The 57,671-nt window shown below is 63.1% G+C and carries 47 protein-coding genes (2 of these 47 cut by a window edge); 25 read left to right on the top strand and 22 right to left on the bottom strand.

Annotated elements, in window-relative coordinates; genetic code table 11:
- Positions 1-567, bottom strand: partial view of a 23S rRNA (cytidine(2498)-2'-O)-methyltransferase RlmM gene (rlmM, locus tag SB765_RS25990; protein ID WP_016500765.1) — the 5' portion only. Its footprint begins 498 nt before the window's first position; only the first 567 of its 1,065 coding nucleotides appear in the window; the start codon lies at positions 565-567; its stop codon lies off the left edge, out of view.
- Between the two features lie 224 nt (positions 568-791).
- Between rlmM and acnA the strand changes: the two genes are divergently transcribed.
- Together acnA and SB765_RS25980 are read left to right on the top strand one after the other, a co-directional pair.
- Positions 792-3,533 (top strand): aconitate hydratase AcnA, encoded by a 2,742-nt coding sequence (acnA, locus tag SB765_RS25985; RefSeq protein WP_410932148.1) that lies wholly within the window; start codon positions 792-794, stop codon positions 3,531-3,533.
- 164 nt (positions 3,534-3,697) lie between these two features.
- Complete coding sequence (locus tag SB765_RS25980) at positions 3,698-5,263, top strand: PAS domain-containing methyl-accepting chemotaxis protein (protein ID WP_341798030.1); 1,566 nt, start codon at positions 3,698-3,700, stop codon at positions 5,261-5,263.
- Between the two features lie 219 nt (positions 5,264-5,482).
- Here the strand turns inward: SB765_RS25980 and SB765_RS25975 are convergent, their stop codons facing one another.
- The 5 genes from SB765_RS25975 to SB765_RS25955 form a co-directional block, all read right to left on the bottom strand.
- Positions 5,483-6,367, bottom strand: a complete 885-nt coding sequence (locus tag SB765_RS25975) for a pseudouridine synthase (RefSeq protein ID WP_341798029.1) — start codon at positions 6,365-6,367, stop codon at positions 5,483-5,485.
- A gap of 51 nt (positions 6,368-6,418) precedes the next feature.
- Positions 6,419-6,727 carry a transcriptional regulator gene (locus SB765_RS25970; protein WP_258655900.1) on the bottom strand — a complete coding sequence of 103 codons (309 nt, stop codon included), beginning with the start codon at positions 6,725-6,727 and terminating at the stop codon, positions 6,419-6,421.
- A 65-nt stretch (positions 6,728-6,792) separates the two neighbouring features.
- Complete coding sequence (locus tag SB765_RS25965) at positions 6,793-7,224, bottom strand: D-Ala-D-Ala carboxypeptidase family metallohydrolase (RefSeq protein ID WP_410932147.1); 432 nt, start codon at positions 7,222-7,224, stop codon at positions 6,793-6,795.
- A 109-nt stretch (positions 7,225-7,333) separates the two neighbouring features.
- Positions 7,334-7,573 carry a glutaredoxin family protein gene (locus SB765_RS25960; protein ID WP_019473185.1) on the bottom strand — a complete coding sequence of 80 codons (240 nt, stop codon included), beginning with the start codon at positions 7,571-7,573 and terminating at the stop codon, positions 7,334-7,336.
- A 72-nt stretch (positions 7,574-7,645) separates the two neighbouring features.
- Positions 7,646-8,854, bottom strand: coding sequence for an ammonium transporter (locus SB765_RS25955; protein ID WP_341798027.1), 1,209 nt, complete (start codon positions 8,852-8,854; stop codon positions 7,646-7,648).
- Positions 8,855-9,167: 313 nt separating this feature from the next.
- Between SB765_RS25955 and SB765_RS25950 the strand changes: the two genes are divergently transcribed.
- The 8 genes from SB765_RS25950 (at position 9,168) to dacB (ending at position 18,245) form a co-directional block, all read left to right on the top strand.
- Positions 9,168-9,482, top strand: coding sequence for a YqjD family protein (locus SB765_RS25950; protein ID WP_016500773.1), 315 nt, complete (start codon positions 9,168-9,170; stop codon positions 9,480-9,482).
- A 9-nt stretch (positions 9,483-9,491) separates the two neighbouring features.
- Positions 9,492-9,866 (top strand): phage holin family protein, encoded by a 375-nt coding sequence (locus tag SB765_RS25945; RefSeq protein WP_016500774.1) that lies wholly within the window; start codon positions 9,492-9,494, stop codon positions 9,864-9,866.
- Positions 9,863-10,192: a hypothetical protein gene (locus SB765_RS25940; RefSeq protein WP_016500775.1), complete on the top strand. Its 330-nt coding sequence runs from the start codon at positions 9,863-9,865 to the stop codon at positions 10,190-10,192. The genes SB765_RS25945 and SB765_RS25940 overlap by 4 nt, the downstream gene beginning before the upstream one ends.
- 147 nt (positions 10,193-10,339) lie before the next feature.
- Positions 10,340-11,671, top strand: coding sequence for a deoxyguanosinetriphosphate triphosphohydrolase (locus tag SB765_RS25935; RefSeq protein ID WP_059395422.1), 1,332 nt, complete (start codon positions 10,340-10,342; stop codon positions 11,669-11,671).
- A 285-nt stretch (positions 11,672-11,956) separates the two neighbouring features.
- The gene (locus tag SB765_RS25930; protein WP_016500777.1) at positions 11,957-12,574 is read left to right on the top strand and encodes a response regulator transcription factor; all 618 of its coding nucleotides are present in this window, start codon (positions 11,957-11,959) and stop codon (positions 12,572-12,574) included.
- Between the two features lie 8 nt (positions 12,575-12,582).
- Positions 12,583-16,215 carry an ATP-binding protein gene (locus tag SB765_RS25925; protein ID WP_410932146.1) on the top strand — a complete coding sequence of 1,211 codons (3,633 nt, stop codon included), beginning with the start codon at positions 12,583-12,585 and terminating at the stop codon, positions 16,213-16,215.
- Positions 16,216-16,256: 41 nt separating this feature from the next.
- Positions 16,257-16,601 carry a YggL family protein gene (locus SB765_RS25920; RefSeq protein ID WP_016500779.1) on the top strand — a complete coding sequence of 115 codons (345 nt, stop codon included), beginning with the start codon at positions 16,257-16,259 and terminating at the stop codon, positions 16,599-16,601.
- 186 nt (positions 16,602-16,787) lie between these two features.
- Positions 16,788-18,245: a D-alanyl-D-alanine carboxypeptidase/D-alanyl-D-alanine-endopeptidase gene (gene dacB / locus SB765_RS25915; protein ID WP_016500780.1), complete on the top strand. Its 1,458-nt coding sequence runs from the start codon at positions 16,788-16,790 to the stop codon at positions 18,243-18,245.
- 128 nt (positions 18,246-18,373) lie between these two features.
- Here dacB and SB765_RS25910 read toward each other — a convergent pair whose 3' ends face one another.
- Complete coding sequence (locus SB765_RS25910) at positions 18,374-20,767, bottom strand: diguanylate cyclase (protein ID WP_410932145.1); 2,394 nt, start codon at positions 20,765-20,767, stop codon at positions 18,374-18,376.
- 94 nt (positions 20,768-20,861) lie between these two features.
- Positions 20,862-23,054, bottom strand: a complete 2,193-nt coding sequence (gene rlmKL / locus SB765_RS25905; RefSeq protein ID WP_016500782.1) for a bifunctional 23S rRNA (guanine(2069)-N(7))-methyltransferase RlmK/23S rRNA (guanine(2445)-N(2))-methyltransferase RlmL — start codon at positions 23,052-23,054, stop codon at positions 20,862-20,864.
- Positions 23,055-23,615: 561 nt separating this feature from the next.
- Here rlmKL and rmf point away from each other — a divergent pair.
- Positions 23,616-23,831, top strand: a complete 216-nt coding sequence (gene rmf / locus SB765_RS25900) for a ribosome modulation factor (protein WP_003248687.1) — start codon at positions 23,616-23,618, stop codon at positions 23,829-23,831.
- 96 nt (positions 23,832-23,927) lie between these two features.
- On the opposite strand, the gene SB765_RS25895 is transcribed toward rmf, so the two are convergent.
- Positions 23,928-24,953: a quinone-dependent dihydroorotate dehydrogenase gene (locus SB765_RS25895; protein WP_016500784.1), complete on the bottom strand. Its 1,026-nt coding sequence runs from the start codon at positions 24,951-24,953 to the stop codon at positions 23,928-23,930.
- A gap of 145 nt (positions 24,954-25,098) precedes the next feature.
- Between SB765_RS25895 and SB765_RS25890 the strand changes: the two genes are divergently transcribed.
- The 5 genes from SB765_RS25890 (at position 25,099) to cobA (ending at position 30,988) form a co-directional block, all read left to right on the top strand.
- Complete coding sequence (locus SB765_RS25890) at positions 25,099-26,313, top strand: CmpA/NrtA family ABC transporter substrate-binding protein (RefSeq protein ID WP_410932144.1); 1,215 nt, start codon at positions 25,099-25,101, stop codon at positions 26,311-26,313.
- A 10-nt stretch (positions 26,314-26,323) separates the two neighbouring features.
- Entirely contained in the window at positions 26,324-26,899 is a 576-nt protein-coding gene (locus tag SB765_RS25885) for an ANTAR domain-containing response regulator (protein ID WP_016500786.1), read from the top strand.
- A gap of 428 nt (positions 26,900-27,327) precedes the next feature.
- Positions 27,328-28,539 carry a nitrate/nitrite transporter gene (locus SB765_RS25880; RefSeq protein ID WP_410912590.1) on the top strand — a complete coding sequence of 404 codons (1,212 nt, stop codon included), beginning with the start codon at positions 27,328-27,330 and terminating at the stop codon, positions 28,537-28,539.
- A gap of 9 nt (positions 28,540-28,548) precedes the next feature.
- Entirely contained in the window at positions 28,549-30,219 is a 1,671-nt protein-coding gene (locus SB765_RS25875) for a bifunctional protein-serine/threonine kinase/phosphatase (protein WP_341798021.1), read from the top strand.
- 28 nt (positions 30,220-30,247) lie between these two features.
- On the top strand, positions 30,248-30,988 hold the full coding sequence (cobA, locus tag SB765_RS25870; protein ID WP_341798020.1) for a uroporphyrinogen-III C-methyltransferase: 741 nt from the start codon (positions 30,248-30,250) through the stop codon (positions 30,986-30,988).
- A gap of 190 nt (positions 30,989-31,178) precedes the next feature.
- Here cobA and SB765_RS25865 read toward each other — a convergent pair whose 3' ends face one another.
- The 8 genes from SB765_RS25865 to ppsA all read right to left on the bottom strand — a co-directional run bounded on the left by SB765_RS25865 (position 31,179) and on the right by ppsA (position 39,396).
- On the bottom strand, positions 31,179-32,213 hold the full coding sequence (locus SB765_RS25865; protein WP_016500790.1) for an OmpA family protein: 1,035 nt from the start codon (positions 32,211-32,213) through the stop codon (positions 31,179-31,181).
- Positions 32,214-32,324: 111 nt separating this feature from the next.
- A complete protein-coding gene (gene sigX / locus SB765_RS25860; RefSeq protein WP_016500791.1) occupies positions 32,325-32,891 on the bottom strand; it encodes an RNA polymerase sigma factor SigX in 567 nt (188 codons plus the stop codon).
- Positions 32,892-33,004: 113 nt separating this feature from the next.
- Positions 33,005-33,829: a mechanosensitive ion channel family protein gene (locus tag SB765_RS25855; protein ID WP_016500792.1), complete on the bottom strand. Its 825-nt coding sequence runs from the start codon at positions 33,827-33,829 to the stop codon at positions 33,005-33,007.
- A gap of 2 nt (positions 33,830-33,831) precedes the next feature.
- Positions 33,832-34,104, bottom strand: coding sequence for a hypothetical protein (locus SB765_RS25850; protein ID WP_014591816.1), 273 nt, complete (start codon positions 34,102-34,104; stop codon positions 33,832-33,834).
- A gap of 87 nt (positions 34,105-34,191) precedes the next feature.
- A complete protein-coding gene (locus tag SB765_RS25845) occupies positions 34,192-35,187 on the bottom strand; it encodes a zinc transporter ZntB (protein ID WP_016500793.1) in 996 nt (331 codons plus the stop codon).
- A 27-nt stretch (positions 35,188-35,214) separates the two neighbouring features.
- Positions 35,215-35,706 (bottom strand): ribonuclease E activity regulator RraA, encoded by a 492-nt coding sequence (rraA, locus tag SB765_RS25840; protein WP_021785500.1) that lies wholly within the window; start codon positions 35,704-35,706, stop codon positions 35,215-35,217.
- 219 nt (positions 35,707-35,925) lie between these two features.
- A complete protein-coding gene (locus tag SB765_RS25835) occupies positions 35,926-36,918 on the bottom strand; it encodes an alpha/beta fold hydrolase (RefSeq protein WP_410912586.1) in 993 nt (330 codons plus the stop codon).
- A gap of 102 nt (positions 36,919-37,020) precedes the next feature.
- Positions 37,021-39,396, bottom strand: coding sequence for a phosphoenolpyruvate synthase (gene ppsA / locus SB765_RS25830; protein ID WP_341798018.1), 2,376 nt, complete (start codon positions 39,394-39,396; stop codon positions 37,021-37,023).
- A gap of 179 nt (positions 39,397-39,575) precedes the next feature.
- Here ppsA and SB765_RS25825 point away from each other — a divergent pair, with 179 nt between their 5' ends.
- Positions 39,576-40,394: a pyruvate, water dikinase regulatory protein gene (locus SB765_RS25825; protein WP_012271263.1), complete on the top strand. Its 819-nt coding sequence runs from the start codon at positions 39,576-39,578 to the stop codon at positions 40,392-40,394.
- Positions 40,395-40,614: 220 nt separating this feature from the next.
- Here SB765_RS25825 and SB765_RS25820 read toward each other — a convergent pair whose 3' ends face one another.
- A complete protein-coding gene (locus tag SB765_RS25820) occupies positions 40,615-45,480 on the bottom strand; it encodes an NAD-glutamate dehydrogenase (RefSeq protein WP_341798017.1) in 4,866 nt (1,621 codons plus the stop codon).
- Positions 45,481-45,753: 273 nt separating this feature from the next.
- Between SB765_RS25820 and SB765_RS25815 the strand changes: the two genes are divergently transcribed.
- On the top strand, positions 45,754-46,107 hold the full coding sequence (locus SB765_RS25815) for a hypothetical protein (RefSeq protein ID WP_016500798.1): 354 nt from the start codon (positions 45,754-45,756) through the stop codon (positions 46,105-46,107).
- 127 nt (positions 46,108-46,234) lie between these two features.
- On the opposite strand, the gene SB765_RS25810 is transcribed toward SB765_RS25815, so the two are convergent.
- A complete protein-coding gene (locus tag SB765_RS25810) occupies positions 46,235-47,140 on the bottom strand; it encodes a LysR family transcriptional regulator (RefSeq protein ID WP_341798016.1) in 906 nt (301 codons plus the stop codon).
- Between the two features lie 123 nt (positions 47,141-47,263).
- On the opposite strand from SB765_RS25810, the gene lysA reads away from it, so the two are divergent.
- From lysA to SB765_RS25790, 4 genes are all read left to right on the top strand, one after another.
- On the top strand, positions 47,264-48,496 hold the full coding sequence (gene lysA / locus SB765_RS25805; protein WP_410932143.1) for a diaminopimelate decarboxylase: 1,233 nt from the start codon (positions 47,264-47,266) through the stop codon (positions 48,494-48,496).
- A 250-nt stretch (positions 48,497-48,746) separates the two neighbouring features.
- The gene (locus tag SB765_RS25800; protein WP_341798015.1) at positions 48,747-49,247 is read left to right on the top strand and encodes a sigma-70 family RNA polymerase sigma factor; all 501 of its coding nucleotides are present in this window, start codon (positions 48,747-48,749) and stop codon (positions 49,245-49,247) included.
- A 5-nt stretch (positions 49,248-49,252) separates the two neighbouring features.
- A complete protein-coding gene (locus SB765_RS25795) occupies positions 49,253-50,188 on the top strand; it encodes a FecR domain-containing protein (RefSeq protein ID WP_410932142.1) in 936 nt (311 codons plus the stop codon).
- 110 nt (positions 50,189-50,298) lie between these two features.
- Positions 50,299-52,785, top strand: coding sequence for a TonB-dependent siderophore receptor (locus SB765_RS25790; RefSeq protein ID WP_410932141.1), 2,487 nt, complete (start codon positions 50,299-50,301; stop codon positions 52,783-52,785).
- A 232-nt stretch (positions 52,786-53,017) separates the two neighbouring features.
- Here SB765_RS25790 and SB765_RS25785 read toward each other — a convergent pair whose 3' ends face one another.
- Entirely contained in the window at positions 53,018-53,944 is a 927-nt protein-coding gene (locus tag SB765_RS25785) for a LysR substrate-binding domain-containing protein (RefSeq protein ID WP_341798012.1), read from the bottom strand.
- 267 nt (positions 53,945-54,211) lie between these two features.
- Between SB765_RS25785 and SB765_RS25780 the strand changes: the two genes are divergently transcribed.
- Complete coding sequence (locus tag SB765_RS25780) at positions 54,212-54,655, top strand: acetyltransferase (RefSeq protein WP_341798011.1); 444 nt, start codon at positions 54,212-54,214, stop codon at positions 54,653-54,655.
- Positions 54,656-54,741: 86 nt separating this feature from the next.
- Here the strand turns inward: SB765_RS25780 and SB765_RS25775 are convergent, their stop codons facing one another.
- On the bottom strand, positions 54,742-55,014 hold the full coding sequence (locus SB765_RS25775) for a DUF3077 domain-containing protein (RefSeq protein WP_019472880.1): 273 nt from the start codon (positions 55,012-55,014) through the stop codon (positions 54,742-54,744).
- 4 nt (positions 55,015-55,018) lie between these two features.
- Complete coding sequence (locus SB765_RS25770) at positions 55,019-55,276, bottom strand: hypothetical protein (RefSeq protein WP_341798010.1); 258 nt, start codon at positions 55,274-55,276, stop codon at positions 55,019-55,021.
- Positions 55,277-55,801: 525 nt separating this feature from the next.
- Here SB765_RS25770 and SB765_RS25765 point away from each other — a divergent pair.
- Both SB765_RS25765 and SB765_RS25760 read left to right on the top strand, forming a co-directional pair.
- Entirely contained in the window at positions 55,802-56,512 is a 711-nt protein-coding gene (locus tag SB765_RS25765) for an AraC family transcriptional regulator (RefSeq protein ID WP_341798009.1), read from the top strand.
- A gap of 103 nt (positions 56,513-56,615) precedes the next feature.
- Positions 56,616-57,671: the 5' portion of an efflux transporter outer membrane subunit gene (locus SB765_RS25760; RefSeq protein WP_410932140.1), read on the top strand. Its footprint extends 360 nt past the window's final position; the window shows 1,056 of its 1,416 coding nt (coding positions 1-1,056); it begins with the start codon at positions 56,616-56,618; the stop codon falls past the right edge of the window.

The raw sequence follows: 57,671 nt of genomic DNA, 5'->3' as shown, positions 1-57,671 counted from the left end.
TTCTTCCAGCTTGAGGGTCGAGCGGCTGGGTGCCTCGCGGGGGAATTTCAGGCGCGGAATGCCCATGGGCCACAGGGCACTGTTGTTGGCCGGCGCAACACCGGCGAACACCCGCCGGCCGCTGATGAAGGTGAGCAGCAGGCGTGGGCGGCTGGCGTCGTCAACCAGGCGGCCGGCCTTCTCCAGCGCCTTGCGCAGCGGCACTTCGAACTTGCGGCAAAAGGTAGACAATTCCTTGCCTTCGTTACTGTCCAGCACTTCCAGCCACAGGCTGCCGAACACAGGCAAGTCGGCCAGCTCCGCCAGCAGCACACTGATGCGGTCAGTTTCCGGCAGTTCGACATAACCGCCCCGGGCCCACTGGCGCGGGAAAATCAGCTCGTTGAAACGCAGCGCCCCCATCAGCCGCTCGGCGCCGCCTTCTTCGGTACAGACAAACTCGGCGCTGGCACTGTGCGGCTTGCCTTTGGCATAGCCAGCAATACCCAGACGGGCGGCATGTTCGCTGATTTCGGCGCACACCTCGCCCTCGAAACCGGGCCGGCAATGCATGAACAGGGTATTCATCTCTCACTCCACTACGGCTGGCGCGCAACAGGCGCCGGCAGGGCGGCGATAATAAAGGAAGTTCGGAACCTGCGACACGCCCCGCCGGTCCAGAAAAGGGTCAGGGGCCGCAAACCGGTCTAACCTGACCACTCAGCCAGGTCCGTACCGTGCGGATCGAAACAGAGCGGTGACACCGGCAGACCTTGAGTATTTGCCGGGCACCGGCGCAGAAGGAGTTGGCAATGCCCTCGCTCGACAGCCTGAACACCCTCAAGACCCTCCAGGTCGGCAACCAGACCTATCACTATTTCAGCCTTACCGAGGCCGCCCGCCAGTTGGGCGACCTGCAACGCCTACCCATGTCGCTGAAGGTGCTGCTGGAAAACCTGCTGCGCTGGGAGGACGGCCACACCGTCACCGGCGATGACTTGCGCGCCATTGCCCAATGGTTAAGCGAGCGGCGCTCCGACCGCGAGATCCAATACCGCCCGGCGCGCGTGCTGATGCAGGACTTCACCGGCGTGCCGGCCGTGGTCGACCTGGCCGCCATGCGCGCAGCCATGGCCAAGGCCGGCGGCGACCCGCAGCGGATCAACCCCTTGTCACCGGTAGACCTGGTGATCGACCACTCGGTAATGGTCGACCATTACGGCACGCCGCAGGCCTTCGGCGAGAACGTGGATATCGAAATGCAGCGCAATGGCGAGCGCTATGCCTTCCTGCGCTGGGGCCAGAGCGCCTTCGACAACTTCCGCGTAGTGCCGCCGGGCACCGGCATCTGCCACCAGGTCAACCTGGAATACCTGGGCCGCACGGTGTGGACCCGTGAAGCCGATGGCCGCACCTACGCCTTCCCCGACACCCTGGTCGGTACCGACTCGCACACCACCATGATCAATGGCCTGGGCGTGCTCGGCTGGGGTGTCGGTGGCATCGAGGCAGAGGCGGCCATGCTCGGCCAACCCGTGTCGATGCTGATTCCCGAGGTGATCGGCTTCAAACTGACCGGCAAGCTGCGCGAGGGCATCACCGCCACCGACCTGGTGCTGACGGTAACGCAGATGCTGCGCAAGAAAGGTGTGGTGGGCAAGTTCGTCGAGTTCTATGGCGACGGCCTGGCCGAGCTGCCGCTGGCAGACCGTGCGACCATCGCCAACATGGCACCGGAGTATGGCGCCACCTGTGGCTTCTTCCCGGTTGACGAGGTTACCCTGGACTACCTGCGCCTGTCGGGCCGACCGGACGCGACTGTGCAACTGGTCGAGCAGTACTGCAAGGCCCAGGGCCTGTGGCGCCTGCCGGGGCAGGAGCCGTTGTTCAGCGACAGCCTGGAACTGGACATGCACGAGGTCGAAGCAAGCCTGGCCGGGCCCAAGCGGCCGCAGGACCGCGTGGCGCTGGGCCAGGTCAGCCAGGCCTTTGACCATTTCATCGAACTGCAGCCCAAGCCGCTGGCCAAGGAAGTCGGCCGCCTGGAAAGCGAGGGCGGCGGCGGTGTAGCGGTGGGCAACGCCGACCAGGCTGGCGAGATCGACTACAGCCATGGAGGCCAGACTCACACCCTGCGCGATGGCGCGGTGGTGATTGCCGCAATCACCTCCTGCACCAACACTTCCAACCCCAGTGTGATGATGGCGGCCGGGCTGGTGGCGAAAAAGGCCCTGGAAAAAGGCTTGCAACGCAAACCCTGGGTCAAGAGCTCGCTGGCGCCGGGCTCCAAGGTCGTCACCGACTACTTCGAGGCAGCGGGGCTCACCCCTTACCTCGATCAACTGGGCTTCGACCTGGTCGGCTATGGCTGCACCACCTGCATCGGCAACTCCGGCCCGCTGGACGAAGCGATCGAGAAAGCCATCGGCAGCGCCGACCTCACCGTGGCCTCGGTGCTGTCGGGCAACCGCAACTTCGAAGGCCGCGTGCACCCGCTGGTCAAGACCAACTGGCTGGCCTCGCCGCCGCTGGTGGTGGCCTACGCCCTGGCGGGCAGCGTGCGGGTAGACCTGACCCGCGATTCACTGGGTACGGGCAAGGATGGGCAGCCGGTGTACCTGCGCGATATCTGGCCCACCCAACAGGAAATCGCCGACGCAGTGGCCAAGGTCGATACGGCGATGTTCCACAAGGAATACGCCGAAGTGTTTACCGGCGATGAGCAGTGGCAGGCGATCGAGGTACCACAGGCTGCCACCTACGTGTGGCAGGCTGATTCTACCTATATCCAGCATCCGCCGTTCTTCGACGACATCGGCGGACCGCCGCCACACCTTGCCGACATCCACGGTGCGCGGGTACTGGCGCTGCTGGGCGACTCGGTGACCACCGACCATATCTCCCCTGCCGGCAACATCAAGGCCGACAGCCCTGCCGGGCGCTATCTGCGCGAGAAGGGCGTGGAGCCCCGCGACTTCAACTCCTATGGCTCGCGGCGTGGCAACCATGAAGTGATGATGCGCGGTACCTTTGCCAACATCCGTATCCGCAACGAAATGCTGGGGGGTGAGGAAGGTGGCAATACCCTTCACGTGCCAAGCGGCGAGAAGTTGTCGATCTACGATGCGGCCATGCGCTACCAGCAGGAAGGCACCCCGCTGGTGGTGATCGCCGGCCAGGAATATGGCACCGGCTCCAGCCGCGACTGGGCGGCCAAGGGCACCAACCTGCTGGGGGTCAAGGCGGTGCTGGCGGAAAGCTTCGAGCGCATTCACCGCTCCAACCTGGTGGGCATGGGCGTGCTGCCGCTGCAGTTCAAGGCCGGCCACGACCGCAAGCAGCTGGTGCTGACCGGCAAGGAGCGGATCGACGTGCTGGGCTTGAGCGGTGCACAGATCCGCCCAGGCATGAGCCTGCCGTTGCGCATTACCCGCGAAGATGGGCAGCAGGAACAGATCGAGGTGCTGTGCCGGATCGATACCTTGAATGAGGTGGAGTACTTCAAAGCCGGCGGAATTCTGCACTACGTGTTGCGACAGATGATCGCCGGCTGAGGCTGGGAGGTACGGCTGGAGATAGACCGAGCGCCGCGCGGGTGGCGCTCGATTCTCAGGCGCCATAGCGGCAACGACAACCCCAACCCAGCCACATTAAATAATCATTCAATAAAACCAGTGGCTTGCCGATACCTGTCCAAAGCCCTGCGGACTATCACCCCATGCGTAACAACCAGCCGATTACCCAGAGAGAACGGACTTTCCCTGCCCAGCAGCGGTTGATCTCCACCACCAACGCCAAGGGCGTGATCACGTACTGTAACGATGCCTTCATCGACATCAGTGGTTTCACCCGCGAAGAGTTGACCGGCGCGCCGCATAACCTGGTACGCCACCCCGACGTGCCGCCTGCCGTGTTTGCCCATATGTGGCAAACCCTGAAGCAGGGCCAGCCGTGGATGGGCATCGTCAAGAACCGCTGCAAGTCCGGCGACCACTACTGGGTCAACGCCTACGTCACACCGATTTACGACAATAACCAGGTTGTCGGTTTCGAGTCGGTGCGGGTCAAGCCAACCGCTGAGCAGATTCGCCGCGCCGAAGCACTGTACCAGCGCATCAACCAGGGTAAGCCAGCGGTACCTCGCAGGGACAAGTGGCTGCCGGTGCTGCAGGACTGGTTGCCTTTCATCCTGATCAGCCAGGTGGGCTTCCTGATCGGCAACTGGCTGGGCCATTCCTGGGGCTTTGCCCTGGCTGCCGCGCTATCCGTACCCCTGGGCCTGCTGGGCTTGAGCTGGCAGCAGCGCGGCCTCAAGCGCCTATTGCGCCTGGCCGAACAGACCACCTCCGACCCGCTGATCGCGCAGATGTTCACCGATAGCCGTGGCGTACAGGCGCGCCTGGAAATGGCCATGCTCAGCCAGGATGCCCGCATGAAAACCTGCCTGACCCGCCTGCAGGACAGTGCCGAACACCTCAGCGACCAGGCGCGCCAGTCCGACGCCCTGGCGCACAAGAGTTCCTCGGGGCTGGAGCGCCAGCGGGTGGAGACCGAGCAGGTCGCCGCCGCCGTCAACCAGATGGCCGCCACCACACAGGAAGTGGCCAACCACGTTCAGCGCACCGCCGATGCCACCCAGGAAGCCAACCGCCTGACCAGCCAGGGCCGGCAGATTGCCGGGGAGACCCGCGAGGCCATCGAGCGCCTGTCGGCAGCGGTGGGCGAAACCGGCCAGACGGTCACCCAACTGGCCAAGGACAGCGACGAGATTGGTGGCGTGGTCGATGTGATCAAGGGCATTGCCGACCAGACCAACCTGCTGGCACTGAATGCGGCCATCGAAGCGGCGCGTGCCGGTGAAATGGGCCGTGGCTTTGCCGTGGTGGCTGACGAAGTACGCCAGTTGGCCCAGCGTACTGCCGAGTCCACCGGGCAGATCCACGGCCTGATTGCCAAGCTGCAACAAACCGCCAGCAACGCCGTGCTGACCATGGAAACCGGCCACCGCCAGGCGCAGGAAGGCGTCGACCGTGTGATGCAGGCTGACGAGGCACTGGTGGGGATCAGCGAAGCGGTGGCCAACATCACCGACATGGCCACCCAGATTGCCGCCGCTACCGAAGAGCAGACTGCAGTGGCCGACGAAATCAGCCGCAACATCAGCACCATTGCCGAACTGGCCGACCAAACCGCCGAACAGGCGCAGCATTCGGCACTGCTGAGCGAGGAGCTGACCAGCACGGCGGGTAGCCAGTATTCACTGGTGGAGCGGTTCAACCGCTAATGCTCGCGACCCGGCACTCCACCGCTGTGGGTGGCACCGGCTCAGCCGGTGTTCGCGGCTGAAGCCGTTCCCACAGGAACCTAGTGACCTTGGAGCCTGCGACGTACCTGTGGGAGCGGGCATGCCCGCGAAGAAACCAACGCGGTGGATGGCACCGGCCCGGCCGGTGTTCGCGGGCATGCCCGCTCCCACAAGGGCCGCGTATGCCTGCGGTCTGTGTTACCAGTCCAGACGCAGGCGGCTCTCGAAATAGCGCTCTTCGCCGCTCAACGGGTCCTCGAAACGCAAGCTCTGCGCCAGCAGTTTCAGCGGCCGCTGGTAGTCATCCGCTGCATCAAGCAGCTGCGGATAGAACGGGTCATTGCAGATCCCCGCCCCCAAGGCTGCCATGTGCACGCGCAGCTGATGGGTCTTGCCGGTCACTGGCGACAGCCCATAGCGCCACAGCTCACCGTTCTTCTCCAGCACCTCGGCCAGGGTTTCGCTGTTGGCCTCCCCTGCTACTTCGTGCATTCGGAAAAACGGCTCACCATGCACCAGGCGGCTTTTGTGCACCAGTGGAAATGCATGCTGCGGCATAGCCGCCGCAATGGCCTGGTAGCGCTTGTCGATGCGCCGTTCAGGGAACAGGCGCTGGTAGGCGCTGCGGCTGTGCGGGTTGGCAGAAAACAGCACAAGCCCGGCGGTGTGCCGGTCAATGCGGTGCAGCGGCACCAGGTGCGGGTTATCCAGGCGACGGATCAGGCGGCGCAGCAAGGTCTGCTCAACGTACTCACCGGTTGGCGTCACCGGCAGGAAATGCGGTTTGTCTGCCACCACCAGGTGTTCGTCCGCGTGCAGTACCACCTCCTGCACCGGGATCGGCCGCTCGTTCGGCACTTCGCGGAAGTAGTGCAAACGCATGCCACGCTTGTAGGGTAACTCGGCGGCAACCGCCCGGCCCTCGGCATCCAGCACCCTGCCACGGGCAAAACGGTCGAGCCACTGGGCGCGGTCGATGGCCTTGAAATGGTCGCACAGGCAATCGAGCACCGTCGCCCAGTTACCGGGGGGCAGGCACACCGTACTGGCTTGCTGGCGGGCGGGGTCGAAGGGCGCGGTCATGGCAGGGCTCGAAACGTTCACGGCCGCGCATTATCGCCCAAGCCCGCGCCCTCAACCAGCCTGGACTATCGCCTCGCTGCGTTCCTTCAGCCAGCGCAGCACCTGCACCGGCTCCCAACGGCTGGGGTCGTAAAGGGCATAGAGCAACCCTTGGTAACCCACCACATCCAGCCCGCGGTGGTAACCGGCACGCTGGAACAAGGCCTCGATTTCGGCGAAGCAGGTATTGAAGTGCACTTTACCGAACGGCGTGCGGTCGTCGGTCACCAGGCCTTCGAGGCGCAGTTCCAGAACGGCGTCAGCCACCCGATCCACGGGCATGCGGTTGACGCTGTACTTGAGTTGCTCGACGTTGAGCATGGCTTTACCTCGATACTGTATTTATATACAGCATACGAACATCCCCTTGCCGCCGTCAATGCGCTTCATTGCAGCCCCGCCAGGCAGCCACTTCCTTTGCGCATGGTCAAAACCTGCCGACGCGGCGTGCCCCGGGCCACCGACAGATGCACCCACCTGTCGAACTCCAGGATGAGTTGATCGAACGGCACGGCGCTTTCGCTGATCCTGCGTACGGTTTCCCGAGGGCTGACTTCAATTACCGTGAAGTCCGCCGCCAGGCCTTGTACATGCTGGCTGTTCGTGGCACCGCCGATCAACCGGTTGACCCTCTCGGTGCGAAAACCGCTGCTGATGATGATTGGCGCGCCGAACAGTGCGCGCACCTGCTCCAGCGCACCACACAACAACTGCAGGTTGGCCCTGGCTTCAGGGGGCGGGGTGTTATCGAATCCGTCCCTGGCGGCGAGCTGGGAAACGGTCATTTCATCGAACGTGAAATGTGGGGTGATCAACATGGCGAACTATTCCGATGATGAGGGAGGTAACGGCGCCAGAGTGCGCCGGCACCTGATCATCAGCTCGCGTCACAGATCATGGAGCAGGGTTGCGACTCCTCTGCGGCCTTCATTGCCCAAGGAACGCCACCACCTGTTCGGCATCGAACGGCCAGTGCAGCTCGGCGGCATTGTCGCAGCGTCGCAACACCGGAATGATCAGGCCGTAACGCTCGAACAAGGGCTCGCTCTCGGCAATGTCGACCAGCTCCACCAGCAGGCCATGATCGACGAAAGGCATCAGCACAGCTTCGGCCACTTCACACAGGTGGCAGCCGAGGGTGCCGAACAGTTGGCATTCAGGCAGCATGGGCAGGTCCCGGTTTGGCATGCAGAGAAACCTATTCTAGGTCTGTCGCGCCCGTCATGCACCTGACCTGGCTCAATCCTGGCTGGTGGCGCCGATACGGTGCAGCGACAAGTCCGCGCCCTGGAACTCCTGCTCATGGCTCAAGCGCAGCCCATGCAGCGCGCGGATTGCGCCATAGACGGCAAAGCCGCCGACCAATGCCACCACCACGCCCATCAGGCTGCCCAGCAACTGGCTGATCAGGCTGACACCGCCCATGCCCCCCAGTGCCGCCTGGCCAAAGACGCCGCAGGCAATGCCACCCCACACGCCGCACAGGCCATGCAGTGGCCACACGCCCAGCACGTCGTCGATCTTCCAGCGGTTCTGCGCTGCGGTGAAGGTCCAGACGAACAACGCGCCGGCCACCAGGCCGGTGGCCAGTGCGCCAATCGGGTGCATCAGGTCGGAGCCGGCGCAGATCGCTACCAGGCCGGCCAACGGCCCGTTGTGCAGAAAGCCTGGGTCGTTGCGCCCGGCCAGCAAGGCCGACAGGGTGCCACCGACCATGGCCATGAGCGAGTTGATCGCTACCAGCCCGCTCACCCCCTGCAACGTCTGGGCACTCATCACGTTGAAGCCGAACCAGCCGATGATCAGAATCCACGAGCCCAACGCCAGGAAGGGAATGCTCGACGGCGCAAACGCCACCAACCGGCCCTCGCGGTAACGTCCACGGCGCGCGCCCAGTAGCAGCACCGCCGCCAGGGCCAGCCAGCCGCCCATGGCATGCACCACCACCGACCCTGCAAAATCGTGGAAAGGCGCGCCGAAACGGGCCTGCAACCAGGTTTGCAGCCCCAGGTTGCCATTCCACACCACGCCCTCGAAGAACGGGTAGACAAACGCCACGATCAACGCCGTGGCACACAGTTGCGGCGCAAAGCGCGCCCGCTCGGCGATGCCCCCGGAGATGATCGCCGGGATCGCCGCAGCGAAGGTCAGCAGAAAGAAGCACTTGACCAGCGCATAGCCATGGTCGACCGCCAGCGCCGCTGCCGGCTGGAAGAAATTGACGCCATAGGCTATCCAGTAACCGATGAAGAAATACACCAGTGCCGAAATGGCAAAGTCGCTGAGGATCTTCGACAAGGCGTTGACCTGGTTCTTGTGGCGCACCGTGCCCACTTCGAGGAACGCGAAGCCGGCATGCATGGCCAGCACCAGAATGGCGCCCATGAGAATGAACAGGGTATTGGAACCGTGGACCAGGGAGTCCATCGCGCTGTGCATGTTTTCCATGAAATAGGCAGACCTGCTGAAAAAGGCACCAGGACAGTTCAAGAACCTGCATCCCTGCACCGAATCGGTGCCAGCCCCCTGCCCTGTTTCGGTGACCGGGTCGGAGCCTGCGTGGTATTTTCTTGGGTTTGTCGAGGATTGGGTTAAGGTTTATCGGTACCCGCTGCGCTAGCGCCCTGAATCGGCGCAACAGCTGCCAGCGACGCCCCGCAACGTGGCAATGCCTTAGCAAGGCCCATACCAGCACCGGCACTTGAACCTTCCGCGCGTGCTATTACTCGAATTACCATCACTCATCGACAGGGAGAGGCCCATGGCCAGCAAATCGGCAAAGACTGCACAAGAGATTCTGATGGCTGACTTCCAGGCTTTGGTACGCGACACCGAGCGGCTGCTGGCAGACACTGCCAACCTGGCCGGCGACCAGGCCGACGAATTGCGCGAACAGATTCACGACCGCCTGACCCAGGCTCGCGAAACCCTGCAACTGACCCAGGACTCTGTCCGCGAACGCGGCCAAGCCGCGCTGGGCAGCGCCGAGCAGTACGTGCAGGAAAACCCGTGGCAGGCAATCGGCATCGCGGCCGGTGTCGGCCTGTTGATCGGCCTGCTGGCCAACCGGCGCTAAGGGGTTCCCATGGAGAATGACGCCAACGGCGCCAGCGCCTCGGGCAAGCGCCTGGGCGCCGCAGCGCTGGGGCTGCTGCACAGCCATATCGAACTGTTCGGCATCGAGTTGCAGGAGCAAAAGGGCCGCACCTTGAGCCTGCTGCTGTTCGCAGGCCTCGCCCTGGTGTTTGCCCTGTTGCTGCTGACGGCCCTTTCCGGGTTGCTGCTGGTGCTGCTGTGGGACAGTTATCGCCTGGCCGGCATCATCGGCCTGTGCGTGTTCTATGGCCTTGCCGCGCTGTACTGCGGCTTGCGCCTGAAGGCTGCGGTGTTCGACGAATCGTCGCCCTTCGGGGCCACCCTTGACGAACTCGCCAAGGACCGGGAGCGCCTGTTGCCATGAGCCTGCCACAACTGCCAAACACCCGTAACCCGCGCGAACTGCGCAAAGCACTGCTGCGCCTGCGCATGGAGATGCACCGCCAGGAAATTCGCCATGAGTCCGGCCAACTGATGGAACCGCTGCGCCGCGTGCGCGGCATGGGCAGCTCGCTGCATGAAGGGCTGGGGATCAAGCATGCGCCTTTGTGGGGGATTGGCGCTGTGGTGGCGCTGGGTTTCCTCACCGGCAAGGGCGTGCGCAGCGGTAACCTGGCGCGGCTGGTGCGCCTGGGCAGCAGCCTGCTGCCGCTGGTGCGCCTGTACCTGCAAGGCAACCGCCGCCCCTGAACACTGCACGTTCCTTTGCAGGAGCGGCCTTGTGCTGCGAAGAGACCGGCCCGGCGACACACGTGTATCGATCAAACGGGCCTCTTCGCAGCACAAGGCTGCTCCTACAGGATATGCTGCTTCCTTCGATCCACAGGAGAATGCGCCTTGGACTGGCACACCCTGCTCACCCGTGAACGCCTGGGCAAAGCCCTCTACAGCGCCGATGAACTCGGGCGCAGCCCTTTCCACAAAGACCATGACCGCATCATCTTCTCCGGCGCCTTTCGCCGCCTCGGGCGCAAGACCCAAGTGCACCCGGTTACCAGCAACGACCATATCCATACGCGTCTCACCCACTCGCTGGAAGTCAGCTGCGTAGGTCGCTCGCTCGGCATGCGCGTCGGCGAAACCCTGCGCGACAACCTGCCCGACTGGTGCGCCCCCAGCGACCTGGGGATGATCGTGCAGTCAGCCTGCCTGGCCCACGACATCGGCAACCCGCCATTCGGCCACTCCGGCGAGGACGCCATCCGCCACTGGTTCCAGCAGGCCGCCGGGCGTGGGTGGCTGGATGACATGAGCGACGACGAGCGGGCTGATTTCCTGAATTTCGAGGGCAATGCCCAAGGCTTTCGCGTACTCACCCAGCTGGAGTACCACCAGTTCGACGGCGGTACGCGGCTGACCTACGCCACCCTCGGCACTTACCTCAAGTACCCCTGGAGCGCGCGCCACGCCGACGCCCTGGGCTACAAGAAGCACAAGTTCGGCAGCTACCAGAGCGAACTGCCCCTGCTCGAGCAGATCACCCGCAAGCTCGGCATGCCGCAACTGGAAGAGCAACGCTGGGCGCGCCACCCGCTGGTGTACCTGATGGAGGCCGCCGATGACATCTGCTATGCGCTGATCGACCTGGAAGACGGCCTGGAAATGGAGTTGCTGGAATACGCCGAAGTCGAAACGCTGCTGCTTGACCTGGTCGGCGAAGACCTGCCAGAAACTTACCGCCAGCTCGGCCCACGCGATTCCCGCCGGCGCAAGCTGGCGATTCTGCGTGGCAAGGCCATCGAGCACCTGACCAACGCCGCCGCCCACGCGTTCGTCGAGCAGCAGCAGGCATTGCTGGCCGGGCACCTGGCGGGCGACCTGGTCGAGCACATGCACGGCCCGGCCAAGCGCTGCGTGCTGCAGGCCAAGGACATGGCGCGCAACAAGATCTTCCAGGACAAGCGCAAGACCCTGCACGAAATCGGCGCCTACACCACCCTGGAGATTCTGCTCAACACCTTTTGTGGCGCAGCGCTCGAACAGCACGGCGGGCGCACCCCCTCGTTCAAGAGCCGCCGGGTGCTGGACCTGATCGGCAACAATGCCCCGGATCCGCATGCCTCGCTGCACAGCGCCTTCCTGCGCATGATCGACTTCATCGCCGGGATGACCGACAGCTATGCCAGCGAAATGGCCCGGGAAATGACCGGGCGCTCCAGCCCCACCTGAATCACGCCGGTGCAGCCACGGCCCCTCAGCCAGTGCTGCACCGCGTACTGCAGGAAACTTCCTACATATACTGGCAGCAAGTTAAACAGTACGAATAAAAGCCCATGAAAAGTTACCAAAGACGCTTTGACATTGGGTCAAACACAAAAATTTCGTAGCCCGTTTTGTTTTATCTTGTAAGCCATTTCCCATAAGGAGCGAATCGCCCTCCCTCGCATGCCCGATGACTTCCAACTGCGATAAGGTGCCGGTTGTCCCCCTCAATCGCCCGCAGGGAAGTTGAACATGCATTCCATATTTATTGTCGACGATCATCCTGTCATCCGCCTGGCCGTCCGTATGTTGCTGGAAAACCAGAATTACAAGATCGTCGGCGAGTCGGACAATGGCGTGGACGCCATGCAGATGATTCGTGAAGCCGCGCCCGACCTGGTCATCCTCGACATCAGCATCCCCAAGCTAGACGGGCTGGAGGTACTTTCCCGCTTCCAGGCCATGGCCCTGCCATTGAAGGTTCTGGTATTGACCGCCCAGTCTCCCGCATTGTTTGCCGTGCGTTGCATGCACTCCGGCGCCGCAGGCTATGTGTGCAAGCAGGAAGACCTGAGCGAACTGCTCAGTGCTATCAAGGCGGTACTGGCCGGCTACAACTATTTCCCCAGCCAGGCAATAAAACACAACCAGACAACCGATACCGAGCTGCAACTTTTCCGCCAGGTAAATGACCGCGAACTGATGGTACTGCAACTCTTCGCCCAAGGCCGCAGCAACAAGGAAATTGCCAAGGGCATGTTCCTCAGCAGCAAGACTGTCAGCACCTACAAGAAGCGCCTCATGCACAAACTTCAGGTCAGTACACTGGTTGACCTGATCGAAATAGCCAAACGCAACGCGCTGGTCTGAGGGTGGTCATGCCGCACCCTATTGCTCGCCTGCTGCTCGCCCTGCTCCTGTTCAGCGGCGTAGCGCAGGCCACCTATCAAGGGGCTTCGTCCTATACTTTACTGGCTCGGTCATCGGCCAAGCCGACCCAACCCATACTCACGGCCGAACAACGGCAATGGCTCGAAGGCCGTCAGGAACTGGTACTGGGCACGTCGGCGCCAGACTACCCGCCGTTCGACATCACCAGTGGCGGCCGCGACTATCAGGGCCTCACCGCCGAGTACGCGAGCCTGATCGGCACAGCCCTGCAGTTACCCGTACGGGTGCTGCGCTTCCCCAGTCGGCAGGCGGCGGTGGAGGCGCTCAGGCATGGTGATATCGACCTGCTTGGCAGCGCCAATGGCTACGAAGCGGCCAGCGACGGCCTGGCGCTGTCGCAACCGTATGCCATTGACCAGCCGGTGCTGGTAACACGCGAAGACGAAAGCCGGGCGCTCGACATGGACCTGGCCGGCCTGCGCCTGGGCATGCTTTACCATTACCTGCCCAAGCAGGAGGTACACAGCACCTACCCCATGGCCGAGCTGCTGGCCTTTGGCTCCTCCAGCCAGGCCTTGAACGCCGTGGCGTTCGGGCAGGCCGACGTGTACATCGGCGATACCATCTCCACCCACTATCTGCTTAACCGCGGCCACCTGCCGCGTCTGCGCATGGCCAATTTCGGCAAGCACGAGGCCATTGGCTTCGGCTTTGCCTTGCGCCAGCAGGACACGCTGCTGCTGGAGGTGGTGAACGCCACACTGGACAGCCAGCCCCCCGCCCTGCGCGCCAGCATCTTCAAACGCTGGAGCGCCGGCAGCGACCTGCTGCTGACCGAGCGCAAGCTGCAACTGACAGACGCCGAGGAACAATGGCTGCAAGATCACCCGGTGATGCGCGTGACGATCGATGATACGGCTGCGCCGCTATCGTATTTCGATGGCTCGGGGCATTTTCGCGGCATCACTGCCGACCTGCTGGAGTTCATCAGCCTGCGCACCGGCTTGCGTTTTGAAGTGCAGCGTACCAGCGGCATCGCCGACATGATCGCCCGCCTCAAAGATGGCCGCGCAGATGTGATTGCCGCACTGGCCACCGGCGCGGTGACCGACGATGACCTGCAAGTCAGTCGGCCCTACCTGGAGAGCGCCTTCGTGCTGGTAGGCCGCAAGGACGATATGGCCCTGAACACCCTGGAGCAGTTGCAGGGGCATCGCGTGGCGATTACCCGCTACAGCGCCATGAACGCGAAGCTCTCACGGCACTATCCGACAATCGGCTGGGTCGAGACCGAAAGCGGGTTCTATTCCATGGCATTGCTCAACAGCGGGGCGGTGGACGCAGTGATCACCACGTTGCTCGACGCAAACCATGCCTTGGCCAACAACCCCGGGCTGGTCATCCGCACCACGGTGGGCAGCGAGCCCGCCAACTTCGCCATGGCCACAAGCACTCCGTCACAGGCGATGATGTCGATCCTCGACAAGGCGTTGCTGAGCATTTCGCCAGAAGAGCTGGGGGTAATCAACAACCGCTGGCGCGGCTTCGGGCAGCACGACGATGGCAACGGCAACGGCTACAGCCAGCTTGCGCTACAGGTGGTGCTGGGCATGGTCGCGCTGCTGTTGCTGGCCTTGCTCTGGAACGCCCGCCTGCGCCTGCAGATCCGCCAGCGCCAACGCGCCGAACGAGCACTGAGCGACCAACTGGCGTTCATGCGCGCCCTGCTCAACGGTACCCCCCACCCCATGTACGTACGTGACCGCGAGGCCTGCCTGCAAAGCTGCAATTACAGCTATCTGGAAGCCGTGCAAGCCCGCTCCGACGAAGTCATCGGCAAACAGCTGGACGGCAGCCTGTTTGCCGACGAAGAGCAAACCCGGCAGATCCAGGCCGACTACCTGAAAGTCATGGCCGCAGGCTCGCCGTTGATCATGGACCGGCCACTGCGGATCAAGGGCCGCGAAATGACCATCTATCACTGGATACTGCCGTACCGCGACTCGCTGGGAGAGGTGCAGGGCATCATCGGCGGCTGGATCGACATCAGCGAGCGCCGCCAGTTGGTCATGGAACTGCGTCAGGCCAAGCAGCAGGCCGACGATGCCAACCGCGCCAAGAGCACCTTCCTGGCCACCATCAGCCATGAAATCCGCACCCCGATGAATGCCGTCATCGGCATGCTCGAACTGGCAGTCAAGCGCGCCGACCAGGGCCGGGTAGACCGCAGCGCACTGCAGCTGGCCCACCATTCAGCCAAGGACCTGCTGGGCCTGATCGGCGATATTCTCGACATCGCGCGCATCGAGTCTGGCCACTTGTCCCTGGCCCCGGAGGCCGTCGACCTTGCAGCACTGGTCGAATCGGTAGGGCGTATTTTCGAGGGGCAGGCGCGCCAGAAAGGCCTTGCTCTGGAGGTAAAGATTGCACCCGCCGCGCGCTGCCACGCACTGCTCGATCCCCTGCGTTTCAAACAGGTGTTGTCCAACCTGGTGAGCAATGCCATCAAGTTCACCGAGCATGGCCAGGTCCGTATCAGCGTCAGTCTGCAGGATGACGGCAACACCACGCCCGCAGTGCTGGAACTGGAAGTGCGCGACAGTGGCATCGGCATCCATGCCGACGACCTGCAACGCCTGTTCAATCCGTTCATCCAGGCCAACCCGCACAGCCAGGGCGCCCGTGCCGGTACCGGACTGGGCCTGGCCATCTGCCGCAGCCTGTGCGAAATGATGGGCGGCAGCCTGACCATCAAGAGCCTGGAAGATGTTGGCACCCAGGTGCGCCTGAAGATGCCGCTGCAGCGGATTGACGCCGCCCCACCCCCAGCGTCGCTCCTCGAGCACCTCGATGTGCCTGACCCGCAGCTGAACGTACTGGTGATCGACGACCACCCGGCCAATCTGCAACTGATGGCGCAGCAGCTCGGCTACCTGGGCCTGCCGCACGCCAGCGCCCGCGATGGCCGCGAAGGCCTGGCGGCCTGGCGCGCAGGCGACTTCGATGTGCTGGTGCTCGACTGCAACATGCCGCACATGAACGGATACCAACTGGCGACCGCCGTCCGTGCCGAAGAACGCCATGGCAAGCGGCTGCGCTGCACCATTCTCGGCTATACCGCCAACGCGCAGCCAGAGGTGCGCCGCCGGTGCCTGAGCGCCGGTATGGACGACTGCCTGCTCAAGCCGATCAGCCTGGGCACCCTCAGCCAGCACCTGGCGGGCATTCGTCCGCGCCGCCAGCAAAAGCCCCGGCGCAAGCTTTACCATCTGGACGGCCTGGCTGCAGTGGTCGGGCATGACCCCGCCGACCGCCAGCGCTTCCTGCTGGCCTTGCAGCAAAGCCTGCAGGCCGATCTGGCCAGTTTGATGGCGCTGCATCCGGAGCATGACAGCGACGCCATTGCCGAGCAGGCCCACAAGGTGCTGAGTGCGGCCCGCATGCTGGAAGCCCCCGACCTGATGCAGGCCTGCGAGGCGCTGGAGGCCCGCGGCCTGCCCACGCACCAGTTGCGCCTGCGGCGTCAGGCACTGGCGCGGCACATGTGCCGTGTAGAACGGGCTCTGGCCAAGGAACTGGCCACCGGCGCGTGCACACAGGCAGGCAGCCAGACGTGTTAACTGGTAGACTGCGCGGCGTTATTACCTAAGAGGATTGTTTCATGGCCACAAACCGCTCCCGTCGTCTGCGCAAAAAGCTGTGTGTCGACGAGTTTCAGGAATTGGGCTTCGAGCTGAACCTGGAATTCAAGGAAGATCTGGATGACCAGGCAATCGATGCTTTCCTCGATGCGTTCCTGGAAGAAGCGATGGACGCCAACGGCCTGGACTATGTAGGCGGTGACGATTACGGCCTGGTGTGCTCGGTCAAACGCGGCTCGGCCAGCGAAGAACAGCGCGCTGCCGTTGAAACCTGGCTGAAGGGCCGTAGCGAACTGACCAAGATCGAAGTCAGCCCGCTGCTGGACGCCTGGTACCCGGAAAAGCCGATCAACAAGGCTGAGTGATACCTGCCTGGCTTGATCGCTGAAAAGGCTGCCCTTGCGGGTGGCCTTTTTTATTGGCGGTGCTTTTCCGTCGAACGTGGCGCATCGTCGCTACGCTTGGGGCATAATGCGTACTCTTTCGTCGTGGGGCCATCATCTCTTACAGCCCCAGTGCCCTTTTCCCTCGCCGCAGGGTATTTATCCATTATGATCAAAACGCTTCGTCCCTTCATTCTTGCAAGCCTGCTGTTGCCACTCGCATTGCCCAGCCAGGCCGCCGCCGTCAATACCACCCTGCCCGCCAAAGTGCAGCAGGCGCTCAAGGCCAACAAGCTGCAGGACACAGCCCTGTCGCTGGTAATGCTGCCGCTGGACGGCCCCGGCACGCCGACCGTGTTCAATGCCGATGTTTCGGTAAACCCGGCCTCGACCATGAAACTGGTCACTACCTACGCTGCCCTCGAACTGCTCGGCCCCACCTTCCAGTGGAAAACCGAGTTCTACACCGATGGCACCCTGAGCAACGGCGTGCTCAATGGCAACCTGTACCTCAAAGGGGGCGGCGACCCGAAGCTGAACATGGAAAAGCTGTGGCTGCTGATGCGTGACCTGCGCGCCAATGGCGTGCGCACCATCACCGGTGACCTGGTGCTGGACCGCAGCCACTTCGTGCAACCCAACCTGCCGCAGTTCAATGATGACGGCGGCGATGAAAACAAGCCGTTCCTGGTCAAGCCCGATTCGCTGCTGGTCAACCTCAAGGCCCTGCGCTTCGTGGCCCGCAACGATGGGGGCAAAGTCACCGTCGCGGTCGAGCCACCGATTGCCAGCATCCGTATCGACAACCAGGTCAAGGCGGTGGCTTCGAAGCAGTGCACTGGCGATGTGCGCTACAACCCGGTACCCCAAGCCGATGGCATCAGTGTAACCGTCAGTGGCCAGCTGGGTGACGGCTGCAACTCGCAGACCTACCTGTCGCTGCTCGACCACGCAACCTATGCCGCCGGTGCCGTGCGCGCGATCTGGAACGAGCTGGGCGGCAGCATCCAGGGTGGCGACCGCATCGAGAACGTGCCCAAGAGTGCCCGCCTGCTGGCCCGCGCCTTCTCGCCAGACCTGGTGGAAGTGATCCGCGACATCAACAAATACAGCAACAACACCATGGCCCAGCAGCTGTTCCTGAGCCTTGGCGCGCAGTTCCGCACCGATGCCGATGGCGACGATGCCCGCGCCGCCCAGCGCGTAGTGCGCCAATGGCTGGCGAAAAAGGGCATTACCGCGCCGCACCTGGTGATGGAGAACGGCTCTGGCTTGTCACGTGCGGAGCGGGTCAGCACCCGGGAAATGGCCCAGATGCTGCAGGCTGCCTGGAAGAGCCCCTACGCTGCCGAGTTCATGAGTTCGATGCCGCTGGTAGGCATGGACGGCACCATGCGCAAGCGCCTGAAGCGCACCGCCATGACCGGTGAGGGGCACATCAAGACCGGCACGCTGAACACCGTGCGGGCGATTGCCGGCTTCAGCCGCGACAGCAACGGCCATACCTGGGCGGTGGCAGCGATTCTCAACGACCCGAAACCGTGGGGTGCGTCGCAGGTGCTGGACCAGGTGCTGCTCGACCTGTATCGCCAGCCGAAGCTGGCCGGTAGCACCGCGGCCAACTGATTGGTCAGCCAGTACCGGCCCTTTCGCGGCTAAAGCCGCTCCCACAGGTACTGCACAGGCCTCAAGTGCCGTGAAGATCCTGTGGGACCGGCTTTAGCCGCGAAAGGGCCAGTACCGACAACTGGCAGCTACCAGGCGGATTCCCCTTCCACCCGGTCCCGCCCGGCCTGCTTGGCTGTATAGACACCCGCATCAGCCCGCAGCAGCAAGGCGTCGGCGCCCTCCCCCGGCCGCCAGCCCGCCACTCCAAAACTTGCGGTCACCTGGCCCACGCCTTCCACCGGCATCGTGCGCACCCCTTGCCATAACTCAAGCGCCAGCAGCCGCGCCTGCTCGGCATCGCTGCCCGGGCACAGCACCATGAATTCTTCCCCACCCAGCCGGCAGAACACATCAGTACGCCGCAAGCGCTGGCCAATACGCTGACACAAGCTGCGCAACACCCGGTCGCCCATGGCATGGCCGAAGCGATCATTGATGCATTTGAAGTGATCGATGTCGAGCATGATCACGGCCAACGCCAGGCCGTCGCGCTGGGCGCGCTCCAGTTCGACCTTGAGCCGGTCCTGGAAGTAGCGGCGGTTATGGATGCCGGTCAGCGAGTCGGTGACCGACAACGCCCGCAATTCCTCCTCCACACCCTTGAGGTCGGAGATATCCGTCAGGTAGCCATGCCACAGGGTGCAGCCTTGCTCCCCCACCTCTGGCGTCGCTTCGCCACGGACCCAGCGCAGGCCGGCACGCGGCAGGCACACCCGGTATTCCTCGCGCCAGGGCGCCAGGTGCTCGGCCGAGTAACGCACCGAGCGGCGCACGCGGTCCAGGTCATCGGGGTGGATGCGCTCGAACACCAGCGTGGCATCCTCGCGCAATTGCTGCAGGTCCACTTCGTAGATGTCGTACAGGCCTTGGCTGGCATAGGGAAAGCACGAATGGCCGTTGGCATCCAGGCGATACTGGTAAATGCCCCCCGGCACCTCGGCACTGAGCTTTTCCAGCAGCCGGTCGCGCGCCGCCAGCGCCTCGTGTACCCGACGCCGCTCGGTGACATCAATGCAGATGGCCAGGTAGCCAACCCACAAATCCTGCTCATCCAGCATGGCGGTAACCAGCATGTTGGCCACCAACTGGCTGCCATCGGCGCGCAACAAGGTCCATTCTCCAGGTTCGGCGCCATGCGCTTGCACCGTTTCGGCGAACATGGCCTGGCCACCGGCAATCGGGCGACCATAGCGCAGGCTCAGGGCATGGCCGCGCTGGCTCAGTTCCTCGGGCAGCACCAGGTTCTCAAGGCGCAACTGCCCGATCGCCTCGCTGGCCGGGTAACCGAACATACGCTCTGCGCCGGCATTGAAGGTACTGACCACACCCTTGAGGTTGGTGGCGATGATTGCCACCTGGGTCGCCGCATCCAGCACGCTGCGCAGCTGGTTGTGGGTGCCGCGCAGCGACTGCTCGCTGACCCGCAGTTCGGCGGTGCGCTGCTCGACCAGGGCCAAGGCGCGTTGGCGCTGGCTGAACAGGCTGTAGAGCAAGGCACTGAGCAGCAGGCTCAACAACCCACCCAGCAGGACCACCGCCAGCACTGCCGACGAACGATTGGCCTTCACGAACGCCAGGCTCGGCAGGATGCTCAACTGGAAGTGGCGATCGGCCAGGTGCAACTGCTGATTGCTGGCCAGCGACAAGGGGGCGACCTGGTTCAGCGAGTCGAACATCACTTCCGGCCCCTGCAACCCGGACGGATCAACGATGCGCACCACCAGGTTGTCATCTGCCGCCACTGGCCGCCCATCACTGACCAGCTCGCGCATGCTCAGCAAGGCCGTCACATAACCTACTGCTGCGCCATGCGGATTAGCGTCGGAAAACACCGGCGCCACCAGCAGCAAGCCACGCGCGTACGAAGGGATCTCGTACATGGCCAGGGGTTCGGACACCGCCATGCTGCCAGGCCCGAGTGCCCGTGCCAGGGCAGCCTGGGATGCAGCCTGGCCGGCAAGGTCCAGCCCATAGGGCAGCCCTGGCATTTCACCAGATTGGGTATACAGCACAGGGAAGTAATGGTCGCGCAGCGGCGCAGGGCGCCATTGGCCTTGTGCGTCCTGATCACGGATCACATAGTCCGGGCCTGAATGCTCACTGGCATGGCGCTCGAACTCGGCGCGTTGCGCGGCTTCGACACGCGGCGCCCAAGCGTAGGCCAGGGTGCGCTGGAGCAATGGCCGGGCGTAACCGTCAAATTCGAGCGGGGTGACATCGTTGGAAAAGCTGAAGAACCGTCGCAGGCCGTCCAGGCGCTGCTGCTGTTCATCAAAACGCTCGGCAATGCGGCTGAAGCGCTCGCTGGCCAGCAACTCGAAACGCTGGCGCAGCTGCTGCTTGTAGAACGTCTGCGCGGCAAGCGCCAAGGCGGCCGTCAACAGGCCGCCCGCCACCAAAGCCACCAGCGCCACCGCCCAGGCGGACACCGCTTCTGTGCACAGGCCAAATAACCGCGCACGCACGCCACACTTTGACATACACCCATCTCGTCACGTCAGCGTCCTGCGGATTATCTCGCCCTCCTCACATTTATAGCTATTGGCCATTAGCCGCGCAATGTACCTCGTCGGCTCAACGCAATTGCAGGCGCCAGGCGCGGTGGATCCGGTTGTTCCGGGCAAAGTCCGGGTCCAGCGTCTGGGCGGTGATTTCTTCCACGGCATAGCGCGCCATCAGGTGCTCGTCGAGCTGGAACTTGCGGAAGTTGTTGGAGAAATACAACACGCCATCCGGCGCCAGGCGAGCCATGGCCAGGTCCAGCAGCTGTACGTGGTCACGCTGCACATCGAAGACGCCTTCCATGCGCTTGGAGTTGGAGAATGTTGGCGGGTCGATGAAGATCAGGTCGTAGCTGTCGCGGTTAGCCTCCAGCCATGCCATCACATCACCCTGCTCCAGGCGGTTGCGCTCGGAAAAGCCATTGAGCGCCAGATTGCGCCGCGCCCAGTCGAGGTAGGTTTTCGACAAATCGACGCTGGTGGTGCTGCGTGCGCCGCCCTTGGCCGCATGCACCGAAGCCGTGGCGGTGTAGCAGAACAGGTTGAGGAAGCGCTTGCCGGCAGCCTCGCGCTGGATACGCATGCGCATCGGGCGGTGGTCAAGGAACAGCCCGGTGTCCAGGTAGTCGGTGAGGTTGACCAGCAGCTTGACGCCACCTTCGTTCACCTCCTGGAAACGGCCCTCGGTGGCCTGGCGCTCGTACTGGCGCGTACCACTCTGCCGCTCGCGGCGCTTGAGTACTACACGCTGCGGCGAAATACCCAGTGCCTGGGGGATGGCTGCCAGGGCATCGAGCAGGCGCGATTGAGCCTTCTCCGGGTCGATCGAACGTGGCGCGGCGTACTCCTGCACATGCACCCAGTCGTGGTACAGGTCGACCGCCAAGGCGTACTCGGGCATGTCGGCATCGTACAGGCGGTAGCAGTCAACCTGCTCGCGGCGGGCCCACTTGCCCAGTTGCTTGAGGTTCTTCTGCAGGCGGTTGGCAAACATCTGCGCCCCTTCCGACAGGCGCGCCGGCTCACTGGCTACCGGCGCTTGCTCACGGATTTCGGCGTTGTCAGCCTGCGCTTCGCGGCGCTCACCGGTCACGAACTGGTCGGGCTGCACCTTGAACAGCAACAGCTTGCACGGCAAGGCGCCGTTCCAGAACGCGTACTGCTTGTGGCTGCGAATACCCATGCGCTTGCCCAGCTGCGGCGCGCCGGTGAACACCGCCGCCTCCCAGCCCATGCAGGCCTGGCGCAGGCGCTCGCCCAGGTTCTGGTAGAGGTACAGCAGACTGGCTTCGTCACCCAGGCGCTCGCCATAGGGCGGGTTGCTGATGACCAGGCCTTTCTGGTTCTGGTCCGGGCGTGGCTCGAAGGTACTGACCTCGCCCTGATAGATTTTTACCCAGTCGCCCAGGCCGGCGCGCTCGACGTTGTTGCGGCCCGGCTGGATCAGCCGCGGGTCGGCTTCGTAACCGCGGATCCACAGCGGTGGCTTGGCCAGGCCGGCCTGCGCCCGGGCCTGCGCCTCATCGTGTACCTTGCGCCACAGCGCCGGCACGTGGCCGAGCCAGGCACTGAAACCCCAACGTTCACGCTTGAGGTTGGGCGCGATATCGGCAGCGATCATCGCCGCTTCGACCAGGAAGGTACCCACACCACACATCGGGTCGGCCAGTGCGCCACCTTCGGCGGCAATGCGCGGCCAGCCCGAGCGGATCAGCACTGCTGCCGCCAGGTTTTCCTTCAGCGGCGCAGCACCTTGCTGCAGGCGATAGCCGCGCTGGTGCAGGCTGTGGCCGGACAGGTCGAGGGAAAGAATGGCCTCGCCACGGTCCAGGCGCAGGTGCACACGCACGTCAGGGTCGATCTTTTCCACCGACGGGCGCAGGCCTTCGCGGTTGCGCAGCTTGTCGACGATCGCATCCTTGACCTTCAGCGCACCGAAGTGGGTGTTGTCGATGCCCGAGCCATGGCCGCTGAACTCCACCGCGAGGGTGCCGTCGGCTGCCAGGTGGTCGGCCCAGTCAACCGCGTTGACGCCGTCATAAAGGTCGTCGGCGTTCTTCATGGAGAAGCGCTTGAGCACCAGCAGCACCCGGTTGGCCAGGCGCGACCATACGCACAGGCGGTAGGCGGTTTCCATGTCGGCGGCGCCGCGAATGGCCGAGGTGTGCTCACGCACCTCGTCAAGGCCAAGGCCCTTGGCCTCTTCGGCAAGCAGGCTTTCGAGGCCTTTGGGGCAGGTGAGGTAGAGTTCGAAACGGTCCGACATGAGTATTCCAGAGCCTTGGGCTATTTGACTGACGAGGCGACGCATCGCCACGCGATGTTTGCCCGCATGCCTTTCCAGCAGGCGTGCGGGTGGCCTTTTCTGGCACATAAGCGTGCCGCGAAGGGCCGGGCCGCCTGACCGATCTGCGCTCGGCCAAGTGGCAAAGACAGCTTAGATCATCAGGCAGTACAAAAAATTCTGGCGATAGAGGGGCCTGTGTGACCCTTCGTCGCATTTCAAATTATTTCTGTCACCCGCGAGCAACGCTGGCGAAATGACGTCAATGATCAGCAAACCCTGATCATAGCGGGCTAAACCTCAAATAAGGTTAAGTCGCATTTATTTACTTATCCCCTGACCCTATGAAAGGTTACGTGCTTATGACAAATCGATCATTCACACCGTGACTCGCATTCGTTAGAACTGGTCTCAGGCCGCTTCGCAACGAGGCGGCACTTTCAGCTCGCCACGCCGGCAGCGAGCGCAAACCGGCAGAAAGACTCTGCCCGGCCTCAGAGAGGCCGACGGGACATTACAGTCAACAAGTGAGGGCAACACCCTATGAGAAGACTTAAGCGTGATCCGTTGGAAAGAGCATATTCACGTGGCTACCAATACGGGGTCACCGGCAAATCCCGCGAACTTTGCCCCTTCAATCTTCCTTCTGTTCGCCAAGCCTGGATCAACGGCTGGCGCGAAGGTCGCGGTGATAACTGGGACGGAATGACTGGCACCGCTGGCATCCATAGACTCAACGAAAATCACGCCGTTGGCTGATCGAGGACACTGAATTCGATTTACCATGCACGCCCCATCCGGGCGGCGGGCGAAGGCCCAGGGGCCCCTTGAAGGGGCCCTTTTTTTGCCTGTCGATCAAACCCGCGGCATTGCCGCGATAGCGTCCACCGCCTCGCGGATCAGTGCCGGGCCTTTATAAATGAAGCCCGAGTAGATCTGCACCAGGCTCGCCCCGGCGGCGATTTTCTCGGCAGCGTGGCGGCCTTCGGTAATGCCACCGGCAGCGATGATCGGCAGCTTGCCGCCCAGCTCGCCTGCCAGCACCTTGACGATGTGGGTGCTCTTTTCCAGAACCGGCGCGCCCGACAGGCCGCCCGCCTCGCCACCGTACGGCAACCCCTCGACACCTTCACGACCCAGCGTGGTGTTGGTGGCAATTACCGCATCCATACCCGATTCCATCAGCGCGGCTGCCACCAATGCGGTTTCTTCGTCGCTCATGTCCGGGGCAATCTTGATGGCCAGCGGCACGCGCTTGCCATGGGTAGCGGCCAGTTGCTCACGGCGCACGGCCAGTGCATCGAGCAGCTGCTTCAGCGAATCACCAAACTGCAGGCTGCGCAGGCCCGGGGTGTTCGGCGAACTGACGTTGACGGTGATGTAGCTGGCGGCGGTGTACACCTTGTCCAGGCAGATCAGGTAGTCATCGACGGCACGCTCGACCGGGGTGTCGAAGTTCTTGCCGATGTTGATGCCCAGCACACCGCTGTAGCGCGAGGCTCGTACCCGGTCGAGCAGGTTATCGACACCCAGGTTGTTGAAGCCCATGCGGTTGATGATGGCCGTGGCCTCCGGCAGCCGGAACAGCCGTGGCTTGGGGTTGCCCGGCTGCGGGCGCGGGGTGACGGTGCCGATCTCGACAAAGCCAAAGCCCAGCTGGGCAAAACCGTCGATGGCCGCGCCGTTCTTGTCCAGGCCGGCAGCCAGGCCCACCGGGTTGGCGAAGTTCAAGCCCATGACCGAAACCGGCAAGGCCGCCGGCTGCTTGCACAGCATGCCGTTGAGGCCAAGGCGGCCACCGGCACCGATCAGGTCCAGGGACAGGTCGTGGGAAGTTTCCGGAGAAAGCTTGAACAGCAGCTGGCGGGCCAGGGTATACATGGGCGGGCAAGACTCGGGGTGAGTGAGGGGGCGATTATAGCCACCGTGGCGCTGACAGGACAGTAAATCATGGGGCCACTGCAGCCCTGGCACATCGGTTGCACCGGTTTGGCCCACAGCCTAATCAGTACAGGCGAGGAACCTTGTGAACACTGCACCCCGAGCAACGCCCCTGGCCTGGGTCAACGGCAGCGATGCGCCCGAGAAGCCCAGCCTGAACATCGGCTACATGGCCCTGACCGACTGCGCCTCGGTGGTGGTCGCGGCCACTCAGGGCTTCGCCCAGCAACACGGCCTTACCCTCAACCTCAAGCGCCAGGGCTCTTGGGCGGGGCTGCGCGACAAGCTGGTCAGCGGCGAACTGGACGCCGCGCACTGCCTGTATGGCCTGGTCTACGCCGTGCATCTTGGCATTGGTGGCGTACCGGCCAGTGATATGGCGGTGCTCATGGGGCTGAACCAGAACGCCCAGGCCATCAACCTGTCCCCGGCCCTCCAGCGCAAAGGCGTGACCAACCCTGAAGCACTTGCGAGATTGGTGCACCAGCATGGCGCGCGCCTTACCTTCGCCCAGACCTTCCCCACCGGCACCCACGCCATGTGGCTGTATTACTGGCTGGCCAGCCAGGGCATCCACCCACTGCGCGACGTCGACAGCGTGGTGGTGCCGCCGGCACAAATGGCCGCACATATCCAGGCCGGGCGCATCGACGGCTTTTGCGTGGGCGAGCCTTGGGCCGCCGATGCGGTTGCCAAGGCCCAAGGCTTCACCCTCGCCACCAGCCAGTCGATCTGGCCGGACCACCCGGAAAAAGTCCTGGCCTGTGCCCGCGCCTTTGCCGAGCAATACCCCAACAGCGCCCGCGCCTTGATCAAGGCAATCCTCGCCGCCAGCCGGTTCATCGAGCAAAGCCCGGAAAACCGCCGCAGCACCGCGCAACTGCTTAGCGGCAGTGCCTATCTGGATACGCCGCTGGAGAGTATCGAGCCACGCCTGCTCGGCAACTACCAGGACGGCCTGGGCAACCACTGGCAAGACCCGCATGCCCTGCGCCTGTTCGACCACGGCCGGGCCAACCTGCCGTACCTGTCCGACGGCATGTGGTTCATGACCCAGTTCCGCCGCTGGGGCCTGCTGCGCGAAGACCCCGACTACCTCGATGTGGCCCGCCAGGTACAGCAGCTGGCCCTGTACAGCGAGGCCGCGCAAAGCCTTGGCGTGGCCTGCCCTTCGCTGCCGATGCGCAGCAGCATGCTGATTGACGGCAGCTGCTGGGACGGCAGCGACCCCTACGGCTACGCCCGCAGTTTCAGCTTGCATGCACTGGGCGAATTGCCCGATGCCCGTGTCGGCGCGTGAGGGGACCAACATGTTGCGCATCCTGCTGATTGACGACACCCAGCACAAACTCGGCCGCCTCAAGGCGGCGTTGATCGAGGCGGGCTTCGAGGTCACCGAAGCCCCAGGCTTGACCATCGACCTGCCCGCCTGCGTCGAAACGGTGCGCCCGGATGTGGTGCTGATCGACACCGACTCACCTGACCGTGATGTGATGGAACAGGTGGTGCTGGTCAGCCGTGACCAGCCGCGCCCCATCGTGCTGTTCACTGACGAGCACGACCCCGGGGTGATGCGCCAGGCGATCCAGGCGGGCGTCAGTGCCTATATCGTCGAAGGCATCCATGCCGCCCGGTTGCAGCCGATTCTGGATGTGGCCATGGCCCGCTTCGAAAGCGACCAGGCACTGAAGGCGCAGTTGGTGGCACGCGACCAGCAACTGGCCGAACGCAAACGCATCGAACAGGCCAAAGGTTTACTGATGAAAATGAAAGACTGCAACGAAGAACAGGCCTACACCCTGATGCGCCGACAGGCCATGAGCCGGCAGCAGAAGCTGATTCAGGTGGCAGAGCAGATCATTGCCATGCACGAGATGCTCGGCTGAGGTGCCAGGCATGAGATTTCTGGCGCCTGTCAGATCGAGCGCCGCCCGCGCGGCGCTTCGCAGCACAAGGCTGCTCCTACATTTGTTTCGGGCCAATAATTCCTGAGGCAGAGGCGCGCGGCCCCTTGGCGCCTGTCTCAATATCGAGTCGGACAGACAAGGCGGTCGCGCGCAAATGCCACAGGCTTGATTGGCCCGAAACAAATGTAGGAGCAGCCTTGTGCTGCGAAGCTCGATCTCACAGGCGCAGAAAATGTCATGCCGGCCGCTCCCATAAGTTGGCCCATCTCTTGCTGAGCAAACAGCACCGGTAGCCAACGGCGGTTGCCCCACTTAAATCCCGACAAAGACGTCGCTCTCCCCTCCAGCTTCCTGGAGTGGGTAGCGGCGTCTTTTTCGTTCTGTTGCATTGCCGAGTGAGGTGTTCGATGAGTACCAGCTTCTGGAAATCCGGGCATGTGCCCACGCTGTTCGCTGCGTTCCTGTATTTCGACCTGAGCTTCATGGTCTGGTACCTCTTGGGCCCGATGGCGGTGCAGATTGCCGGTGACTTGCAACTCAGTGCACAACAACGGGGCCTGATGGTAGCCATGCCGATCCTCGCCGGGGCGATCCTGCGCTTTGCCATGGGCGTGCTGGTCGACCGCCTGTCACCCAAGACCGCAGGGCTGATCGGCCAGGTGGTGGTCATCGTCGCGCTGGCGGCGGCCTGGCACTTCGGCGTACACAGCTATGAACAGGTGCTGCTGCTGGGCTTGTTCCTCGGCTTTGCCGGCGCTTCGTTCGCCGTGTCGCTGCCGCTGGCGTCGCAGTGGTACCCGCCACAACACCAGGGCAAGGCCATGGGCATTGCTGGCGCCGGCAATTCCGGCACGGTGTTCGCCGCCCTGCTGGCGCCGGCGCTGGCCGCCGGCTTTGGCTGGAACAATGTGTTCGGCTTTGCGCTGATTCCGTTGACGCTGGTGCTGGTGGTGTTCGCCCTGCTGGCACGCAACGCCCCAGAGCGCCCCAAGCCCAAAGCAATGGCGGACTACCTCAAGGCCCTCGGCGACCGTGACAGCTGGTGGTTCATGTTCTTCTACAGTGTCACCTTCGGCGGCTTCATTGGCCTGGCCAGCGCCCTGCCCGGCTATTTCAGCGACCAGTACGGGCTGAGCCCGGTCACTGCCGGCTACTACACCGCTGCCTGCGTGTTCGCCGGCAGCCTGATGCGCCCACTCGGCGGCGCCCTGGCCGACCGCTTCGGCGGCATCCGCACCCTGCTGGGTATGTACAGCGTTGCAGCCATCTGCATTGCCGCAGTCGGGTTCAACCTGCCTTCTGCGGCTGCCGCACTGGCGCTGTTCATCAGCGCCATGCTTGGCTTGGGCGCTGGTAACGGCGCGGTATTCCAGCTGGTACCGCAACGCTTCCGCCAGGAAATCGGCGTAATGACCGGGCTGATCGGCATGGCCGGCGGTATCGGCGGCTTCCTGCTGGCGGCAGGGCTCGGCACCATCAAGCAGCACACCGGCGATTACCAGCTGGGGCTGTGGCTGTTCGCCAGCCTGGGCCTGCTGGCGTGGTTCGGCCTGCATGGCGTGAAACAGCGCTGGCGCACCACCTGGGGCTCGGCTGCAGTCACTGCAGCGCGGGTCTGAGGCACGCCGATGAGCCTGCAACTGAGCTTTGCCCAGGCCAGCGCCACCGGGCCGCGCGCGGAAAACCAGGACGCCCTGCGCCTGGTGACCCCGGCGCCAGAGCTGGCCGCCAGCAAGGGCTACCTGTTCGCCCTTGCCGACGGCGTCAGCCAATGCGCCGATGGTGGCCTGGCAGCACGCGCCAGCTTGCAGGCGCTGGCCTTGGACTACTACGCCACCCCCGCCACCTGGAGCGTGGCCCAGGCACTCGACCGCCTGCTGCTGGCACAGAACCGCTGGCTGCGCGCTCAAGGCAGCGGCCAGCCATTGTTGACCACCCTCAGCGCACTGGTACTGCGGGGCCGACGATTCACCCTGGCCCATGTCGGCGACTGTCGTGTGTACCGCTGGCACGCCGGGCACCTGCAGTGCCTGAGCGAAGACCATGTGTGGGACCAGCCGGGCATGCAGCATGTGCTGAAACGCGCGCTGGGCCTGGACCAACATCTGCTGGTGGATTACCTCGAGGGCGAGCTGCAGCCGGGTGAGTGCTTTTTGCTACTCAGCGACGGAGTCTGGGCCAGCCTGGGCGACCAGCACATCCAGGCGGTACTACGTGAACAGCCCGACCTGCAACTGGCCGTCGACACGCTGGTTGCCAGCGCGCACCTCAATGGCAGCCAGGACAACGCCAGCGCCTTGCTGGTGAAGGTCGAGCAACTGGGCACGGCCAACCTCGGTGACACCCTGGCACAGCTGCAGCAATGGCCGTTACCCGGCCCCCTGCGCGAAGGCCAGGTGATCGATGGCTGGCTTACCGAACAGCTGCTGTCGCACAGCCGCCAGTCGCTGCTGTACCGGGTGCGCGACGGCCAAGGTCAAACCTGGCTGCTCAAGACCCTGCCTGGCGCACGCGAGCAGGAGCCGAAGGCGGCGCAAGGGCTGTTGCTGGAAGAATGGTTCCTGCGCCGGGTCGCTGGCCGACATTTCCCCGAGCTGCATGCAGCCAGCCAGCGGCAACACCTGTACTACGTGATGCGCGAATATCCCGGCCAGACCCTTGCAACGCTGCTGGCCGAACATGGCCCGCTGCCCTTGCCACAGTGGCTGGAAATGGCCCGGCAACTGCTGCAGGCGGTCGGCGTGCTGCACCGGCGCAACCTGCTGCACCGCGATATCAAGCCAGACAACCTGCACCTGGGCAGCGATGGCCAGCTGCGCCTGCTGGACTTCGGCCTGGCCTACTGCCCAGGCCTGTCCGAAGACCCGCTGCACGACGTGCCCGGCACACCCTCCTACCTCGCCCCGGAAGCGTTCGACGGCCAACCGCCCAGCCCACGCCAAGACCTGTATGCCGTGGGCGTGACGCTGTACCACCTGCTGACCGCGCACTACCCGTATGGCGAGGTGGAAGCCTTCCAGCGCCCGCGTTTCGGCCAGCCAGTCAACGCCGCTCGCTACCGCCCCGACCTACCGGAATGGCTGCAGCACAACCTGCAACAGGCGGTGGCCGCCGACCCGGCGCAACGCTTCGAAACGGCCGAACACTGGTTGCTGCTGCTTGAACGCGGCGACCGCCAGGAGCTGCCCAGCCGGCCAAGGCCATTGCTGGAGCGCGAGCCGCTGAAAGTGTGGCGCACGCTGGCCCTGCTGTCCCTGCTGTTCAACCTGATTTTGCTGCTCAGCCTGCTAAAAGGCTGAGCACACCCTGCCGATGAGGAGTACCCCGATGAATGCAAAAGTCTGGCTGGTGGGTGCCGGCCCTGGCGACCCTGAACTGCTCACCCTCAAGGCGGTACGTGCCCTGCAGCAAGCCGCCGTGGTGATGATCGACGACCTGGTCAACCCGGCAGTACTGGAACATTCCCCCCAGGCCCGGGTGATCGCAGTGGGCAAGCGCGGCGGCTGCCGCTCCACACCACAGGCGTTCATCCAGCGCCTGATGTTGCGCCATGCTCGACAAGGGCGTTGCGTGGTACGGCTCAAGGGTGGCGACCCGTGTATTTTTGGTCGCGGAGGTGAGGAGGCGCTATGGCTGCAGGGGCATGGCATCGAGGTGGAGCTGGTCAACGGCATCACGGCGGGCCTGGCAGGCGCCACGCAATGCGGCATTTCGCTGACTTCACGCGGTGTCAGCCGCGGGGTGACACTGGTGACGGCGCACACCCAGGACGACAGCGAGCTGAACTGGACGGCTCTGGCACAGGGCGGGACGACGCTGGTGGTTTACATGGGGGTGGCGCGGCTGGAGCAGGTACGCCAGGGCTTGCTGGCGGGGGGCATGGCACCGGGCATGCCGGTGGCGATGATCGAAAATGCCTCGATGCCGCAGCAGCGTGAGTGCAGGAGCGATGTGCTGGGCATGGCTGAAGATGCGCGAAGGTTTGGCTTGCGTAGCCCGGCGATTCTGGTGATTGGGGAAGTGGTCGGGGAACAGCAGAAGCTGGAGCTGGTTTCCATCGCGGGCTGAATACCCGTCACTGTAGGAGCAGCCTTGTGCTGCGAAGAGGCCATTACAGCAACAGAATACCTTTGCCCTTACCGGCCTTTTCGCAGCACAAGGCTGCTCCTACAGGTGCTGTGCAGGCTGTGAGGCCGGTTAAAACCCAGGGAAAGAAAAACCCGGCCGAGGCCGGGTTTTTCATGAAACATCAGGCCAATTACTTGGACTGAGCTTCTACCTGAGCTTCAACGCGACGGTTGACAGCACGGCCTTCTTCGGTGGCGTTGTCAGCAACCGGACGGGTTTCGCCGTAGCCTACCGAGTCAACACGGGTAGATTCTACGCCGTACTGCTGGGTCAGGACTTGCTTGACAGCGTTGGCACGACGCTCGGACAGCTTCTGGTTGTAAGCGTCTGGACCCACGGAGTCAGTGTGACCTTCAACCACGGTGGTGGTTTGTGGGTACTGCTTCATGAAGTCAGCCAGGTTCTTGATGTCGCCGTAGCTGTTAGGCTTGACGACCGACTTGTCGAAGTCGAACTTCACGTCCAGCTCAACACGAACGACTTCGGCAACAGCCGGGCAGCCGTCGGCGTCAACGGTAACGTTGGCCGGGGTGTCTGGGCACTTGTCGACGTTGTCGCAAACGCCGTCGTTGTCGGAGTCCGAGCAAACTTCAGCAACTGGAGCTGGAGCGGCTTCGGCTTGCTTCGGGCTACCGCCGAAGTTCAGACCAACACCAACGCTTGGGGCCCACTCGGTGTCGCCCTGGTCGATGTTGTACTGAGCTTCTACGCCGGCACGGGCGTAGAACATGTCGGTGATGTACCACTTGGCGCCAGCGCCAACGTTGGCGAAGGTGGAGTGGTCACGACCGCCACGGCCGGTCTGGCCCAGCGACTGGTGCGAGAAACCAGCGGAAACGTACGGACGGATGGCGTCATACGGGTTGTTGAAGTGGTAAACGGCGTCCAGGGCGGTGTTCGAGCCCTTGATGTTCTTGCCGTCTTCGCCACGAGCGTTGTGAACTTCGTCGTAACCCAGGCGCAGTTCAACGTCGTCGGTCAGGAAGTAACCGATCGAGCCGCCGAACAGGTTGCCGTCGTTCTTGAAGTCACGCTGGCTGTCGAAGAATTCTTTCTTGTAGAAGCCTTCGACTTCCACAGCGCCTGTGCCTTGTGCCATAGCGCCAATCGAGGTGGCAGCTACGAGCGAACCAATGGCCAAGCCCAAGGTGTTTTTCAATTTCATCCGTTAAATCCCCATCTGGTGATAGTTAAGCAGTCCCACCACAAACAAGGGGGACAACTCGACGGCAAGTCTAGCAGAACTCGCCGATTCGTTAGAGATATTTGCACGCCACTAAGTTTCATCAAGGCCGGCAAATTTCTCACGAAGCTTGTCTAGCGCACGCTTGTAGCGCATTTTCGTTGCGCTCAGGCCCATGTGCATGATGTCGGCAATTTCCTGGAATTCCAGCTCTGCGACAAAACGCAGCACCAGAATTTCCCGGTCAATCGGGTTCACATGCACCAGCCACTTGTCCAGCCCGCCTTTTTCTTCCGGCTTCGGGGCCTTGTCTTCGGACGCCTCTTCGATAGGGTCCAGACTCAAGGCATCCATCAGCCGGCGTTTACGGCGCTCCTTGCGGTACTGGGTGATGCACTCGTTGTAGGTGATGCTGTACAGCCACGTCTTGAACTTGGATTTACCCTCGAAGTTCTTGAGCCCGTACAGCACCTTGAGCATCACTTCCTGACAGACATCGTCCGCGTCACGGTCGTTCCCCAGATAACGCGCACAGACGTTGAACAGGGTCCGCTGGTAGCGCCGCATGAGCTCCTCATAGGCGCGGGTAACGTGGTACAGCTCCTCATGCGAACGCGCCACCAACTCTTCATCGGTGAGCTCGCGGGGGTCATAACGCATGGGCGGCGAATGAACTTTATTCAAAACGGATCTGGCCGACAGTCAGGTCAATGTCGCCGCGCGACCCCGTGGGTCGAATTTCGCGGCGGCATACATTAACAGCTTTTGTGCGGTTAGCGGCTATTGACGCGCTGCTCAAGCAGCTCGCGATTGGCCAGCGACACCAGTTCGCCATCATCGGTCAGCAGCGTTGTCTTGACCGTGCCGATTTCCTCGATATGCCCTTCGACCTCTCCAATTCGCACCTGCTGGCCGACCTGGTAGAGCTCACGCACGTAAATGCCGGCCAGAATCTGCCCGGCAATTTCGCGGCTGCCAAGGCCCATGGCCAGGGCTACCGCCAGACCAACGGTAATCAGCCCGATGACGATCACGTGGTTCAGCAGGTCGGTTTTCACCTCCAGCTGGCTGATGGCAACCGAGATGCTGATGATGATCACCAGGCCCTGGGTAATACGCCCAAGGCCTGCCGAATATTCCAGGCCGATGCCTTCGGCGGCGCCGCGCACCAGCCCGTTGGCCACCTGCGCCAGCAGCACGCCGGCCAGCAACACCAAGGCGGCGCCGAACACTTTTGGCAGGTACAGGGCGAGCATGTCGAGGGTCGCGGAAACCCGCTCCAGGCCTAGCGACTCAGCGGCCGAGACGAGGAAGATGAGCAGCACGAACCAGTAGACAATCTTGCCGATCAAGGTCGAGATCGGCACCTGGATGCCGACCCGGCCGAGCATCTTGGTGAGGCCGGTGCCGGCCATCAGGCGGTCCAGGCCAAGCTTGGCCAGCAGTTTGGACAACAGCGTGTCGAGCAACTTGGCCACCACGAAACCGAGCAGCACCACGACCAGCGCGCCGAACAGGTTGGGGATGAAGTTCGCTACCTTGGTCCAAAGTGCAGTCATCGCGGCGACCAGGCTCTGGGTCCAGAGATCGAGTTCCATATTCAATCGGCCTTATCTGCTTTGCTGCCGGTGGCAGCGTTGCGGGAAGAGTGTCGACGCACCGGCGCGACATGCGCCGAGCCATTATTGACGGCAATCAGCAGCGCCTGGCTCCAGCGGCCAAGCAGGCTGAACAGATCGCCCGCGCCAACCTGGCGGTTGGCGGTTTTCAGCACGCGACCCAGGCAGGCAGCGTCATCCCGGTCATCGCGGTCATTGCCGGAGGGTGACGCCTTGAGCAGGTCACGCAGGGATTCTTCAAACGGATCGTGCATGGGCACCTCGCGCAGTGTCAGCAAGAGACGAGATGGCCGGGCAATGGGTCACACATCCGATTGGGACGAATGTTTCAAGATGAACACCTAGACCCATCGCAACCGCCGGAACATCCACCACTGCCCCACCGCCAGCCCCAGCACGACGATGCAGGCGAACAGGAAGCCATAGGGGTTTTCTGCCCCCGGGATACCGCCGACATTGATGCCCAGCAGCCCGGTAACGAAACTCATGGGCAAGAAGATGCAGGTGATGATGCCAAAGCGGTACATGGTGCGGTTCATGCGCTCGCTGCGCCGGCGGTCTTCGCTTTCCAGCACCAGCGCGGCACGCTCGCGGGTCAGTTCCAGCTCTTCGAGGTAGCGGATCAGGCTGTTGTTCAGCTCGTTCCAGTAATCGGCATCAGCATCGGCAAACCAGCTCCATTTGCTGCGTGACAGCTGGGCGTAGATCTCCCGCTGCGGGGCCAGGAAACGCCTCAGGCCCGCTGCACGCCGGCGGATCTGCTGCAGGCTGCCGTTCTCCGGAGTGTACCGTTCGTCGGATTCGACCTTTTCTTCTTCCAGGTCGACCAGTTCGGACAGGTCGCTGACCAGGCCCTGGACCTTTTCAGTCAGCAGTTCGCCCATCAGCAGCAAAAGCTCGGACGCCGACTTCGGCCCCCTGCCCTGCTCCAGCAACTGAAGCATCTCGTCACTGGCGCGCAATGGCCGCAAGCGCAGTGAGATGACCCGCTGCGCCTGGGCGAAGATGCGCACCGATACCATGTCTTCGGGCTCTGCGCCCGGGTTGAGGTTGACCCCACGCAAAAACAGCAACAGCTGTTCGTCAGCCATGGGCAGCAGGCGCGGCCGGGTGTTTTCTTCCAGCAGCAGCTCGCAGGCGAACTCGCTCAGGCCGCTGTCATGCAGTAGCCAGGTGCGGGTTTGGGGATGGCTGCGGTCCCAGTGCAGCCACAGGCTCTGCTCCGGTTGCAGCTGCAGGTCGTCCAGTTCAGTACGGGCAATCGAGCGCGCGCCGCCTTTACCATCGAGCACCAGGGCATGCACCAGCCCCCACTGCGCGTTGTCTTCCTCGAACATCAAAGCTCCATCAGCGCGTGCGGCGCATCACTCCGGCATTTTCAGCGGGCTTGGCGAGACCAGCACGCCATTGTTGTCGGCATACACGTACTCGCCCGGGCGGAAGGTCACACCGGCGAAGGTCACCGCCACGTTGAGGTCGCCGATGCCGCGCTTGTCGGTTTTCATCGGGTGGCTGGCCAGGGCCTGTACGCCGACGTCGGTCTGGATCAATACATCCACGTCACGCACGCAGCCGTAGATCACCAGGCCTTCCCAACCGTTTTTGGCGGCCTTTTCGGCGAGCATGTCGCCGAGCAGCGCCCGGCGCAGCGAGCCACCGCCATCGACCACCAGCACCTTGCCCTTGCCGTCGAGCTCTACCTGCTCCTTGACCAGCGAGTTGTCCTCGAAGCACTTGATGGTGACGATCTGGCCACCGAACGAGTCGCGGCCGCCGAAATTGCTGAACATCGGTTCCAGCACTTGTACCAGGTCCGGGTAGGCGTCACACAGGTCGGGCGTTACGTAATGCTGCATGGGAGGCTCCTGTCAGTCACAACGAAAGCGGGTATCGGCCAAGGCTACACCTTGGAGGCTGCCGTAGTCATCCGGGACCGGGCAGTCATTTGTATTCATCCTGTACCGGCCCTCTCGCGGGCACGCCCGCTCCCACAGGGATATCGCAAGGCTTGAGTGCTTCGAGATCCCTGTGGGAGCGGGCGTGCCCGCGAAGAGGCCGGTACAGCCAAAACAAGGTCAGCTGGCTGGCAAAGGTTCTACTGCCACAGTGGACGCATGCACCGGCAACAGCGGGTTGCGCAACCAGCGCTCCACCAGCGGCCACACCTGCACCTGCGCAGCCTTGCTCACCAGCATGTCGACATGGCCGAAGGCATCGAAGCCTTCTTCACGCCCCAGCCGCAGGAACTGCTTGCGCTCACCCCCCAGCTGCTCGAACAGCTTGCGGCAGGCCCACACCGGGTCCTGGAAGTCCCCCGCGCCGGCCACCGCCAGCAGCGGCACATCCACCTCTGCCAGCCCCGCCCACCAGTCGCTCTGCTTGTCGCCAAAGCGCCCGAACAGGCCGTGCCAGCGCATGCTCTCCAGCGCCAGGCCGATGGGCTCGTCCTCTGGTCCACGCTTGAAACGTGGCCCGGAAATCTGCCCCCAGCGCTTGAGCAGCAGCTTCGCGCCCCAGGCCAGCGGTGGCACTTTCAGCGGCCAGTAGACGCGACTGATCTGGGTGCCGAACAGCGCGACGCTGGCCACCTCCCCGGCAGCAAGAAAGCCACCACCCAAGGCTGCCGCCAGGGTAGTGCCGCCCAGGGAATGGCCAATCCAGTGTGGCGCCTGGCCCGACTGCTCGCGCACGAACGCTGCAATCAGCGGCAGGTCATCACGGGCATAGGCGGCTACGTTGTTGTGCTGCCAGGTGTGGTTACGTGGCGACAGGCCGTGGCCGCGCATTTCCGGGATCCACACATCGAAACCGGCACGGGCGAGATACGCACCCAGGCCAATCCCTTTGGGCGAGTACCAGAAACGCCGATTGGAAAAGCTGCCGTGCAGAAGAATGACCGGCACACCCAGAGGCTGGCCCTGATCCGCCAGCCCCAGACGGGTAAGGGCAAGCTCGACGCTAGGGTCAGGGCCATTGCCGGCCTTGATCCGGTACACGTCTTCGCTGAGGTCGCCGCGGCGCTCGGCACTGAGCAGGGCCACGGGGAATAGAATGCTGCTGCTTTGCATAAGGTTGCTTGGTGCACAAAAAAGGGCGGGAACCATTACTGGAACACGCCCTGGAAAAAACCAGGCGGGGGTACGCCAGACGTCCCCCCGCGTTTTACCTCGTCAGGCTGCGCCCTGGCCCTCGGCCAGGAAGAACCAGGTCTCGAGTACCGAGTCCGGGTTCAGCGACACGCTCTCGATGCCCTGCTCCATCAGCCACTTGGCCAGGTCTGGGTGGTCCGATGGGCCCTGACCGCAGATGCCGATGTACTTGCCCGCCTTGTTGCACGCGGCAATGGCGTTGGCCAGCAGCTTCTTCACTGCAGGGTTACGCTCGTCGAACAGGTGGGCGATGATGCCCGAGTCACGGTCCAGGCCCAGGGTCAGCTGGGTCAGGTCGTTGGAGCCGATCGAGAAGCCATCGAAGTACTCAAGGAACTCCTCAGCCAGAATGGCGTTGGACGGCAGTTCGCACATCATGATCACGCGCAGGCCGTTGTCGCCACGGGACAAGCCGTTTTCGGCGAGCAGGTCGACGACCTGGCTGGCTTCGCCCAGGGTACGCACGAACGGTACCATGATCTCGACGTTGGTCAGGCCCATCTCGTTGCGTACACGTTTCAGTGCACGGCACTCGAGCTCGAAGCAGTCACGGAACGACTCGCTGATGTAACGCGAAGCACCGCGGAAGCCCAGCATGGGGTTTTCTTCTTCCGGCTCGTACAGTTTGCCGCCGATCAGGTTGGCGTACTCGTTGGACTTGAAGTCCGACAGGCGCACGATGACCTTTTTCGGGTAGAAGGCCGCAGCCAGGGTGCTGATGCCTTCTACCAGCTTCTCGACATAGAAGCCGACCGGGTCGCTGTAGCCGGCAATACGCTTGTCGACGCTGTCTTTGAGCTCCGGCGGCAGGCCTGCGTAGTTGAGCAGCGCCTTGGGGTGCACACCGATCATGCGGTTGATGATGAATTCCAGGCGCGCCAGGCCGACACCGGCGTTGGGCAGCTGGGCAAAGTCGAACGCACGGTCGGGGTTGCCGACGTTCATCATGATCTTGAATGGCAGCTCCGGCATGGCATCAACCGAGTTCTGCTTGATGTCGAAGCCCAGCTCGCCTTCGAAGATGAAACCGGTGTCGCCTTCGGCGCAGGACACGGTCACACCCTGGCCGTCTTTCAGCAGCTGGGTGGCGTTGCCGCAACCGACCACGGCCGGAATACCCAGCTCACGGGCGATGATCGCCGCGTGGCAGGTACGGCCGCCGCGGTTGGTAACGATGGCACTGGCGCGCTTCATCACCGGTTCCCAGTCCGGGTCGGTCATGTCGGAGACCAGTACGTCGCCCGGCTGGACCTTGTCCATTTCCGATACGTCGTTGATCACGCGCACCTTGCCGGCGCCGATGCGCTGGCCGATGGCGCGGCCTTCGACCAGTACGGTGCCTTTTTCTTTCAGCAGGTAGCGTTCCATGACGTTGGCGCTGGAACGGCTCTTCACCGTTTCCGGGCGTGCCTGCACGATGTACAGCTTGCCGTCGTCACCGTCTTTGGCCCACTCGATGTCCATCGGACGCTGGTAGTGCTGCTCGATGATCATGGCCTGCTTGGCCAGTTCATTGACTTCGTTGTCGCTCAGGCAGAAGCGCGCACGCTCGGCACGGTCGACTTCGACAGTCTTGACCGAACGGCCGGCCTTGGCTTCTTCGCCATAGACCATCTTGATGGCCTTGCTGCCCAGGTTGCGACGCAGGATGGCCGGGCGGCCGGCCTGCAAGGTTTGCTTGTGCACGTAGAATTCGTCAGGGTTGACCGCACCCTGCACCACGGTTTCGCCCAGGCCGTAGGCGCCGGTGATGAACACCACGTCGCGGAAGCCCGACTCGGTGTCGAGGGTGAACATCACGCCTGCAGTGCCGGTTTCGGAGCGGACCATGCGCTGCACGCCGGCCGACAAGGCCACCAGCTTGTGGTCGAAGCCCTGGTGCACGCGGTAGGCGATGGCGCGGTCGTTGAACAGCGAGGCGAACACTTCCTTGGCCGCGCGGATCACGTTGTCGACGCCACGGATGTTGAGGAAGGTTTCCTGCTGGCCGGCGAACGAGGCGTCCGGCAAGTCTTCGGCGGTGGCCGAGGAACGCACGGCAACGGCCATGTTGTCGTTGCCAGCGGCCATTTCGGCGAAGGCGGTTCGGATTTCCGAATCCAGACGCGCAGGGAACTCGGCTTCCATGACCCACTGGCGGATTTGTGCGCCGGTTTTGGTCAGGGCATTGATGTCATCCACATCCAGCGCGTCGAGCGCGGCGTGAATCTTGTCGTTCAGACCACTCTGTTCGAGAAAATCGCGGTACGCCTGCGCCGTAGTGGCAAAGCCGCCCGGCACCGATACACCAGCACCGGCAAGGTTGCTGATCATCTCGCCCAGGGATGCGTTCTTGCCCCCCACATGCTCTACATCATGGACGCCGAGCTTATCGAGGGAAACTACGTACTCTACCAAGGTGATCTCTCCACTAACTGTGTTGGAAAAGCTCAAAAAGGCGCCCGCCTGTCTTCGGTGACTTGGCCGGGCGTTTGTGGCCTGTACCTGGAAAATAAGTGAGAATGCCGACAGCCGCATTCGGCAAACCGAACTTATCATATCCAAGAAACGTCATCAGCTTAAGGCCCAGATCGCAAATGAAACGAACCGCGTTCTTCATCTCCGACGGCACCGGTATCACTGCCGAAACCCTGGGCCAGAGTTTGCTCGCGCAATTCGAGAGCATTCCGTTCAACAAATTCACCCGTCCGTACATCGATTCGCCAGACAAAGCGCGGACCATGGTCCAGCAAATCAACGCTGCGGCCGAGCGTGACGGGGTACGCCCGATCATCTTCGACACGATCGTCAACCAGGACATCCGGGAGATCCTGGCGACGTCGAACGGCTTCATGATCGACATCTTTTCTTCGTTTTTATCCCCGCTAGAGCAGGAATTGACCGCCCATTCGTCGTATTCCGTGGGCAAATCGCACTCGATCGGCGGCAATTCCAACTACATGGAACGCATCGAGGCGGTGAATTTCGCCCTGGACAACGACGACGGTGCGCGCACCCACTACTACGACAAGGCCGACCTGATTCTGGTGGGTGTGTCACGCTGCGGCAAGACCCCCACCTGCCTGTACATGGCCATGCAGTTCGGCATCCGCGCCGCCAACTACCCGTTGACCGAAGACGACATGGAGCGCCTGCAACTGCCGGCGGTGCTGAAAAAACACCACAACAAGCTGTTCGGCCTGACCATCGACCCAGACCGCCTCACCGCCATCCGCCATGAACGCAAGCCCAACAGCCGCTATTCCAGCTTTGCCCAGTGCGAGTTCGAAGTGCGTGAGGTAGAGAGCCTGTTCCGCCGGGAGAACATACCCAACATCAATTCCACACATTTTTCGGTGGAAGAGATTTCGGCGAAGATCCTGGTGGAAAAAGGGGTCGAGCGCCGGTTCAAGTAAGCAGTCTGTAGACCAGCCGACTGACACGGTACCTGTAGGAGCGGCCTTGTGCCGCGAAAGGGCCGCATAGCGGCCCCGGCGATATCAGCCTGAGGCATAAATTGTGGGGGCGCTTCGCACCCCTTTCGCGGCACAAGGCCGCTCCTACAGGTACCGTGCAATGACCAAATATAAAGCCCCGGCATCACTGCCGGGGCTTTGGTTTACCTCACCATAAGGCTCAGGAGGGCACCACCGTCGCCTGCCCGCTCATGGCCAGGTCGACCAGCTCACGGTTGGCCACCGCGTACATCGCATAGTCGGTGCCGGTGGCATTGCGCAGGTCGTCCAGCATGGCACGCCAGCGCTCCACCATCACCCGATGCTGCTCGGCCCACAGTGCCACGCGAGCGTCCATGTCATCCGGCGCATCGGCCATCTGCAGCACCGAAATGGTGATCGCCCGCTGCTGCAGGTCGATGTCGTCGCGGAAGGCTTCGCGGGCCAGCGCCTGCCAGTTGTTCTCCACCGGCAAGTTGCTGATTTCCTGCAGGTACCAGGTCAGGTCCAGCGAGCTGCCCACGGCGAAGAACGCCTTGGCCACCTGGGCCGGGTCGTGACCGGTGACGTCGGCCGCTTCGATGATCGGCAGCAGGGTGTACAGGTGGCTGGTACCCGCCACCATGCGCGCCAGCAGTTCTGGCACACCGGCCTCGACAAAGCCCTGGTAGCGCACCATCCAGCGTTCGCGGGTCGGGCCTTCGAGCAGCTCATCAAGCTTGAGCCCGAGTTGCGCGATCTTCGGCCCGAAGTGCGCGGTATCACGCCCGGCGTCCTGCTCGTTGCGGCGGCTGCGCAGGAACCAGCGCGTGGCACGGCGGCCCAGGCGCATCAGTTCGTCCATCAGGGTGAGCTGGATTTCTGCCGGCACCTGGTAGTCCAGTGCCTCGATCTGGCGGAACCAGTGCGGCAGATGGAAGATGTCGCGCACGATCACATAGGCCCCGGCCACGTTGGCCGGGCTCATGCCAGTCGACTCCTTCAGGCGCTGGACGAAGGTGATGCCCATGTTGTTGACCAGGTCGTTGGCAATCTGGGTGCTGACAATTTCGCGCTTCAGCCGGTGGCGGCGCATGGAGTCGGCAAACTTGCTCACCAGCGACGGCGGGAAGGCGGTTTCCATGTCGCGGGTCAGGTAGTCGTCGTCCGGCACCAGCGACTTCAGCAGCTGTTCCTTGAGGTCGATCTTGCTGTACGAAATCAGCACCGACAGCTCGGCGCGGGTCAGCCCATGGCCAGCAGCCAGGCGTTCGGCCAGTTGCTCCTCGGACGGCAGGAACTCGATGGCGCGGTCCAGCTTGCCACGGGCTTCCAGGTCGGCCATCAGGCGCTTGTACTCGGCAATCCGCTCACGGGCACGGCGGGCGGCAAGCGACAGCGCCTGGGTCTGCTTGTAGTTGTTGCCCAGCACCAGGCCGGCCACTTCGTCGGTCATGCTGCCGAGCAGCTGGTTGCGCTGCTTCTCGGTCATGTCGCCACCCTGCACCACTTCGTTGAGCAGGATCTTGATGTTGACCTCGTGGTCGGAGCAGTCCACGCCGCCGGCGTTGTCGATGAAGTCGGTGTTGGTGGCGCCGCCGTTCAGGCCAAACTCGACCCGGCCAAGCTGGGTCATGCCCAGGTTGCCGCCCTCACCCACCACTTTGCAGCGCAGTTCGTTGCCGTTGACCCGCAGCGCATCGTTGGCCTTGTCGCCGACGTCGGCGTGGCTTTCGGTGCTGGCCTTCACGTAGGTACCAATGCCGCCGTTCCACAGCAGGTCGACCGGTGCCTTGAGCAGCGCGTTGAGCAGCTCGGTCGGGGTCAGGCGGTCGGCTTCGATGGCGAAACGCTCTTTCATCTGCGGGCTGATGGCGATGCTTTTGGCACTGCGCGGGAAGATCCCGCCGCCTTCGGACATGATGCTGGTGTCGTAGTCGCTCCAGGCCGAGCGCGGCAGGTCGAACAGGCGCTTGCGCTCGGCAAAGCTGGACGCAGGCTCCGGGTTCGGGTCAATGAAGATGTGCAGGTGGTTGAAGGCCGCCACCAATTGCAGCTTGTCGGACATCAGCAAGCCGTTGCCGAATACGTCGCCGGCCATGTCGCCCACACCGATCACGGTGATCGGGTCTTCCTGCACGTTGATGCCGCGCTCGCGGAAGTGGCGCTGCACGCCCACCCAGGCGCCGCGTGCGGTAATGCCCATCTTCTTGTGGTCGTAACCGGCCGAACCGCCCGAGGCAAAGGCGTCGCCCAGCCAGAAGCCGTAGTCGATGGCGATGCCGTTGGCGATGTCGGAGAAGGTTGCCGTGCCTTTGTCGGCCGCCACCACCAGGTACGGGTCGTCATCGTCATGGCGCACCACGTTGGCCGGTGGCACCACGCCGCCGTCCTTGAGGTTGTCGGTGATGTCGAGCAGGCCGGAAATGAAGATGCGATAGCACGCCACGCCCTCGGCAGCGATCTCGTCGCGGCCGCCACCCAGCGGCAGCCGGCGCGGCAGGAAGCCACCCTTGGCGCCAACCGGCACGATGACCGAGTTTTTCACCTGCTGGGCTTTTACCAGGCCCAGCACTTCGGTACGGAAGTCTTCTTCGCGGTCGGACCAGCGCAGGCCGCCACGGGCGACGTTGCCAAAGCGCAGGTGCACGCCCTCGACGCGCGGTGAATAGACGAAGATTTCGAACTTGGGCACCGGCTTGGGCAGTTCGGGGATCAGCTTGGGGTTGAACTTGAAGCTGAAGTACGACTTGTTCTGGCCGTTGGCATCCGGTTGGTAGAAGTTGGTGCGCAGGGTAGCCTTGATCAGGTCCAGGTAGCGGCGCAGGATGCGGTCTTCGTTGAGGACCTGCACGTCGTCCAGCGCAGTCAAAATCGCTTGCTCCAGGCGCAGCTGCTTGTCGTCCAGGTCTTCCTGGGTGAGCTTGCGGGCCAGGTAGAAGCGGGTCTTGAACAACCGGGTCAGCTCGCGGGCGATGTCGGTGTGGTTGTTCAGGGTGCTGGCGATGTAGCCCAGGTCGAAGCCCAGGCGGATCTGCTTCAGGTAACGGGCGTAGGCGCGCAGCAGCGCCACGTCGCGCCATGGCAGGCCGGCAGTGAGCACCAGGCGGTTGAAGGCGTCGTTCTCGGCATCGCCGCGCACGATGTGGATGAAGGCGTCCTGCAGGGTGTCGTTGAGCTGCTGGATATCCAGGCTCAGGCCTTCGCTGTAGGTGAAGGCGAAGTCGTGGATCCAGTACTCGCGGCCATTGGCATGGCGCAGGCGGTACGGGAACTCGCCAAGCACGCGCAGGCCGAGGTTTTCCAGGATGGGCAGCACATCAGACAACGCCAGTGGCGTATCGGCGTGGTACAGCTTGCAGTGCAGGATGCGCTCGCCAACCTGGGTCAGCGGCTGGTAGAAGCTCATCGCCAGCGGCTTGCTTTCCGACAGGTTCAGCACGTGCTGCAGGTCGACCACTGCCGAGTGCGCGGCGAAGCGCTCACGGTAGCCGGCCGGGAAGCCCTTGGGGAAATCGGCCAGGATGTTGGTGCCCTGGGCTTCACCGAAGTTCTCGACCACCAGCGTCGAATAGTCGTCATGCCACGAGCGGCAGGCCTGGATGACTTCACGCTCCAGCTGCTGCGGGTCGATGTCGATGCGGTTTTTCGGGTCTACCCGCAAAATCAGCTGCACGCGTGCCAGCACCGATTCGGAGAAGAAGGTCCAGAACTCGCAGTCGCTGGCCTTCAGGCGCTCCATCAGCACTTGCTGAATCTTCTGCCGTACTTCGGTGGAGTAGATTTCCCGCGGCACATAGGCCAGGCAGTAGCAGAAGCGACCGTACGGGTCCTTGCGCAGGAACACGCGAATCTTGTTGCGCTCCTGGATCTGCACGATCGCCATGACGGTGGTGAACAGCTCGTCGATTGGCGTCTGGAACAGGTCGTCGCGCGGCAGCACTTCCAGTACCTGGGCCAGTTCCTTGCCCAGGTGGGCCTTGGCGTCGAAGCCCGAGCGGCGCTCGACTTCAGCCACCTTCACGCGGATATACGGAATGGCATGCACGCTTTCGCCATACACCGACGAGGTGTACAGGCCCATGAAGCGGTGTTCCTTGATGACTTTGCCGTCGGCGTCCAGCTGGCGGATCGACACGTAGTCCGGGTAGGCCGGGCGGTGCACGCGGCTGGGCAGCGCGGCCTTGGCAAACGACAGCAGCAGCGGTTCGTTGAGGTAAGCCACGGCGTAGTCTTCGATGCGCAGCTCTTCGGCCGTCAGGCCCACACGCAGGCGGCGCGGCAGGCCGAGGAACGACTGCTCGTCGTAGACCATCTGGCCGCCGTCGGCGTCGCCCTTGACGGTGAATTCTTCATAGCCCAGGAAGGTGAAATGGTTGTCCAGCAACCACTCCAGGAACGCTTTGACCTCGCCCTTCTCGTTCTGGGCTGGGCCAAAGGCGGTCTGTTCAACCTGCGCCACCACTTCACGCAGCTTGGCCTTCATCGGTTCGAAGTCGGCCACGGCTACACGTACTTCGGCCAGCACCTGCTCAATCTCGCGGGTCAGCACGGTCAGCTCGGCGGCATTGGCGCAGCGGTCGATCTCCAGGTACATCAGCGACTCATGGCGCACGCCTTCGCCCTGGGTGCCCTTGGGCAGCAGTTCCAGCAGCTCGCCCTTGGCGCCGCGGCGCACGCTGAGCACGGTGGTCTGCAGGGTGTGGATGCTGTAGCCGCGGCGGTTGAGCTCGGTGCGCACAGAGTCGACCAAAAACGGCAGGTCGTGGTGCAGCACCTCGACCACGGTATGGGTCGACTGCCAGCCATTGCGTTCGTAATCGGGGTTGTATACGCGTACTTGCGGGTATTCGGGGTCGAAACGTTCGATGATGCGCCAGGCTGACAGGGTGCAGCCGGCCAGGTCGGAAAGCCTGCGCTGGGTGAGTTCGTCCAGAGAGATGATGCCGAAGAACTGCTCGGCGAACAGCGCCACTTGTGGCAGGGACTGTTCGCTGATGTGCTGCGCCAGGGCCGCTTGCAGTTGATGCTGGAAGTCGGCTTTGCTGGCTGCGGTGAAGAACGCCATCTGTGGTACTCCGCTTGGGCTTTGTAATAGTTGAAGCGTCGCTGCGTGCGCCGTGTACGGATCAACGATAGCCAACCCGTGGCAAGGCGGACGGTAAAACCAGGCGTTGAACGTGCGCGGGCACGCCCAGGGCTCGCCGAAGCTTAACGACTGATCGGTCATCAACGCTTGCAGCGCTGCGACAATTTCGGTCAAGGGGCGGTAACTTTACGTTTATGCCTGTACGCAAGACTGTCAGAATTCCCTTCCGTTTCCTTTGATCCGAGCCTGCTCATGCAAATCAACACCGCCCTGCTGTTCGCCACCCCTTGCGATGACGAGGAAGACAACATGGCGACCCTGTGCTGCCACAGCGACAAGGGACAGATGTTCCTGCTTACCCGCTACCCGGACGAAGACACCGTCGACCTGACCCTGGATGACGAGCCGTCGACGCTGGATGGGCTGAAAGTGACGCTGAGTGCCAAGCGCCTGCTGATCGAAGTGGCGGCCGGCGACCAGGATGCGCTGAAGGGGGACGAGGTGCTGGAGATCACCCTTACCAGCGACCTGAGCGACCTGGACGAAGTGAAGCAAACCCTGGAAAACATCCTGACCGGGACCGGGACCTTCGTCTGCGAACTTTAATAAAGCTGAAAGGTTGCACGATCTCTGTGGGAGCGGCCTTGTGTCGCGAAAGGGCCGCGGCATCACGGCACCTGTTGCTGGGTCTGCTGCGCAGCCCTTTCGCGACACAAGGCCGCTCTCACAATGATCATGCCAGCGCTTGTTGCATTGCTTTAGCCTGCACCCGCAGCGCTTCGCAAAACGGCTCCACCGCTGCCGATGCCGGCCGGTGGTCGGGGCGTATCAGCATGACCTGGTAGGGCACCGACACCCGCAACCTGCGGATCGGCAACCCGCCCTGGGCCGCCTCCAGGCCGCTCAGCGGGTTGATGATCGCCACCCCGAGGCCTTGCCTGACCATGGCGCACACCGAGGCGGCACTGGTGGTCTCGATCACCGTGCGGCGGTTCACCCCCGCCGCGCGAAAGTGCTGGTCCAGGCGCTGGCGGTAGGTGTCCAGGCTGGCCAGGTTGATGAAATCGACCTCGTGAAAGTCGCTTAGCTCCAACTCGGCCTTGGCCTGCAACGGGTGATGCTCGGGCAACACGCACACCATGTTGGCGCTGAACAGCAATTCGCCATAAGCGCCGCGCGGTATCTGCTCGATTTCGGTCAGGCCAAGATCATGCTGCTGGGCCACCAGTGACTCCTCCAGCAACGGCGACTCCTGCGCCACGATGCTCACGCTCACACCGCGGTGCTGCTGATGGAAGCGCTGGCAGGCCTTGGGCAGCAAGGTCTGGGAGAACAGCGGCAGACAGGTGATGGCCAGCCGTCCCTGCTCGAAGTTGCGGATGGCCTGGGCAAAGCGATCAATGCGCTCCAGCCCGACGTAGGCACGCTCGACCTCTTCGATCAGCAGCAGCGCCTGGGCCGTCGCCACCAGGCGCCCTCCCTCGCGCTCGAACAGGTTCAGGCCAGTCACCTGCTCCAGGCGCGCCAATTCGCGGCTGACAGTGGGCTGCGAGGTGAACAGCAGGCGCGCCGCCCCGGTGACACTGCCAGCGGCCATGATGGCGCGGAACACTTCGATGTGGCGGACGGACAATTTCACGGCAATACCCGGTGAGTCGACAATGGGTATATCAGATATGAATGACTAGCAGAAAAATAGCTATTTTTCTGAATTCCCGCTTTGATTCATCCTCGTGGCCTTCCTTATACGAGTAGCGCCACCATGACCGCACCCTTCACCCTTCTGGCCGAGGCAGTTCGCCAGCACGGCTCGCCGCTTTGGGCGTACGACGCCAGCACCATCGCCGAGCGTGTCGAACAGCTGAACGTATTCGACACCGTACGCTTCGCCCAGAAAGCCAACCCCAACCTGCATGTGCTGCGCCTGATGCGCGCCCATGGCCTGGTGCTGGACGCCGTGTCGCTGGGTGAAATGGAGCGGGCCTTCGCTGCGGGTGCGAGCGTGGACGGTGACCCTGCCGGCGTGGTGCTGACCTGCGACGCGCTGGACCGGCCAACCCTGGAGCGCGTGGTGGCAGAGAAGATCGAAGTCAACGCCGGCTCCATCGACATGCTGCGCCAACTGGGTGAACGCTCGCCCGGCCACCGCGTGTGGATCCGCATCAACCCGGGCTTCGGCCATGGCCACAGCCGCAAGACCAACACCGGCGGCGAAAACAGCAAGCACGGCATCTGGCACGAAGAACTGGACGAGGCCCTCGCGTGCATCAAGGCCCATGGCCTGCACCTGGTAGGCGTGCACATGCACATTGGTTCGGGGGTGGACTACCAGCACCTGGAACAGGTGGCCCGCTCGATGATCGAACTGGTCGGCCGCCTGGGCGTGGATATCGAGGCGTTCTCCATCGGCGGCGGGCTGTCCACCCCTTACCGCAGCACCGACAAGCCGGTCGACCTGCAACGCTACGCCCAGACCTGGGCGGTGGCGCGCAAGGAAATCGAAGCAATGCTGGGCCACCCCGTGCGCATGGAAATCGAGCCAGGGCGCTTCCTGGTGGCCGAGTCGGGCTACCTCGTGGCTGAAGTGCGCGCCGTCAAGCAAGTGGGCCGCAACACCTTCGTCATGATCGACGCCGGCTTCAACGACCTGATGCGCCCGGCGATGTACGGCGCTTACCACGGCATGACCCTGCTCGACGCCAACGGCCAGCCGGTGGACCGCCCACGGCAGCCGACCGTGGTGGCCGGGCCGTTGTGTGAATCGGGTGATGTGTTCACCCAGGACGACCAGGAACTGACCCCACAGGACCTGCCCCAGGCACAGGTGGGCGACCTGCTGGTGATCCATGACGCCGGCGCCTACGGTGCATCGATGTCGTCGAACTACAACAGCCGGCCGTTGCTGCCGGAGTTTCTGATCGAAGACGGGACGCTGCGGATGATTCGCCGGCGGCAGACGGTGCAGGACCTGCTGAGCCTGGAGGCCGGGTTCTAACAACGTATTCAATGTGCGCGCGCTGCCTTTGTGTGAGCAATTGCCTTGCTCAACATCCAGAAGCTGGCGCAACCTCTGTGGGAGCGGGCATGCCCGCGAACACCGGCAGAGCCGGTGCCATCCACCGTGTTGCCTGTTTCGCGGGCACGCCCGCTCCCACAAGGATGTGTGCATGCACACGATCCTTGCAATCAGCCTGCCCTACTACGACAATGCGATCAATTCCCATTAATATTGCGGTCTTGACTCCATGTCAACGCTCGATCCCCAGGCCCTGCACCAGCTGTACAGCGAAAACAACAGCTGGCTGAAGGGCTGGCTGCGCGTCCGCCTGGGCAACGCCGCCGATGCTTCCGACCTGGCCCACGACACGTTCTTGCGGGTAATGACCGCACGTAATCCGTTGCCGATCCGAGAGCCGCGCAGCTACCTCAGCGCTATCGCCCGCGCGCTGCTGATCGACAAAGCCCGCCGCCGCGCCATCGAAAAAGCCTACCTGCAAGCCCTGGCCCTGCGCCCGGAGCCGGTCGAGGTTTCGCCGGAAGTGCGCTTGTCGATCATCGAAATGCTGGTGGCCGTCGACAGCCTGCTCGACGAACTCGGCGCCAAGACCCGCGCCATCTTCCTTGCCGTTCAACTCGAAGGCCTGACCTACGGCGCTGCGGCCGAGCGCTTCGGCGTGTCGGTTACCACCGTGAAGAACCACCTGATCAAAGCGATGACCCGCTGCCTGCTGGCAGTCGAAGGCTGAGGGCGATGGATCTCAAGACACTCGAAGCCGCTGCCTCCTGGTATGTGCAGCTCAACGATGGCGCCAGCGACGAGGCCCGCACCTACGCCTGGCGGCAGTGGCTGCAGGCCAGCCCGCAACATGCTGCCGCCTGGGCGCGGGTAGAAAAACTGCAGCAGCAATGGGCCATGGTGCCGCCACAGGCAGCGCTGTCCAGCCTGGGCGCGGCACAAGCACAGCGGCGCGATGTGCTGAAGGTGCTGAGCCTGTTGCTGGCCATGGGCGGCGGTGGCTGGCTGGCAGCCGAGCAGGTGCCCTATCGCGCCTTGCTGGCCCAGCAACGCACCCGTGGCGGCGAACGGCGCGCCATACAGCTGGAGGATGGCTCGCAGCTTGAGCTGAACGTGAATACCGCGCTGGATGTGCGCTACGACGCCAAGGTACGGGCGATCCAGCTGTACCAAGGGGAAATCCTGGTGCGCCCGATCAATGGCCTTCAGCAGCGCCCGTTCATCGTGCACACCGAAGACGGCAGCGTGCTCACCCGTAGTACCGAGTTCAGCATCCGCAAACTTGCCCAGCAGACGCGCGTGGGCGTGCTGCAGGGCTCTGTCGACGTACGCCCGCAGCACCACCCTGATCGGGTGCTGCAACTGCAGGCCAGCCAGCAAGTGAATTTTGACCGCGACGACTTCGCCAGCGCACATGCCCTGCCCGTGGATTCGACAGCCTGGCTGCAGGGCATGCTGAGTGTGAACGACTGGCAGCTGGGCGACTTCATCGAAGAACTGGGGCGTTATCGCCCAGGCGTGCTGCGCTGCGCCTCGTCGATTCAGGCCATGAGCATTTCCGGCGCGTTCCGTATTGACGACACCGACATCGCCCTGGCCAACCTGCCAAAAACACTGCCCGTGAAGCTCCGCTACCTCAGCCGCTATTGGGTGAGTGTGGAACCCGTCTGAGCCACTGCAAAAAAACTTTCGCCGCAATCTTGCTGATTTCGATTCTCGTCCGTCCCTGACACAAGCCGCGACGACAGCGACTTTCTGCCATGACTCGGAAGGATCACGAAATGCCTCACCTGCACCCCACCCCTGCAACCAAGCTGAGCCAGGCCGTGCGCCTGGTGTTGTTCGGCATGTCTTTGGCCAGCGCGCCGGGCCTGCTGCTGATGCCTGCCCAGGCCATGGCCCAAAGCCAGACTGCCTACCATGTCGCCGCTGGCCCCTTGGGCAATGCCATCACCCAGTTTGGCGTGCAGGCGGGCGTGACCATTTCGTTCGACACCGCACAAACGCGCCACCTCAGCAGCGCGGGCCTGGAGGGCAGCTACAGCGTCGAGGAAGGGCTGATGCGCCTGCTGGGCAACAGTGGCTTGCAGGCGCAGCGTCAGGGCAATGGCGGCTATGTGCTGGTACCTGCCGACACCGGCTCGGCCATGGAGCTCGGGCCGCTGAACATCGACGCCAACCGGCTGGATGCAACCAGCGAGGGCACCCAGTCGTACACCGCCCGTGCCGTGACCATCGGTAAAGGCGTGCACACGCTGAAAGAAACGCCGCAATCGGTCACCGTGATGACCCGCAAGATGCTCGACGACCAGAACCTCAACACGCTGGAACAGGTGCTGGACAAGACCCCAGGCATCACCGTGTACGACTCGCCCATGGGCGGCAAGTACTTCTATTCCCGTGGTTTCAACCTGGACGGCCAGTACCAGTACGACGGCGTGCCGCTGGACGTGGGCGGCAACTACGTGCAGGCCAACAGCTTTTCCAGCGACATGGCGTTCTACGACCGCGTTGAAATCCTCAAAGGCGCAGCCGGCATGATGAAGGGCTCCGGCTCTTCTGCCGGGGGCGTCAACTTCGTACGCAAGCGTGGCCAGGAACAAGCCGCCACCACCGTCACCCTGTCTGCAGGCAGCTGGGACAACTACCGCGGCCAGGTGGATGTAGGCGGTCCGCTGAACGAGTCGGGAACCGTGCGGGGGCGCGCCGTGGCATCGCTGCAGGACCGCCAGTACTTCTATGACACAGCCAAGCGCCAGGACCAGATACTGTACGGCGCCATCGACTGGGACGTCACCGCCGACACCACCCTTGGCTTTGGCCTGGCCTACGAGGATGTCGATGCCACACCGTGCTATTCCGGCCTGCCACGCTACGCCGATGGCAGTGACCTGAAGCTGTCGCGCTCCACCTGCCTGGGGGCCAGCTGGAACGACCTGCAAAGCCAACGTATTACCGGGTTCGCCGACCTCAAGCACCGCTTCAACGATGACTGGACGCTGAACTTCGCCTCGATCTACACCCACAACGATCAGGATATCGAATACGCCTACTCCGAAGGTACGGTACCGGTCGGCGCCAGCACCGCCAGCATGAACGTGCGAGCCGGTCGTTTCGACTACGACCAGGACGACTACGGCTTCGATAGCTATGTCGATGGCAAGTTCGAGGCGTTCGGCCTCCAGCACGAGCTGATCATCGGTGCCAACGCCAGCCGGCAGAAAACCCATGACTACTTCGCGCTTATGCTGCTGAACGCCAAGCAGGACCCGTTCAACCCGACCGCGAACTTCCCACAACCGTCCAAGGGCGATTACCTGGTTAACCCGACCCGCGGCGGCAGCGTGCCAACCGACTCCACCACCACCCAGTACGGCACTTACGCCAACCTGCGGCTGAAGCTGGCAGAGCCGCTGACCCTGGTGCTGGGCGCGCGGGTCAGCTGGTACCGCAACAAGAGCGACTCCTATACCCAGTTCTACGATTACTGGGTACATAACCGCAGTGAAGAAAACGGCCAGGTCACGCCGTTCGCCGCCGTGCTGTACGACCTGAACGACCAGTGGACCGCCTACGCCAGCTACGCCGACATCTTCCAGCCGCAGAGCGACAAGGTGAATGCCGAGCGGCAGGCGTTACAGCCCAAGACCGGTGCCAACTATGAGATTGGCATCAAGGGCGAGCTGCTTGACGGCGCATTGAACACCTCGTTCAACCTGTTCCGCACCATCGAGAATCACCGCGCGGAAACCGACTACAACGAAGCCTGCCCGTCAGGCGACGGCTATTGCTACACCGACAGCGGCAAGGTGCGTGCGCAGGGTTTCGAGGCCGAGATCAGCGGCTCGCCAATCGAGCGGCTGCAGCTGCTGGCGGGTTACACCTACACCCAGACCAAGTACCTGAGTACCATCGAAGACACCGACCCCACCGAGCTGACCTTCACCTCCAGCTTCATCCCGCGGCACATGCTCAAGGTGTGGGGTGACTACCAGCTGGGCGGTGCACTGGAGCGCTTCACCGTCGGCGCCGGCCTGAACAGCCAGAGCGAGAACTTCCGTACCACCGGCACTACCCGCGTCGAGCAGGCGGGCTACACCGTATGGAACGGCCGCGTGCAGTACCGCATCGACCCGAACTGGACGGTCGCGCTAAACGGCAACAACCTGTTCGACAAGAAGTACTACGCCACCATCGGTGCGCCGGCGTGGGGCAACTTCTATGGCGAACCGCGCAACTTCATGATGACCTTGCAAGGCACGTTCTAAGCGATCACGGGCGGTTGCGGGGGATCGTGCAGAGAACAGAACGATGGGGCGCAAGGTGGCCCCGGCAAATGAAGCAGGTTGGCTCAAACCCTGGGGCCGCTGCGCGGCCCATCGCGACACAAGGTCGCTCCTACACGGGCCGCGTCAACCCATTGACTGTTTTAGCAGATAAGGAAATCGCTCATGCGCCCGAACAAGGCTTGCCCGGTAGTCATCCGCACAATGATCGCGGCTAGAGCCCGATCGCCACTTCACGCTCGCCGCTCATGTATTGCTGCAGGCGGCTGCGCAGCCAGCGTTCGGCCGGGTCGCTGTCGGTAGTGCTCAGCCAGACCATGGCCAGCTCCAGCGCAGCCGTCTCGAACGGCAGCGTCTCGGCCTGCAGGTTGCCCCAACGCTCCATACCTTGCGCGGCATAGTCCGGGCAGCAGGCCAGCAGGTCGGTCCCGGCCAGAATGGCCGGCAACGAGCTGAACTGCGGCACCGACAACACCACCTTGCGTTCGCGGCCGATCTCTTTCAGCCAGTCATCGACCACACCTTGTGTATTGGCGGTGGGCGAGACCTGAACGTGCGGGCGGGCGCAGAACTCATCCAGCGTCAGTGGTGTGGCTGATTTGTCGGCCCGCACCACCCTGCCCTGCATCGTGCGCAGCACCTTGCGCTTGGCGTTGGCCGGCAGCCCCTTGGTCTGGCTGATGCCGACCGTCACATCGCCTGCGGCCAGCAAGTCCGGAATGCGCCAGTAATCCACGTGCTGCACGACCACCACCACATTCGGTGCCTCCACCCGCAGCGCCCGCAGCAACGGCGGCAACAGCCCCGACTCGACATCATCGGACAAACCGATGCGGAAGGTCATCTTGCTGGTGAGCGGGTCAAAATCATGGGACAGGCTGAGGGCGACGGACATCGCGTCCAGTGCCGGGGTGAGGTACTTGATGACCTCTTCGGCCCTGGCCGACGGTTCCATGCGGTTGCCCACGCGGATCAGCAACGGGTCGTTGAACATTGCCCGCAACCTGGCCAGCGCGGCACTGACCGTGGGTTGGGCGACAAACAGCTTTTCTGCGGCACGGGTGAGGTTGCGCTCCTGCATCAGGGCTTCGAACACCACCATCAAATTGATATCGGCTTTGCGCAGTTCGTTGCGGTTCATTGGGGCTCCCGGCCATGGCCATGACGTGCGGACTCAATTCCAGCATCGATATGGATTGCGGTCGAGTAAAAACCGGAAAACCCGACTCAGGCTGCATTGCCCCACACTGCGCAATCCGGGTAACCTTCCGCCAACTTCCCTTCCGGCTTCCCCTGCCGTGCACCGCCCAGGCGTTAAATCGCGAAGCGGTCATTCATGATGCCGACACCTGCATGGCCGCCACCTTTTGGCGCGCCCATCTGCCATCTATACATTCAGGATGACCCCATGATCATTCGCCAAGGCATTGCTGCAGACTATCCGCAGCTGCTCGACATCTGGCTGTGCGCCGTACGCGCCACACACCAATTTCTGCAACCGTCCGACATCGACGCGCTGTTGCCACAGCTGCGCGACGTGTATTTCCCGGCCGTCGAGCTGTGGGTTGCAGCAGACACCGATGACCAGCTGCTGGGCTTCATCGGTTTCAATGAAAACCACGTGGAAATGCTCTTCGTCGACCCCGAGCGACATGGCCAAGGTATTGGCCGGGCGCTGCTGGATTTTGGCCGCCAGTCGCGTAACGCGATGAGTGTCGATGTCAACGAGCAGAACCCCCAGGCAACAGGGTTCTACGAGCACTACGGCTTCGTCCAGACGGGCCGCTCTCCGCTGGATGGCGAAGGCCGGCCGTTCCCCTTGCTGCATATGAGCTTGCCCACCCAGGCGTGACCAGAAGGCACACACCGCGATGGACCGGTCCATCGGGCCATGTGTCGCAAAAAGGGCCGCAAAGCGGCCCCCCCGAGGGCAGCCGCTCAGCGCAAGGTATTTTTGGTCAGCTCGACTTCGTTCATCAATGCCTTGGCCAACGCCGTGAGGTAATCGGCGGCGCCCAGGAATTTGTGGTCGTCCTCCATATCGCCTTCGCGCAGTAGATGCTTGATGTAGCTCAGCAGGATCGAAACTTGCTCGTAGGCATCATCGATAGGAATGCCGGGCTGGACCCGCAGCAGATCCTTTGGCGGGTTGCCGACTTCGAGGAAGGTTTCTGCGCCGATGGTGAGGATGACCTTGGGTTCGTCTGCCATGTTTTCATCCCTCTTCCTTTTGGCCGAACAGCCGTGCATGCGAATGTGTTACCAGCGAATGGGCGATTTCAGTTGCATGCAGGGCATTGCCCAGGCCGGCATCGCCAGCGTGGCTGCGGCATTGTTCGTCAAGGGTTTCGATGACGCCGCGTAGCAGCTCGATCACGTGCGCGAGGGCGAGGGGCGGGTAGATGTCGGATTTGGGGGTGAAGAACGGGGTATTGATTGGGCGGAGGGGTGGATCGGGGACGAGCTTTTTCATTGTGTAATTCCAGCTTCTAGGGAAGGAACCACCACCTGAATCTTTCTCATGGATTGAAGGCGGCAGCCGTACGCAGGTGTGAGAAAACCGGGCAGAAGCTAGCAAAGGCCCGGCCAGGCGAAGGCCCGCCCACGTACGGCCACCATGAAGGTGCTGCTAGCTTGACTGTCGGGTTCTCATGCCCGGTCGCCGGAGCGACGCGAAAACGTTATCCCTGAGGTACTTCCCCGACAACAGCGATAGTTCAGCAGTGCGCGTAGGATAATTCCTAAGCGGGTTGATTCTGAAGCATTTGGTTTCATGTTCAGAATTGTCTTACAGGGCATGGCTTTGAGGTGCCTGCCAAGGGATCGGGTCAGGGCCACCAGGTGCTTGCCGCAACATGTTCAGCGCCTACAAGATCGAGCGCCGCGCGGGCGGCGCTCGATTGCACAGTCGCTGAAAAATTGCGCCGAACCACCAATCTTCGCAATCCAGCACCAATAGGCCGCCGTATAATCGGATCCAACACCGAGGATGCCCCGTATGCAAGCATTGGAAATGGACTACGGACACGGCGAAGAGGTGGCCAGCCACTGCCACGCCGAAGACCAGCTGATCTACGCCGCCAGCGGCGTCATGCGGGTCAGCAGCGAAGGCGGTAGCTGGGTGATCCCTGGCGGGCATGCGTTGTGGATGCCCGCCGGGGTCAGCCATGCCATCCGCATGGAGGGGGTGGTCTGCATGCGCACCCTGCTGCTCGATGCGCGCATCGACCGCTGCCAGGTCATCGTTGTGTCCGGCCTGCTGCACGAACTGATCCTGGCTGCATCACGCATGCTCGACCTGCGTGACGGCGAGCACGTGCGGGCACTGATCCAGCTTGAGTTGGCCACTGCCAGGCGCATCGATGCCTTTGTGCCGCAACCGCAACATGCGCGGCTGCGCGCCTGGTGCGAACGCTTCCTGCAAGACCCGGCCCAGGACCTGACCTTGGAGCAATGCGGCGCGCAACTGAACATGAGTGCCCGCAGCGTGGCGCGGCTGTTCCAGCGCGAGGTGGGCATGTCGTATGGCGAATGGCGCGCCCGTGCCCGGGTGATGCTCAGCCAGCAGTGCCTGGCCGATGGCCAGCCGATCCTGAACGTGGCGCTGGAGCACGGCTACCAGAGCGCCAGCGCCTTTGCCGCCATGTTCAAGCGCATCCTCGGCTACGCGCCGAGCGATTGGCAAAACAGTACCGCGCGCGGGTACTGAGCCCCAGGTTGTCCCACTTGCGCGCAGGGTTGTCCCGCTTGCGGCAGCGGCGTGCGTCCCACCCTCGTTAACCTCGCATCACCACCCTTGAGCGACATGTGTGATGCCCTTACAGCCTTCATTCCCCTTCCGTGCCCGGTTTGCCGTACTCGCCATGCTCGGCGTACTGGCGGCGTGCACCCGGCAACCCGCACCTGCCGAGCCACCCGCAGCGCTGCTGGCCAACCCGCTGGCGAATGTGCCGGCCGGTGTCAGCCGGCAACCATTACCCGAACAATGGTGGGCGCTGTTCCAGGACCCGCAACTTAACCACTGGGTACAGCAAGCCCTGGCGCACAATCAGGACCTGGCCCAGGCCGAGGCCAACGTGCAGGCCATGCTGGCCGGCATCGGCGAGTTCGATGCCAGGCGTTGGCCGTCAACCTCGATGGGCGTTGCCGCCACCTATGGCAAGAGCGCCGATGACCAGACCCTGGCCGAGGCGACCGACAGCCACGCGCCGGCTCAATGGCAATTCAACCCAGGTATCGAGTTGGCCTACCAGCTGGATATCTGGGGCCAGGTGCGCGCTGCCATCGAGCGCGCCCGGGCCCAGGCCGAAGCCAGTGCTGCGGCGCTGGACCTGGTGCGCCTGCAAGTGGTCGCCCAGACCAGCCGCGCCTACATCGACCAGTGCATCTACGCGGCGCGCCTGGACGAGGCTAAGCAGTCCTTGCAAACCCTCGACCACAGCGTGCAACTGAGCGAACGCCAGCGCCAGGCCGGCGTGGCCACTGCCCTCGACAGCGAGCGCCTGCTGGGCTTACGGGAACAAGTGCGGGCGCAGCTGCCGATGCTTGCAGCCCGGCGGCAGATGGCGCTTTACGAACTTGGCATGCTCAGTGGCCAGGCCTCGCTGGCCGACACTGCGACTTGCACCACCATCCCCACGCTGTCGGCGCCGCTACCGGCCGGCGATGGCTGGCATTTGCTCGAACGCCGGCCGGATGTGCGCCAGGCCGAACGGGAACTGCAGGCTGCCACCCTGGAAACCGACATCGTCCGGGCCGACCTGTATCCGAAGGTCAGCTTCGGCGCTTCGCTGACCTCCTCGGACCATCACCTGGCCAACCTCGGCGACAGCCGCGCGGTGATGTTCGGCATTGGCCCGCTGATCCGT

Source organism: Pseudomonas sp. SIMBA_067, assembly GCF_046534675.1.
GTDB lineage: Bacteria > Pseudomonadota > Gammaproteobacteria > Pseudomonadales > Pseudomonadaceae > Aquipseudomonas > Aquipseudomonas putida.
This window is presented reverse-complemented; position numbering and strand designations above follow the sequence as displayed.

Excerpts from the sequence above, each read along its gene's own strand:
- SB765_RS25910 (WP_410932145.1), bottom strand. The coding sequence starts at position 20,767 with ATGTCAAAGTGTGGCGTGCGTGCGCGGTTATTTGGCCTGTGCACAGAA.
- dacB (WP_016500780.1), top strand. The coding sequence starts at position 16,788 with ATGATCAAAACGCTTCGTCCCTTCATTCTTGCAAGCCTGCTGTTGCCA.
- SB765_RS25885 (WP_016500786.1), top strand. The coding sequence starts at position 26,324 with ATGTTGCGCATCCTGCTGATTGACGACACCCAGCACAAACTCGGCCGC.
- SB765_RS25865 (WP_016500790.1), bottom strand. The coding sequence starts at position 32,213 with ATGAAATTGAAAAACACCTTGGGCTTGGCCATTGGTTCGCTCGTAGCT.
- SB765_RS25930 (WP_016500777.1), top strand. The coding sequence starts at position 11,957 with ATGCATTCCATATTTATTGTCGACGATCATCCTGTCATCCGCCTGGCC.
- SB765_RS25825 (WP_012271263.1), top strand. The coding sequence starts at position 39,576 with ATGAAACGAACCGCGTTCTTCATCTCCGACGGCACCGGTATCACTGCC.
- rlmKL (WP_016500782.1), bottom strand. The coding sequence starts at position 23,054 with ATGTCGGACCGTTTCGAACTCTACCTCACCTGCCCCAAAGGCCTCGAA.
- SB765_RS25875 (WP_341798021.1), top strand. The coding sequence starts at position 28,549 with ATGAGCCTGCAACTGAGCTTTGCCCAGGCCAGCGCCACCGGGCCGCGC.
- SB765_RS25920 (WP_016500779.1), top strand. The coding sequence starts at position 16,257 with ATGGCCACAAACCGCTCCCGTCGTCTGCGCAAAAAGCTGTGTGTCGAC.
- SB765_RS25895 (WP_016500784.1), bottom strand. The coding sequence starts at position 24,953 with ATGTATACCCTGGCCCGCCAGCTGCTGTTCAAGCTTTCTCCGGAAACT.
- cobA (WP_341798020.1), top strand. The coding sequence starts at position 30,248 with ATGAATGCAAAAGTCTGGCTGGTGGGTGCCGGCCCTGGCGACCCTGAA.
- SB765_RS25800 (WP_341798015.1), top strand. The coding sequence starts at position 48,747 with ATGTCAACGCTCGATCCCCAGGCCCTGCACCAGCTGTACAGCGAAAAC.
- SB765_RS25850 (WP_014591816.1), bottom strand. The coding sequence starts at position 34,104 with ATGCACGATCCGTTTGAAGAATCCCTGCGTGACCTGCTCAAGGCGTCA.
- SB765_RS25925 (WP_410932146.1), top strand. The coding sequence starts at position 12,583 with ATGCCGCACCCTATTGCTCGCCTGCTGCTCGCCCTGCTCCTGTTCAGC.
- SB765_RS25880 (WP_410912590.1), top strand. The coding sequence starts at position 27,328 with ATGAGTACCAGCTTCTGGAAATCCGGGCATGTGCCCACGCTGTTCGCT.
- SB765_RS25835 (WP_410912586.1), bottom strand. The coding sequence starts at position 36,918 with ATGCAAAGCAGCAGCATTCTATTCCCCGTGGCCCTGCTCAGTGCCGAG.
- SB765_RS25780 (WP_341798011.1), top strand. The coding sequence starts at position 54,212 with ATGATCATTCGCCAAGGCATTGCTGCAGACTATCCGCAGCTGCTCGAC.
- SB765_RS25980 (WP_341798030.1), top strand. The coding sequence starts at position 3,698 with ATGCGTAACAACCAGCCGATTACCCAGAGAGAACGGACTTTCCCTGCC.
- SB765_RS25965 (WP_410932147.1), bottom strand. The coding sequence starts at position 7,224 with ATGTTGATCACCCCACATTTCACGTTCGATGAAATGACCGTTTCCCAG.
- SB765_RS25940 (WP_016500775.1), top strand. The coding sequence starts at position 9,863 with ATGAGCCTGCCACAACTGCCAAACACCCGTAACCCGCGCGAACTGCGC.
- SB765_RS25765 (WP_341798009.1), top strand. The coding sequence starts at position 55,802 with ATGCAAGCATTGGAAATGGACTACGGACACGGCGAAGAGGTGGCCAGC.
- acnA (WP_410932148.1), top strand. The coding sequence starts at position 792 with ATGCCCTCGCTCGACAGCCTGAACACCCTCAAGACCCTCCAGGTCGGC.
- rmf (WP_003248687.1), top strand. The coding sequence starts at position 23,616 with ATGAGAAGACTTAAGCGTGATCCGTTGGAAAGAGCATATTCACGTGGC.
- lysA (WP_410932143.1), top strand. The coding sequence starts at position 47,264 with ATGACCGCACCCTTCACCCTTCTGGCCGAGGCAGTTCGCCAGCACGGC.
- sigX (WP_016500791.1), bottom strand. The coding sequence starts at position 32,891 with ATGCGTTATGACCCCCGCGAGCTCACCGATGAAGAGTTGGTGGCGCGT.
- SB765_RS25790 (WP_410932141.1), top strand. The coding sequence starts at position 50,299 with ATGCCTCACCTGCACCCCACCCCTGCAACCAAGCTGAGCCAGGCCGTG.
- SB765_RS25855 (WP_016500792.1), bottom strand. The coding sequence starts at position 33,829 with ATGGAACTCGATCTCTGGACCCAGAGCCTGGTCGCCGCGATGACTGCA.
- SB765_RS25770 (WP_341798010.1), bottom strand. The coding sequence starts at position 55,276 with ATGAAAAAGCTCGTCCCCGATCCACCCCTCCGCCCAATCAATACCCCG.
- SB765_RS25820 (WP_341798017.1), bottom strand. The coding sequence starts at position 45,480 with ATGGCGTTCTTCACCGCAGCCAGCAAAGCCGACTTCCAGCATCAACTG.
- SB765_RS25950 (WP_016500773.1), top strand. The coding sequence starts at position 9,168 with ATGGCCAGCAAATCGGCAAAGACTGCACAAGAGATTCTGATGGCTGAC.
- SB765_RS25960 (WP_019473185.1), bottom strand. The coding sequence starts at position 7,573 with ATGCTGCCTGAATGCCAACTGTTCGGCACCCTCGGCTGCCACCTGTGT.
- SB765_RS25775 (WP_019472880.1), bottom strand. The coding sequence starts at position 55,014 with ATGGCAGACGAACCCAAGGTCATCCTCACCATCGGCGCAGAAACCTTC.
- SB765_RS25945 (WP_016500774.1), top strand. The coding sequence starts at position 9,492 with ATGGAGAATGACGCCAACGGCGCCAGCGCCTCGGGCAAGCGCCTGGGC.
- SB765_RS25795 (WP_410932142.1), top strand. The coding sequence starts at position 49,253 with ATGGATCTCAAGACACTCGAAGCCGCTGCCTCCTGGTATGTGCAGCTC.
- SB765_RS25970 (WP_258655900.1), bottom strand. The coding sequence starts at position 6,727 with ATGCTCAACGTCGAGCAACTCAAGTACAGCGTCAACCGCATGCCCGTG.
- SB765_RS25845 (WP_016500793.1), bottom strand. The coding sequence starts at position 35,187 with ATGTTCGAGGAAGACAACGCGCAGTGGGGGCTGGTGCATGCCCTGGTG.
- rraA (WP_021785500.1), bottom strand. The coding sequence starts at position 35,706 with ATGCAGCATTACGTAACGCCCGACCTGTGTGACGCCTACCCGGACCTG.
- SB765_RS25815 (WP_016500798.1), top strand. The coding sequence starts at position 45,754 with ATGCAAATCAACACCGCCCTGCTGTTCGCCACCCCTTGCGATGACGAG.
- SB765_RS25975 (WP_341798029.1), bottom strand. The coding sequence starts at position 6,367 with ATGACCGCGCCCTTCGACCCCGCCCGCCAGCAAGCCAGTACGGTGTGC.
- SB765_RS25955 (WP_341798027.1), bottom strand. The coding sequence starts at position 8,854 with ATGGAAAACATGCACAGCGCGATGGACTCCCTGGTCCACGGTTCCAAT.
- SB765_RS25785 (WP_341798012.1), bottom strand. The coding sequence starts at position 53,944 with ATGAACCGCAACGAACTGCGCAAAGCCGATATCAATTTGATGGTGGTG.